This window comes from Pseudovibrio ascidiaceicola, assembly GCF_900114245.1.
GTDB lineage: Bacteria > Pseudomonadota > Alphaproteobacteria > Rhizobiales > Stappiaceae > Pseudovibrio > Pseudovibrio ascidiaceicola.
On the sequence record NZ_FOSK01000008.1, the window covers coordinates 1 to 57,671 of the forward strand.

General features: G+C 50.2%; 50 protein-coding genes and 1 pseudogene (1 of these 51 running past the window's edge). 31 read left to right on the forward strand and 20 right to left on the reverse strand.

The window, feature by feature from the left end; translation table 11 throughout:
• A partial coding sequence (locus BM231_RS15450) for an autotransporter outer membrane beta-barrel domain-containing protein (protein WP_139226358.1) occupies positions 1-324 on the forward strand: 324 nt, incomplete at its 5' end.
• A gap of 330 nt (positions 325-654) precedes the next feature.
• Positions 655-1,688, forward strand: a pseudogene (locus BM231_RS15460) (IS110 family RNA-guided transposase).
• A gap of 492 nt (positions 1,689-2,180) precedes the next feature.
• Here the strand turns inward: BM231_RS15460 and BM231_RS15465 are convergent.
• Together BM231_RS15465 and BM231_RS15470 are read right to left on the reverse strand one after the other, a co-directional pair.
• Complete coding sequence (locus BM231_RS15465; protein WP_244271777.1) at positions 2,181-2,879, reverse strand: GntR family transcriptional regulator; 699 nt, start codon at positions 2,877-2,879, stop codon at positions 2,181-2,183.
• A 103-nt stretch (positions 2,880-2,982) separates the two neighbouring features.
• Positions 2,983-4,167 (reverse strand): M24 family metallopeptidase, encoded by a 1,185-nt coding sequence (locus BM231_RS15470; protein ID WP_093520763.1) that lies wholly within the window; start codon positions 4,165-4,167, stop codon positions 2,983-2,985.
• A 307-nt stretch (positions 4,168-4,474) separates the two neighbouring features.
• Between BM231_RS15470 and BM231_RS15475 the strand changes: the two genes are divergently transcribed.
• The 12 genes from BM231_RS15475 (at position 4,475) to BM231_RS15530 (ending at position 16,047) form a co-directional block, all read left to right on the forward strand.
• Complete coding sequence (locus BM231_RS15475; protein WP_093520765.1) at positions 4,475-5,494, forward strand: TRAP transporter substrate-binding protein; 1,020 nt, start codon at positions 4,475-4,477, stop codon at positions 5,492-5,494.
• Between the two features lie 78 nt (positions 5,495-5,572).
• Positions 5,573-6,136: a TRAP transporter small permease gene (locus BM231_RS15480; RefSeq protein WP_093520767.1), complete on the forward strand. Its 564-nt coding sequence runs from the start codon at positions 5,573-5,575 to the stop codon at positions 6,134-6,136.
• A gap of 11 nt (positions 6,137-6,147) precedes the next feature.
• Entirely contained in the window at positions 6,148-7,434 is a 1,287-nt protein-coding gene (locus tag BM231_RS15485; protein ID WP_093520769.1) for a TRAP transporter large permease, read from the forward strand.
• Positions 7,435-7,447: 13 nt separating this feature from the next.
• Positions 7,448-7,888 (forward strand): universal stress protein, encoded by a 441-nt coding sequence (locus BM231_RS15490; RefSeq protein WP_093520771.1) that lies wholly within the window; start codon positions 7,448-7,450, stop codon positions 7,886-7,888.
• Between the two features lie 8 nt (positions 7,889-7,896).
• Positions 7,897-8,688, forward strand: a complete 792-nt coding sequence (eutA, locus tag BM231_RS15495; protein ID WP_093520773.1) for an ectoine utilization protein EutA — start codon at positions 7,897-7,899, stop codon at positions 8,686-8,688.
• Positions 8,685-9,698 carry a hydroxyectoine utilization dehydratase EutB gene (eutB, locus tag BM231_RS15500; protein ID WP_093520775.1) on the forward strand — a complete coding sequence of 338 codons (1,014 nt, stop codon included), beginning with the start codon at positions 8,685-8,687 and terminating at the stop codon, positions 9,696-9,698. The genes eutA and eutB overlap by 4 nt, the downstream gene beginning before the upstream one ends.
• Positions 9,691-10,680, forward strand: coding sequence for a cyclodeaminase (locus tag BM231_RS15505; RefSeq protein ID WP_093520777.1), 990 nt, complete (start codon positions 9,691-9,693; stop codon positions 10,678-10,680). Before eutB ends, BM231_RS15505 begins: the two co-directional genes overlap by 8 nt.
• A 24-nt stretch (positions 10,681-10,704) precedes the next feature.
• Positions 10,705-11,697, forward strand: a complete 993-nt coding sequence (doeB, locus tag BM231_RS15510; protein WP_093520779.1) for a N(2)-acetyl-L-2,4-diaminobutanoate deacetylase DoeB — start codon at positions 10,705-10,707, stop codon at positions 11,695-11,697.
• A gap of 13 nt (positions 11,698-11,710) precedes the next feature.
• A complete protein-coding gene (locus BM231_RS15515) occupies positions 11,711-12,196 on the forward strand; it encodes an Lrp/AsnC family transcriptional regulator (protein ID WP_244527182.1) in 486 nt (161 codons plus the stop codon).
• Positions 12,197-12,285: 89 nt separating this feature from the next.
• Positions 12,286-13,761: an NAD-dependent succinate-semialdehyde dehydrogenase gene (locus BM231_RS15520; protein ID WP_093520781.1), complete on the forward strand. Its 1,476-nt coding sequence runs from the start codon at positions 12,286-12,288 to the stop codon at positions 13,759-13,761.
• Positions 13,762-13,773: 12 nt separating this feature from the next.
• A complete protein-coding gene (locus BM231_RS15525) occupies positions 13,774-15,147 on the forward strand; it encodes an aspartate aminotransferase family protein (RefSeq protein ID WP_093520783.1) in 1,374 nt (457 codons plus the stop codon).
• Positions 15,148-15,819: 672 nt separating this feature from the next.
• Positions 15,820-16,047: an IS66 family transposase gene (locus BM231_RS15530; RefSeq protein WP_244527188.1), complete on the forward strand. Its 228-nt coding sequence runs from the start codon at positions 15,820-15,822 to the stop codon at positions 16,045-16,047.
• A gap of 133 nt (positions 16,048-16,180) precedes the next feature.
• Here the strand turns inward: BM231_RS15530 and BM231_RS15535 are convergent, their stop codons facing one another.
• Positions 16,181-17,893: a M10 family metallopeptidase C-terminal domain-containing protein gene (locus tag BM231_RS15535; protein ID WP_159437967.1), complete on the reverse strand. Its 1,713-nt coding sequence runs from the start codon at positions 17,891-17,893 to the stop codon at positions 16,181-16,183.
• 746 nt (positions 17,894-18,639) lie between these two features.
• Between BM231_RS15535 and BM231_RS15545 the strand changes: the two genes are divergently transcribed.
• Positions 18,640-18,897 (forward strand): hexameric tyrosine-coordinated heme protein, encoded by a 258-nt coding sequence (locus BM231_RS15545; RefSeq protein ID WP_093520789.1) that lies wholly within the window; start codon positions 18,640-18,642, stop codon positions 18,895-18,897.
• Positions 18,898-18,991: 94 nt separating this feature from the next.
• Here the strand turns inward: BM231_RS15545 and BM231_RS26965 are convergent, their stop codons facing one another.
• Positions 18,992-19,168: a hypothetical protein gene (locus BM231_RS26965; protein ID WP_159437968.1), complete on the reverse strand. Its 177-nt coding sequence runs from the start codon at positions 19,166-19,168 to the stop codon at positions 18,992-18,994.
• A 10-nt stretch (positions 19,169-19,178) separates the two neighbouring features.
• Entirely contained in the window at positions 19,179-19,319 is a 141-nt protein-coding gene (locus BM231_RS26970; RefSeq protein WP_159437969.1) for a hypothetical protein, read from the reverse strand.
• Between the two features lie 613 nt (positions 19,320-19,932).
• On the opposite strand from BM231_RS26970, the gene BM231_RS15560 reads away from it, so the two are divergent.
• The 9 genes from BM231_RS15560 to BM231_RS15600 all read left to right on the forward strand — a co-directional run bounded on the left by BM231_RS15560 (position 19,933) and on the right by BM231_RS15600 (position 34,807).
• Entirely contained in the window at positions 19,933-22,719 is a 2,787-nt protein-coding gene (locus BM231_RS15560) for a bifunctional aconitate hydratase 2/2-methylisocitrate dehydratase (RefSeq protein ID WP_093520794.1), read from the forward strand.
• A gap of 323 nt (positions 22,720-23,042) precedes the next feature.
• A complete protein-coding gene (gene phnC / locus BM231_RS15565) occupies positions 23,043-23,888 on the forward strand; it encodes a phosphonate ABC transporter ATP-binding protein (RefSeq protein WP_057464261.1) in 846 nt (281 codons plus the stop codon).
• Between the two features lie 40 nt (positions 23,889-23,928).
• Positions 23,929-24,855, forward strand: coding sequence for a phosphonate ABC transporter substrate-binding protein (gene phnD, locus BM231_RS15570; RefSeq protein ID WP_093520796.1), 927 nt, complete (start codon positions 23,929-23,931; stop codon positions 24,853-24,855).
• A 96-nt stretch (positions 24,856-24,951) separates the two neighbouring features.
• The gene (gene phnE, locus BM231_RS15575; protein ID WP_167550306.1) at positions 24,952-25,827 is read left to right on the forward strand and encodes a phosphonate ABC transporter, permease protein PhnE; all 876 of its coding nucleotides are present in this window, start codon (positions 24,952-24,954) and stop codon (positions 25,825-25,827) included.
• 11 nt (positions 25,828-25,838) lie between these two features.
• Positions 25,839-27,203, forward strand: coding sequence for a phosphonate ABC transporter, permease protein PhnE (gene phnE, locus BM231_RS15580; RefSeq protein WP_093521160.1), 1,365 nt, complete (start codon positions 25,839-25,841; stop codon positions 27,201-27,203).
• A gap of 763 nt (positions 27,204-27,966) precedes the next feature.
• Entirely contained in the window at positions 27,967-29,124 is a 1,158-nt protein-coding gene (locus BM231_RS15585) for a porin (RefSeq protein WP_093520800.1), read from the forward strand.
• 610 nt (positions 29,125-29,734) lie between these two features.
• Positions 29,735-30,820, forward strand: a complete 1,086-nt coding sequence (locus BM231_RS15590; protein ID WP_093520802.1) for a porin — start codon at positions 29,735-29,737, stop codon at positions 30,818-30,820.
• A gap of 1,155 nt (positions 30,821-31,975) precedes the next feature.
• On the forward strand, positions 31,976-33,088 hold the full coding sequence (locus BM231_RS15595; protein WP_093520804.1) for a porin: 1,113 nt from the start codon (positions 31,976-31,978) through the stop codon (positions 33,086-33,088).
• A gap of 486 nt (positions 33,089-33,574) precedes the next feature.
• Positions 33,575-34,807, forward strand: coding sequence for a porin (locus BM231_RS15600; RefSeq protein ID WP_093520806.1), 1,233 nt, complete (start codon positions 33,575-33,577; stop codon positions 34,805-34,807).
• A 66-nt stretch (positions 34,808-34,873) separates the two neighbouring features.
• Here the strand turns inward: BM231_RS15600 and BM231_RS15605 are convergent, their stop codons facing one another.
• Together BM231_RS15605 and BM231_RS15610 are read right to left on the reverse strand one after the other, a co-directional pair.
• Positions 34,874-35,779 (reverse strand): alpha/beta fold hydrolase, encoded by a 906-nt coding sequence (locus BM231_RS15605; protein ID WP_093520808.1) that lies wholly within the window; start codon positions 35,777-35,779, stop codon positions 34,874-34,876.
• A 299-nt stretch (positions 35,780-36,078) separates the two neighbouring features.
• The gene (locus BM231_RS15610) at positions 36,079-38,376 is read right to left on the reverse strand and encodes a lytic transglycosylase domain-containing protein (protein ID WP_093520810.1); all 2,298 of its coding nucleotides are present in this window, start codon (positions 38,374-38,376) and stop codon (positions 36,079-36,081) included.
• A 312-nt stretch (positions 38,377-38,688) separates the two neighbouring features.
• Here BM231_RS15610 and dapA point away from each other — a divergent pair, with 312 nt between their 5' ends.
• The 4 genes from dapA to yjjX all read left to right on the forward strand — a co-directional run bounded on the left by dapA (position 38,689) and on the right by yjjX (position 41,437).
• Complete coding sequence (gene dapA, locus BM231_RS15615; RefSeq protein ID WP_063311639.1) at positions 38,689-39,567, forward strand: 4-hydroxy-tetrahydrodipicolinate synthase; 879 nt, start codon at positions 38,689-38,691, stop codon at positions 39,565-39,567.
• A 67-nt stretch (positions 39,568-39,634) separates the two neighbouring features.
• On the forward strand, positions 39,635-40,111 hold the full coding sequence (gene smpB, locus BM231_RS15620; RefSeq protein ID WP_057464271.1) for an SsrA-binding protein SmpB: 477 nt from the start codon (positions 39,635-39,637) through the stop codon (positions 40,109-40,111).
• 128 nt (positions 40,112-40,239) lie between these two features.
• A complete protein-coding gene (gene pyrE / locus BM231_RS15625) occupies positions 40,240-40,800 on the forward strand; it encodes an orotate phosphoribosyltransferase (RefSeq protein ID WP_093520812.1) in 561 nt (186 codons plus the stop codon).
• A gap of 103 nt (positions 40,801-40,903) precedes the next feature.
• The gene (yjjX, locus tag BM231_RS15630; RefSeq protein WP_093520814.1) at positions 40,904-41,437 is read left to right on the forward strand and encodes an inosine/xanthosine triphosphatase; all 534 of its coding nucleotides are present in this window, start codon (positions 40,904-40,906) and stop codon (positions 41,435-41,437) included.
• 80 nt (positions 41,438-41,517) lie between these two features.
• Here the strand turns inward: yjjX and BM231_RS15635 are convergent, their stop codons facing one another.
• Both BM231_RS15635 and parC read right to left on the reverse strand, forming a co-directional pair.
• Complete coding sequence (locus tag BM231_RS15635) at positions 41,518-42,162, reverse strand: hypothetical protein (protein WP_139226359.1); 645 nt, start codon at positions 42,160-42,162, stop codon at positions 41,518-41,520.
• Positions 42,163-42,211: 49 nt separating this feature from the next.
• Positions 42,212-44,461: a DNA topoisomerase IV subunit A gene (gene parC, locus BM231_RS15640; RefSeq protein WP_093520818.1), complete on the reverse strand. Its 2,250-nt coding sequence runs from the start codon at positions 44,459-44,461 to the stop codon at positions 42,212-42,214.
• A gap of 405 nt (positions 44,462-44,866) precedes the next feature.
• Here parC and BM231_RS15650 point away from each other — a divergent pair, with 405 nt between their 5' ends.
• Entirely contained in the window at positions 44,867-45,181 is a 315-nt protein-coding gene (locus BM231_RS15650; RefSeq protein WP_208860418.1) for a hypothetical protein, read from the forward strand.
• Between the two features lie 21 nt (positions 45,182-45,202).
• Here the strand turns inward: BM231_RS15650 and recO are convergent, their stop codons facing one another.
• The 9 genes from recO to rpoZ all read right to left on the reverse strand — a co-directional run bounded on the left by recO (position 45,203) and on the right by rpoZ (position 53,257).
• Positions 45,203-45,958 carry a DNA repair protein RecO gene (gene recO / locus BM231_RS15655; RefSeq protein ID WP_093520824.1) on the reverse strand — a complete coding sequence of 252 codons (756 nt, stop codon included), beginning with the start codon at positions 45,956-45,958 and terminating at the stop codon, positions 45,203-45,205.
• A gap of 62 nt (positions 45,959-46,020) precedes the next feature.
• Complete coding sequence (gene era / locus BM231_RS15660; RefSeq protein WP_063311768.1) at positions 46,021-46,941, reverse strand: GTPase Era; 921 nt, start codon at positions 46,939-46,941, stop codon at positions 46,021-46,023.
• 46 nt (positions 46,942-46,987) lie between these two features.
• Positions 46,988-47,695, reverse strand: a complete 708-nt coding sequence (gene rnc, locus BM231_RS15665) for a ribonuclease III (protein WP_093520826.1) — start codon at positions 47,693-47,695, stop codon at positions 46,988-46,990.
• A gap of 139 nt (positions 47,696-47,834) precedes the next feature.
• On the reverse strand, positions 47,835-48,584 hold the full coding sequence (gene lepB, locus BM231_RS15670) for a signal peptidase I (protein WP_425287818.1): 750 nt from the start codon (positions 48,582-48,584) through the stop codon (positions 47,835-47,837).
• A 145-nt stretch (positions 48,585-48,729) separates the two neighbouring features.
• Positions 48,730-49,149, reverse strand: coding sequence for a holo-ACP synthase (gene acpS, locus BM231_RS15675; RefSeq protein ID WP_063311632.1), 420 nt, complete (start codon positions 49,147-49,149; stop codon positions 48,730-48,732).
• Between the two features lie 149 nt (positions 49,150-49,298).
• Positions 49,299-49,886, reverse strand: coding sequence for a DUF2062 domain-containing protein (locus BM231_RS15680; protein WP_093520830.1), 588 nt, complete (start codon positions 49,884-49,886; stop codon positions 49,299-49,301).
• A gap of 24 nt (positions 49,887-49,910) precedes the next feature.
• Positions 49,911-50,504 carry a type I phosphoribosyltransferase gene (locus tag BM231_RS15685; protein WP_063311630.1) on the reverse strand — a complete coding sequence of 198 codons (594 nt, stop codon included), beginning with the start codon at positions 50,502-50,504 and terminating at the stop codon, positions 49,911-49,913.
• 24 nt (positions 50,505-50,528) lie between these two features.
• Entirely contained in the window at positions 50,529-52,766 is a 2,238-nt protein-coding gene (locus BM231_RS15690; protein ID WP_093520832.1) for a RelA/SpoT family protein, read from the reverse strand.
• Between the two features lie 95 nt (positions 52,767-52,861).
• Positions 52,862-53,257: a DNA-directed RNA polymerase subunit omega gene (gene rpoZ, locus BM231_RS15695; protein ID WP_057464283.1), complete on the reverse strand. Its 396-nt coding sequence runs from the start codon at positions 53,255-53,257 to the stop codon at positions 52,862-52,864.
• 823 nt (positions 53,258-54,080) lie between these two features.
• Here rpoZ and BM231_RS15705 point away from each other — a divergent pair.
• Together BM231_RS15705 and BM231_RS15710 are read left to right on the forward strand one after the other, a co-directional pair.
• A complete protein-coding gene (locus BM231_RS15705; RefSeq protein ID WP_057464284.1) occupies positions 54,081-54,665 on the forward strand; it encodes a LabA-like NYN domain-containing protein in 585 nt (194 codons plus the stop codon).
• Positions 54,652-55,323 carry a uracil-DNA glycosylase gene (locus tag BM231_RS15710; protein ID WP_208860419.1) on the forward strand — a complete coding sequence of 224 codons (672 nt, stop codon included), beginning with the start codon at positions 54,652-54,654 and terminating at the stop codon, positions 55,321-55,323. Before BM231_RS15705 ends, BM231_RS15710 begins: the two co-directional genes overlap by 14 nt.
• A 16-nt stretch (positions 55,324-55,339) precedes the next feature.
• Here BM231_RS15710 and BM231_RS15715 read toward each other — a convergent pair whose 3' ends face one another.
• Together BM231_RS15715 and BM231_RS15720 are read right to left on the reverse strand one after the other, a co-directional pair.
• Entirely contained in the window at positions 55,340-56,086 is a 747-nt protein-coding gene (locus tag BM231_RS15715; RefSeq protein WP_093520834.1) for an arginyltransferase, read from the reverse strand.
• 38 nt (positions 56,087-56,124) lie between these two features.
• Positions 56,125-57,671: the 3' portion of an SLC13 family permease gene (locus BM231_RS15720; protein ID WP_093520836.1), read on the reverse strand. 286 nt of this gene lie beyond the right edge of the window; the window shows 1,547 of its 1,833 coding nt (coding positions 287-1,833); its start codon lies off the right edge, out of view; its stop codon occupies positions 56,125-56,127.

Consider the following 57,671-nt stretch of genomic DNA (forward strand, 5'->3'; position numbering starts at 1 on the left):
CAGACAATGGACAGCACCTTCACCAGTATCGGGCTGCGGGCAGAGACACGGGCGAACCTTGGTCAATTCACCGCGAAGTTATCAGCACAAGCTGCCTGGCAGCATGCGTTTGGCGATGTAACACCTGTTGTCAATCATGCCTTTGCCGGAGGCGATGACTTCTCCGTTGCCGGTATTCCGATTGCCAGAGATGCCCTCCTGCTGAATCTGGGAGCATCGGTGGATCTGGGACATAGCACGACCTTGGGTCTGGCATACGATGGCCGGTTTGGTTCCGGCTTCACCGATCAGGGGCTCAAAGCAAACATCGCCCTGAAATTCTGACGGCTCTCCTGCCTGCGCAAAACCACCTACCCAACATAGCCCCGCCCGCCACTTGTAAACAGAAGTGGCGGGCAAATGCTCTCCAACTGTCGAGAATCTATATCCACCAAATCCGCGATTTTGTCCCCGCCGTAAGCATGACAGTACTCTTTGGCACCGTGACCTTTGCACAGGAAACGGAAGTGGTCTTGGAAACTCAGACAGGCGGCCATTAAGACCGCCTCAACTATTGGTTGAACTGTGTGAATATCCGCTAATGGGATGGACCGCCTGCTCCCTCGAGGCGCAGGCTCTATAGTGATCCTGTTCTTATGAAACCGGAGCAGTCCCATGACCACAGAACTTCTCTCAGTCGGCATCGACATTGGCAAAGATACAATGCACATCGTTGGGTTCAATGATGATGGTAGCTACGCTTTTCGGAAAAAGATCAGGCGTCTTTCCCTGGTGGATACGTTCGAGAAGTTGCCGCGCTGTATTGTGGGCATGGAAGCGTGCATGAGTGCGCATTTTGTCAGCAGAACATTGCGCAAATTGGGGTTTGATCCCCGTATCATCGCCGCCAAATACACCAAGCCCTTCGTCAAAGGCCAGAAGAACGATTACAACGACGCTGAAGCTGTGGCCGAGGCGGTGTTGCGGCCCAATTTGAATTACGTATAGGAAAAGAGCCAGGATCAGCTCGATCTACAGGCTCTGCATCGGGTTCGATCCCGATTGGTCTCGCGTCGTACCGCCACCATCAACCAGATCCGGGGCTTCCTGTTAGAGCAAGGAATTGCGGTGCGTACAGGCAACAGCAGCTTGAGAAACTCTCTGTTCGCCATTCTCGACAAGCGCGCTGATGAGATTTCTCCGCGCATGCACGACATCCTGATTGGCCTTTATGAAGACTGGCTGTGGCTGGACGAACGCATTGATGCGATCAGTACCGAGATCGAAGAGATCAGCCAATATGATGGTGGCTGCCAACTGCTGATGAGTATCCCCGGCATCGGCCCTATCATTTCCACTGCGTTGGTCTCCGCGATTGGTAACGGATCTGCTTTTGAACGCGGCAGAGACCTTGGTGCCTGGTTCCTCGCCAGTACAGCACAGGAGATAAGCCCATCCTAGGCAAAATATCAAAAGCCGGAAATCGCTATTTACGCACGTTGTTGGTGCAAGCGGCACACGTTTTAATGATGCGACCAAAACTTTGGCAGAACCTAAGCTTCGGAGACTGGCTGGAGCGGGCATCCAAGCGAATGCATAAGAATAAACTGTCCGTCGCCTTGGCCAATAAGCCGGCAAGGATCGCCTGGAGCGTATTGTACAATTGCACGGAGTTTGACAACCATACAACTGGCATGGAGGCGATCTAACCAGAACCTCCTTAAAAGTTCGCGACAGAGCATGAGCATGGAACGGAAGAAAGAACGCACCCAAAGTCAGAGGGCCAGCGTGGTTCTAAGTAACCTGTCCGCTAATTAGACTGTAGGTACGTGCATATTACCATCAAGGCCACTGCCCGCGTGCCGATAAACAGGTCGGATACATAGTAGCGACTTCAAGGTTTCAAGTAACAACTCTCTTGCGAAATGCAGGCGGTCCATACATAACGGCTCCTGTTGGCAGCCGCTACCTCATCGCCTTGAAGCTATGCACCACTATGAAGGCCAAAGACGTCACTCATACCCTTCATATGGCACCCGATGTTTATTTCAGACGGGATAAGCAGATCCTGAAAAAAACGGCAGACGATTAAATGCAAAACTCTTCAATTCCGCCGTTTGCGCTACCACGCACAAGCCGCATAACAGGGCCAAACATTCCGATATTCAAAAACTAATTTTTCCGAACTTCATGCATCCACCCTACTTGTTCTCAACGTTTTGGTAAGAGATTCTCATGCGGGTGAAGCTCATGGAGATGTGGGCTTTTTGGATGAGGGAGACGGCTTTCAGGTCTCCCAGCTTTAACGCTGTCAGGATATCATCCATTTCCCGGTTGAAGATGATAACTTCGTCTGTCAAATCGATGACGGATGCAAATAGAGACTTGAGCCAGATGCGGGTTGTCTGCATGTAGAGCCTCTCCGATATCTCGCGCAAAGGTCCGTTATCTGTGAGCTTGAGGATGGTGAGGAAGAAGTCCATGATCAGGATCGAGAACTCGCGGGCATTTGGGTTTGTCTGCAGTTCTTTGGCGCGGGCAGTCAAAGCCTCAAACTCAGATAGTATCTCCTTTGTGGGAGGTGCTGGCGACAACTTTCCGCTGAGTTCCGCCAGTTCCATGCGCAGCAGATAGGTTTGTTCCAGCTCCTTGATGTCCACGTCCGTTACAAAGGTACCGACACCATGAACTGAGCGCAGCAGGCCTTCGCTTTCCAGGCGAACCAGCACCCGGCGCAATGGTGTCCGGCTCACACCAAATTCTTCCGCCAGTTCTGTTTCAGAAAGTCGTTTTCCGGGCGCGTAATCCAACAGGCAGATACGATCCCTAATTTCATCATACATCCGGTCAAACCGGTCGCGTGCGCTATAGTCGATATTCGCCAGATCCAAGATGTTCACCGATCACTCTTTTCTCGTGTTCTCGTTGTATATACTCATAGTGCCAAGGGCAAAGCTATTGATCCCTTGGCACACTAGTTGTTTGGCCTGACGTGTTTATAAATCAGTCTTTTATGAAGAGTTTGCGCTCAACATTACAAAGAGCTTGGGCCGGGCCTGCCTCGGTGATGAGGATTGTTTCCGTGGTCTCCAGCCCCCAGTCATCCAGCCAAAGGCCTGGCATGAAATGAAAGGTCATTCCGGGCAACAAAACTGTTTCATCCGTAGGTCGAAGCGAGAGTGTGCGCTCGCCCCAATCAGGCGGATAGCTCAGACCAATCGGGTAGCCGCAGCGTCCTCCACGATCAATGCCGACTTTGTTGAGTGCATTGTTGAGTGCATTGGCTATATCACAGGCACGGTTTCCTGCTCTGGCCGCCTCCAGGCCAGCTTCCAAGCCTTCTGTCAGGGCTATCGAGGCGTCGACCATCGACTGTGGAGGTTTGCCAAGAAAGACTGAGCGGCACAGTGGGGCGTGATAACGCCGGTAGCAACCGGAGAGTTCAAAGAAGGTAATCTCTCCAGTTCGCATTTGGTTGCCGTTCCAGGTCAGATGAGGTGCTGTCGCATCCCTTCCAGATGGTGTTAAAGGCACAATGGCAGGATAGTCTCCCCAGTCATCTCCAACACCAGTAATCCCGGCATGGCTTATATCCGCAACCAGCTCATTCTTCCTCATCCCAGGTTCAGCTTTATCAAGTGCAATCCTGATAATTTTGTCCGAGATGGCTGCTGCTTTTCGAATGAAAACAAGTTCTTCTTCTGATTTAACACCGCGTTGCCAGTTAACCAGCGCCGTTGCATCAACAGGCACTGCATTGGGGAGTTCTGAAAACAAAACCTCATGTGCTTTGGCGGAGTAATAATAGTTTTCCATCTCCACGCCGATACGGGATGTGGAGTAGCCTCTTGCTTCAAGGTGTGAAGCCAGATCCTCCATAGGATGGCAGGTTGTTGACTGGATGTAGCGATCTGCATAGCCAAGCACATGGTCGTCATCCATCCAAACAGTTCGCAGCGCCCCATTTGCATCCTGGATCCGGCCCCACCACAACGGATCTCCCTCCAGTGGCAGGATTACGCCTTGATGCACGTAAAATGACCAGCCGTCATAGCCCGTCAACCAAGCCTGGTTCGATGGATCAGTCACAAACAAGACCTCAATTCCGGCCTGCATCATGGCACTGCGGGTCTGAGCAATGCGCCGATCATATTCTGTTTTGCTGAATGAAGCATTTTCTAGGCCCATGTCGCCCTCCCTTGTCAAAATTATATTTGTACACAACAGTAACTAACGCCAATAAGATCAATCAAAAAAAGCAAATTTACTAGCATTAAAATTAGCAAAATATAGCTATGTGGGTAATTTTATTATTGACTATGCCGAAATATCGATCATGTTGTGTACATCAAGTATTTGCACGTAGGTTTGCGGTTGTATTGCAAACCTGCCGACGTGGCAGTTTCTATGAGCAGTCACAGGCATTCACTGGAAACGGCGCGCAAGATGCCGAGTAAAACAGATATTCATCATGATGATTTTGGGGGAGGAATTAATGACAGGTATCTTTAAACGGGCGTTACAATCTTGCGCAGCGGTGGGGCTGGTTCTTGCTGCAACCGGAGCAGTGCAGGCTGATACATGGCGATATGCTTTTGAAGAAGCCATGACTGATGTTCAGGGCGTGTATGCTCAAAAGTTCAAAGCAGAAATCGAAGCCAACTCTGATCATGAAATCCAGCTGTTCCCTTATGGAACGCTTGGCGAGTCTGCTGATATCATGGAACAGACGCAAGATGGCATCTTGCAGTTTGTTGATCAGTCTCCAGGCTTCACCGGCGCTTTGATACCGGAAGCACAAGTGTTCTTTGTGCCTTATCTCCTTCCTACAGATCAAAAGCATCTCGCTCGCTTCTACCGGGAAAGCAAGGCGATCAATGACATGTTCAAGCCGCTCTATGCTGAAAAAGGCCTTGAACTGCTGAACATGTTCCCCGAGGGCGAGGTGGCGATGACCACCAAGAAGCCAGTGAAAACATGCGCTGATCTGAATGAAGTCAAGTTTCGCGTAATGACCAACCCGCTGCTGGTTGAGAGCTATCGTGCGTTTGGTGCGAGCCCGACACCACTGCCATGGGGCGAGGTTTATGGTGGGTTGCAAACCAACCTTATTCAGGGGCAGGAGAACCCGACTTTCTTCCTCTATTCGACCAAGATCTATGAGGTCACCGATTACATCACGTATGCGGGGCACAACAATTTCACCACCGCGGTGATGGCAAACAAAGATTTCTTTGATGGCTTAAGCGCAGAAGATAAGGACCTGGTGGAAAAGGCAGCAGCTGCTGCATATGACCATACTGTCGTCTATCAGCAACAAGCCGCTGAAACTGAGCTAGCTAAGATCATGGAAGCCAAGCCAGAGATGAAAGTCACTGTTCTGACCGATGATGAGCGTGGATGTTTCAAGGCAGCCGCGGCTGAGGTTGAAAAGACTTTCATCGAGATGACTGGTGATAGTGGTGCTGCAATCATTGCACAAATGAAAGCCGATCTGGCCGCGACTGCAGACTAACGGTCAGTTGTTTTCGCGCAAGATATGTAGGGCGAGCACTCCTCGCCTTACACGCCTCATGTAATGCAGGACGGTGGAATGAGTGATCAGACACAATCAAACTTGCCAGGCTTTTTGGGTGTTATTGACCAAGCGATCAGTCGGATTGAATCTGCCCTGCTTGCAATCGGCGTTCTTTTGATGGCAGCAAACACGATCGCCAATGTAGTCGGGCGTTTTGTGCTTGGAAATTCCATCTTCTTTTCCGAGGAACTGAACCGTATCTTGATTATTCTGATCACGTTCGCTGGTATCAGTTATGCAGCACGGCATGGGCGCCACATCCGCATGAGCGCCATTTATGACGGCTTGTCTCCTGGCTACCGTAAGATTCTGATGATCCTGATCTCGCTGGTGACCGCAATTTTTCTGTTCCTGCTCTGTTATTACTCAATCAACTACATTGAGACACAGGCCTCTCGTGGCCGGGTGTTACCTGCACTACAAATTCCTGTTTGGGTGATATTGGTTTGGGTGCCCGTCGGTTTTTTCATGACGGGAACACAGTACTTGCTCACTGCCATCAAGAACTTGACTGCTCCCGATATCTATCTCTCGACCCACATGCTTGAGGGTTATGAAGAAGATGAGATCGAGGTCTAAAAGATACTATCATGGCAGCAACAATATTCCTTTCGATGATTACTCTTCTTCTTCTTGGGTTTCCTATGATGATCCCTTTGATCGTCGGGAGCTTCATTGGGTTTTTGATGATGTTCGGTGATTTCGGGCAAATGGAAACCATGATCCAGCAAATGGTTGCAGGTATTCGGCCTGCATCGCTCATTGCTGTGCCCATGTTCATTTTTGCAGCAGATATCATGACACGGGGACAGTCCGCAGGCCGCCTGATTGATTTGGTCATGGCCTTTGCGGGCCACGTGCGCGGCGGTCTTGCCATCTCGACAGCAATGGCCTGCACAATGTTTGGTGCAGTCTCAGGGTCCACACAGGCAACCGTTGTGGCTATTGGATCGCCCTTGCGTCCACGTATGCTTAAGGCCGGTTACAAAGACAGTTTCATTCTGGCGCTCATCGTCAATGCCAGTGATATTGCTTTTCTGATCCCACCATCAATTGGAATGATCATTTACGGCGTTGTTTCAAATACATCTATTGCAGAATTGTTTATCGCAGGCATCGGGCCGGGACTGCTCATCCTCGTTCTGTTTTCAATCTACAGCTACATTTACGCCGTCCGTAACCAAGTCCCAACTGAGCCTAAAGCCAGCTGGCATGAGCGGTTGACCGCAGTCCGACAGGCGCTGTGGCCGCTAGGTTTTCCGGTAATCATTATTGGTGGCATTTATGGCGGCATCTTCAGCCCTACAGAAGCGGCCGCAGTGTGTGTGCTTTACGCTTTGGTTTTGGAAGTCTTTGTGTTCCGCTCCATGACTTTGACTGATGTTTACAAGACAGCTCAATCAACCGGTTTAATCACCGCAGTGGTATTCATTCTGGTCGGCGCAGGTGCAGCATTTTCCTGGATCATTTCTTTCGCTCAGGTCCCGCAGGAAATCCTGACTGCGATCGGCATTTCTGACATGGGTGCAATGGGTATCCTGTTTGTCATCTCAGCTGCATTTTTTGTTGGCTGTATGTTTGTCGACCCCATCGTCGTTATTCTGGTGTTGGTACCCATTTTTGCGCCAGTTGTTAAGGCTGTTGGTTTGGATCCGGTGTTGGTTGGCACGATCATCACATTGCAGGTCGCGATAGGCTCTGCAACGCCGCCATTTGGATGTGACATTTTCACGGCCATCGCAGTGTTCAAGCGACCTTATGCTGAGGTTATCCGCGGTACGCCACCGTTTATCCTGATGTTGGTTGGGGTCGCCATTGCTTTGATCTTCTTCCCACAAATTGCGCTCTTTCTGCGCGACTTAGCTTTTGCCAAGTAACAAGGAGTACCTGATGTTCAAATCTATCCTTGTTCCATTTGATGGGTCTAAAGGGGCGGAGCGAGCACTGCTCAAGGCAGTTGAATTGGCGACTGTTTGCGGCAACACCCCGCTCTCTCTTCTGACCGTTTACAAACATCATTCAATGTTGGAAGCATCCTTCGCAATCGTGCGCCCGGATGAAAATGAGAGCGTGGATGATGTAATGCGTCATCACGCTCGTGAAGTGGCAGAGCAGGGGAAGCAACTTGCCCTGAATGCCGGGTGTGCAAACATCCGCGCTTTTGCCAAATCCGGCCCAACAGCCCGCACGATTGTGGGCTTTGCAAGAGAACACCAAAACGATGTGATTGTTTTGGGGAGCAGAGGGTTGGGTTCAATCGAAGGATATTTGCTTGGCAGTGTCTCTCACAAGGTAGCAGGCTTGGCGGAATGCCCGGTCCTTGTTGTTTAGGAGGGCACATGGTTTTTGATTGTCGTCCTAAGGCCTCTCTGGTTGAAGCCAACTTTGACGCCCGTTCAGTCAATAAACGGATAGGTCTGATTGTTTTGGCAACAGATCACACAAGCGAAGGGGATTTCGCACGCATGTGCGATCCTGATCAGATCGGCATTTACGCAAACCGGATCACCTATCAAAACCCAGGTACACGAGCGAATTTGTTGGCAACAGGTCCACGCCTGACAGAAGCTGCTTCGCAGATATTACCTGGAGATGCGTTGGACGTAATCGCTTACAGCTGTACGGCTGCTTCAGTTGTTTTGGGAAACGCAGTTGTCGGGGATTACTTGAAAGCTGGCAAATCTGATACCCCATTTGTGACGCCCAGCTCAGCAGCATTTGATGCGCTCGAAGCTTTAGATGCAAAACGGATCAGCGTGTTAACTCCATACTCTGCCAGTATTTCGCAGGAAGTGTTTCAGTACTTTGCCGATAATGGCCTTCAAATCGCCAGTGCAAACTATCTCGGTGTCGATGATGACCGTGAGATTGCGCGGCTTTCCGAGTCTACGATTATTGAGGCTGCCTGTGCAGCTATGGAGCCGAGTGCAGATGCATTGTTCATCTCGTGCACCGGGTTGAGGGCTGCAGTGTGCATTCAGAGGATTGAAGATCGGATTGGCAAGCCAGCGGTGACTTCAAATCAGGCAATGATCTGGCGTTGCCTCCAGCATCTGGACTCCGAGCAAGTCGTACATGGTTTTGGCCATCTGTTCCAACACCCAATCAAAGATCGGATGAGCGCACAATGACGCAAAAAATAACCGTTCATGACAGTTTTTCTGCACGCCAAAAGATAATGGGGCACGTTAGAATGACCCCCTTGGTCAGCTCACCCAGCTTGAGCCAGATCTGTTCTGCAGAAGTGTTGTTGAAGCTTGAGCAAACGCAGATCACGGGAAGCTTTAAACTACGCGGTGCGACAAATGCAATTTTGTCACTCAACGCAGCTCAAAAAGAAGCTGGTGTCGTTGGTGTCTCAACTGGAAACCATGGTCGCGGTCTGGCTTATGCTGCCTCAAAAGCAGGGGTGCGTTGCATCATCTGTATGTCAAAACTTGTTCCGCAGAACAAGGTAGAGGCAATTCAATCGCTGGGTGCTGAAGTTCGAATAACCGGAAGTTCTCAGGACGATGCTCAGGCTGAAGTAGATCGGTTGGTAGAAGACGGAATGACGATGATCCCGCCATTTGACCACCGGGATATCATTGCAGGGCAAAGCACTGTTGCGCTGGAAATACTGGAGCAAACACCTGATCTGGATACGGTACTCGTACCAGTCTCGGGCGGTGGCTTAATTTCTGGAGTGGCTTTGGTGATGAAAACCATCAGTCCCTCAATTCGTGTAGTTGGCGTTTCAATGGAGCGCGGTGCCGCCATGTATAGCTGTCAGCATGCAAGCAAACCGATCCTTGTTGAAGAAGTGCCAACACTCGCAGATTCATTGGGTGGTGGGATTGGGCTGAACAATGCCTATACCTTCGAGATGATACGGGATCTGGTAGATGACTTGATCTTGGTCAGCGAAGAAGAAATCGCAGAAGCCATTCGACACGCTTACTGGCAGGAACGTCTGGTGATTGAAGGCTCAGGCAGTGTCGGTATTGCTGCCTTACTCGCTGGAAAGATCAAAACACCCGGAAAATGTGTGAGCCTCATCAGCGGGCAAAATATTGATATGGCGCTGCATAAACGATTGATCGACGGCGAGAACGTCGATGTTGCTGCACCGACCTCTGTGAATGGAAGCCTTTATGCCTGAGATTAATATCCTGACGGAGGCAGATCTGCGCTCTGCTGTTTCTTTGGATCTGGATGCTGTTGCATGTGTAGAAAATGCATTTCGATTGCTTGCAACAGAAGACGTTGTAATGCCGCCTATCCTGAGCTTCCATGTACCTGAGCACAATGGGGAAGTGGATGTGAAGACTGCCTATGTTCCCGGCATAGACAGTTTTGCGATCAAAATGAGCCCGGGTTTCTTCGATAATCCCAAACTGGGTCTGCCAAGCCTGAACGGATTGATGGTGCTGTTTGATGCAAAGACCGGCATCGTCAAGACGTTACTGCTCGATAACGGGTATCTGACCGATGTGCGCACAGCTGCCGCTGGAGCCGTCGCAGCCAAGCATCTGTCACGAGAGAACAGCAAGATTGCCGGTATTCTTGGAAGTGGCATTCAGGCCCACCTCCAACTGCAAGCATTGACGCTTGTTCGTAATATTGAACGAGCTGTTATCTGGGGGCGCAACAGAGAAAAAGCTGCTGCTTGTGCCCGGGAGTGTTCAACTCAATTGGGAATTGAAGTCATTGCTGGCAGCATCGTTGAGGTTATGGCTCAATCCGATATCGTCGTAACAACAACCCCCTCCAAAGAGCCCTTGATCAAGGCGGATATGATGCGACCTGGGCAGCATATCACCGCCATGGGATCAGATGCCGACTATAAATCAGAACTCGCGCCCTGCGTTATTCCAGGTGCCTCTGTTTTCGTTTGTGACCGCTTATCTCAATCCATCAAACAAGGCGAACTCCGTACAGCGATAGCAGCTGGCACGATCAACAGTACTGAGATGTACGCGGAACTTGGACAAGTAATTTCTGGCCAAAAGCCAGGGCGGCAGTCGGACAAAGACATTACGGTTTGCGATCTGACAGGAACAGGGGCGCAAGACACCGCCATTGCCACCTTGGCCGGAGCCCGAGCTGAAGCCGTAAAAGCAGGCACAGCGATCAATAGTTGATCCGTGTGTATTAGGACGAAAATTATGCAGGCAAATCCCATCACGCCCACAATCCCATTGGATCAGGACGGCATTCATCATGGTTTTTTACGGTTACCCTATAGCCGTGATGACAGTGCGTGGGGCTCTGTAATGATCCCGATTACGGTCATCAAAAACGGAGAAGGGCCGACAGCGCTCTTAACAGGCGCAAATCACGGCGATGAATACGAAGGGCCAGTTGTCCTCCAGGAACTGACGGTTGCGTTGAAACCAGAGGACGTAAATGGTCGAATTATCATAGTTCCGGCCTTCAACTTCCCGGCATTTATGGCGGGAACGCGGACGTCACCCATTGATAGGGGAAACCTGAACCGTTCATTTCCAGGTCGTCCTGACGGAACTCCAACTGAGAAAATTGCCGACTATTTTCAACGTTACCTGCTTCCTCTGACAGATGTCGCTGTCGACTTCCATAGCGGAGGTAAGACTCTTGATTTTGTGCCGTTCGCAGCAGCTCATATTCTGGAAGATAAGAGCAATGAGAAGGCCTGCTTTGAAGCAATGGCTGCGTTTAACGCACCTTACTCCGTTCAGCTCCTCGAAATCGATAATATAGGTATGTACGACACAGTAGTTGAAAGCATGGGCAAGGTTCTTGTAACAACAGAACTGGGCGGTGGTGGAACTGCGACGGCAAAAACCATCGGAATTGCACGCAAAGGATTGCGTAACGTCTTGATCCAGTTCGGTATCCTGCAAGGTCAAAAACAACTGGAGTCCTCCGTAAACTTGGGGATGCCAGGGGCAGATTGCTTTACATTTTGCGAGCAGGGCGGGCTATACGAACCTATGGTCGATCTGGGAGATCCCGTTGGAGAAGGTGACATTATTGCCCGTGTTTGGCCGATGGACAGAACCGGCGTTGAACCAACCAGATACCACGCAAAGCGTAGCGGCATTCTCATTAGTCGTCATTTCCCCGGACTGATCAAATCCGGTGATTGTGCGGCGGTGATTGGCGTTCCTGAAGTGTGAGAGATATCAAAAGATGAGCATGCAACTTGATCAGCGTGATCTGGATATCCTGCGAATACTCTCAAATGAGGGCCGCATCACCAAAGCCGCTTTGGCGGACCTCATCGGATTGTCTCCAACACCTTGTTGGGACCGGCTGAAGAAGCTGGAAAAATCTGGTCTGATCGAAAGCTATGGTGCAAGAATTAATCTCAAAAAACTGGGGCCTCACGTCACTGTTTTCGTAGCTGCTGAATTGGCGGACCATACGGCTGCGAGCTTTTACGCCTTTGAAACAGCCATGCAGAACTACGAGGAGGTCGTGGCTTGCTGGGCATTAGGGGGCGGATTTGACTATCTGATACAGATCGTGACCAGAGACGTAGACGCCTATCAAAGGCTGATCGATACCATGCTGGATGCACGCATCGGGTTATCCCGCTACTTCACGTACATTGTGACGAAGCCTGTAAAGGGAAATGCGACACCTCCGTTGAATCTTCTTTTCGCAGCCGATTAGCAGACGATTATTCTGTAACGAACACTTCATTCGGTCACATCCTCCGCCAGAAACAGGCAAATTCTGTTGTAGAGCAAGGAGGATGCGTCATGTCAGAAACAGCCTTGTCTGCACGGACGGACATTCAAGACAAAGCCCTAGTGCGTTCCTTTTCCTACATAAATGGGAAGTGGTGTGCTGCAAAAACAGATGAGACATTTGCGGTCATTGATCCAGTAAACGGGGATTGCCTAGGGGATGTAGCAGGTCTTTCAGCAGATGAATCGTCTGCTGCGGTGACTGCAGCTTCAGATGCCTTTCCCAAATGGTCGGGATTACTACCGCAAGAACGAGCATCTATTTTGCGACGCTGGTTTGAGCTTCAGGTTACACATAAAGAAGATCTCGCACGGATCATGGTTCTGGAACAGGGCAAACCCTTGTCAGAAGCCCGTGGTGAAATAGAGTATGGTGCAGCGTTTGTTGAGTTCTATGCAGAGGAAGCCAAGCGTCCCAACATTGAAGGCGTCACCAGTCATCTAGCAGATGCAGAAGTGGAGCTTTGGCGGGAACCCGTTGGGGTTGCTGCCCTTATCACACCCTGGAATTTCCCAAGTGCGATGCTGACACGGAAAGCAGCTGCTGCCTTGGCTGCAGGCTGTACGATCGTTGCCCACCCATCAGCAGAAACCCCGTTCAGCGCACTCGCCCTAGCGGAACTGGCTGAGCGAGCCGGTGTACCCGCAGGTGTGTTTAATGTCGTGACTGGCTCAGCTCCAGAAATTGTTGAGCCCTGGACCAGCGATAGCCGTGTGCGGGCTTTGTCCTTTACGGGATCCACCCCTGTCGGCAAACTGCTTTATAGCCAATCAGCCTCGACCATAAAACGTCTTATCCTGGAACTTGGCGGACATGCTCCGGTTATTGTCTTTAAAGGGGCAGATCTGAAGAACGCGGTTGCTGAGGCCATAAAATCCAAGTTCGCAACATCCGGTCAGGATTGTCTGGGGGCGAACCGAATATTTGTTGAGCGTCCGATCTACGAAGAGTTCTGCAAGAGTTTTACCAAAGCCGCTCAATCTCTTTCCATAGGCCCTGGATTGGATGATCCGGACATTGGTCCGTTGATGAACGAAAAAGCTGTTCTGAAACAAGAAGAACATGTCGCCGATGCCGTTGCCAAAGGCGCGAAGATTGCCTGTGGGGGCACCCGACATTCATTGGGACCACTGTTTTTTGAGCCGACGGTGCTGGTTGATGTGCCCGCTGAGGCTCTAATTATGCGTGAAGAGACCTTTGGGCCAGTGGCTGCGATTGCTCCTTTTGACAATGAAGAGGAAGTCATCGCCCGCGCCAATGACAGCGAGTATGGACTGGTTGCTTATCTGCACAGCGATGATCCGCGCAGGATTTACAGAGTTAGCCGTGCTCTTCAATTCGGAATGGTTGCAGTCAATCGCACAAAGGTAACTGGCGCACCCATTCCATTTGGAGGCACCAAACAATCTGGTCTGGGCCGGGAAGGCGCACGACTGGGCATGGAAGAGTTTACTGAAGTTAAATACGTTTGCCGCGACTGGGCATAAGGGAGGAAAGTCATGTTACGAAACGATCAGCTGGCACAATGGGATCGGGAGAATTTTTTCCACCCTTCAACTCATCTGGCTCAGCACGCCCGAGGTGAAACGTCAACTCGAGTGATCAAGACTGCCTCAGGTTCTTACATAGAGGACCGTGACGGGCGCCGAATGCTGGATGCGTTCGCCGGACTATACTGTGTGAATGTAGGGTATGGCCGTCAGGAAATTGCTGAGGCAATCGCCGAACAGGCCAAAGAACTGGCTTATTATCACTCCTATGTCGGGCATGGCACAGAAGCGTCGATCACACTTTCCAAGATGATTTTAGATCGTGCACCGAGTAATATGTCTAAGGTTTACTTCGGGTTGAGCGGCTCAGATGCCAATGAAACCAACATCAAGCTAATCTGGTATTACAACAATATTTTAGGTCGGCCGGAGAAAAAGCGAATTATCTCCCGCTGGCGTGGTTACCACGGTTCGGGTCTGGTGACTGGTTCGCTGACAGGCCTTGAGCTGTTTCATAAGAAGTTTGATCTGCCCGTCGAACAGGTCATTCATACAGAGGCTCCCTATTATTTCCGCCGTGACAATTTGGAGCAAAGTGAAGAGCAATTTGTTGCCCATTGTGTTGCTGAGTTGGAGGCTCTGATTGAGCGAGAAGGGGCCGACACGATTGCGGCGTTTATTGGCGAGCCGGTACTGGGAACCGGCGGGATCGTTCCACCACCAGCTGGTTATTGGACGGCTATTCAAGCCGTTTTGAAAAAACACGATATTTTGCTGATTGCAGATGAAGTGGTGACAGGTTTCGGGCGCCTCGGATCCATGTTTGGTTCTGATCATTATGGATTGGAAGCTGACATCATCACCATTGCCAAAGGCCTGACATCCGCCTACGCGCCGCTCTCCGGTTCAATTGTCTCAGACAAGGTCTGGAAGGTTCTTGAACAGGGGACAGATGAAAATGGGCCAATAGGCCATGGCTGGACGTATTCAGCTCATCCCATTGGGGCCGCAGCTGGTGTCGCAAACCTCAAATTGCTTGACGATCTGAACCTTGTTGAGAAGGCCGGAACCACTGGTGCATATCTCAACAAATCCATGAAGGAAGCTTTGGGGGGGCATGCCAATGTGGGAGATGTGCGCGGCGAGGGATTACTCTGCGCCGTAGAGTTTGTCAAAGACCGCGACGACCATAGTTTCTTCGAGGCATCCGACAAAATCGGGGCTCAAATCTCCGCAGCCTTGCTATCTCAGGACGCAGTCATCGCACGCGCAATGCCCCAAGGCGACATCCTCGGCTTCGCCCCCCCATTCTGCCTAACACACGAAGAAGCAGACACAGTCGTTGCCGCAACAGTAAGAGCAGTGAAGGCTGTATTAGGTTGATACTGATTTAGTGTAGGCTGGTGTCTCAATCAGCCTACATGACCTTCATATTCTCAAAAAAGGTAGAGATCTTTAAACGAGCAGATTATCTGGATTCTTAAGGAACATGAGGCAAAGTTCTGGTTTCTGAGGTCTGAGATGATAGCTATGGTTGAAGTGCGTCTCCTGCTTGTTTTCGGATAGGCGTTAAGGTTGTGATGCCATCATTTCCTCTCGAAAGGCTTCTGCGTCGATTGTCTTTAACCGCCTTCTCAGCTGTAGCGCCGGGGTCTTTGTATTTTGCCCATACTTCACACCTAATCCAGTGATTATAGCCAAAACACTCCCTTACCCAAAACCACTCACCTGCCCATATGGCTTCTATGGGGAACACACTATCCTAGAATGAATGTAGTCGGTGCTTGCGCCGATACCGGAGTGCGTTTGTTATCTCAACCCATGATGGAATCTGTCGAAAAGCTGGTTCTGGCCCAAGCGTCCACATCGGTCTGTTATCTCCTCTGCGTTTCCCACCTGCAGTTAATGTCGGGTTTGCCCACAATGGTGATAGGCTAACGTGCTGAACGGGCCAAACCTGTCTTTGATGATCTGGAAGACAGGCTAAGCGCCTAGTTTTCCAGAATAACCGGCAAGTCGTCGCTGGTCGGAGCAACTCGTTATGCCCTCTCGCGCCTGCCCAAAGCACGGCCTTATATCGACAATGGCTCTCTGGAGCTCGGCAACAACACGGCCGAGCGGGCAGTGAGACCTGTGGCTCTTGGACGGAAAAATTATCTCTTCATGGGATCAGAAGGCGGCGGTAAAGCTGCGGCAGTCGCCTATACTCTCATCGAAACAGCCAAGCTCAACAATGTGGATCCCTCATGCCTGGCTCACGTGGGTTCTGACCTAAATCGCTGATCGCAAGATAACCCATATCACCGACCTCATGCCGTGGTGTTACGCTGCAATGTCAGCGTAACAGGGCCCGTTGCTGGTTGGCAGGTCGCCTTCGCCAAACGCTTACCTTACACCCCAATGTTGGGATTTTAAGTTAAGCGAAGATGAAGTCCTCGGCGCCAATAAGTGAGAGATCCATATTTTGTAAAATGATCTCACTATCTCCAAAGGCGACAATGACGTCGGCATCTCTATTGGTCAAAGACAGCTCTGTAAAGGAATTCGCGCCAAATTCAGAGCCGAGCTGAATAAAGTCAACTGTGTCCTGAAAGTCAGCAATAGTGTCAGTGTCACCTATACTCGTGAAACTAAAGGTATCACGTCCCGCACCACCTTCTAAAAGGTCATCTCCTTGAGCTCCATCAAGGAAATCATCGCCGGAGAAGCCCTGAAGTACATTCTCCAAGGAGTTTCCAACCACAGTATCACTGCCAGCGCCACCAGAGGCATTTTCTATCTCAACACCATTGGCGATGGTATACCCTCCGCGCACACCTTCTGCATAGGAGAGTACACCACCACCTGTGCTGCTGTAATCAAGAGTAGCGGCTACAAGCGAGATATTGACGCTGCTGAAGCCCGTGTACGCGATTGTATCGATACCGCCGGTGTCCCAGATGCACGAATAAAATGTGCCTGAACCGTTAAGTTCTGGCAGGAGATATGTATTGTTATCTATATTCGCGTCTTTTGCTCCGTATTTCTCCTGTAGAAGCGCCAAGTCGAACGCCATAGGACCCACCGTCGCGCCATAAGTACTCGGCCATTCCGGATAAAGCTCTGCATGGCCGACATTATAGCTCATCATGGTATAGATACCTTGATTGAGATCGAAGTCACCGTAATCGCCGCGTGAGCTAGAAACCCCGTTCATCACACTGGAACCGCCCCCAGTATCATGAGGGTGCGCCATACCCAGTCCATGACCAACTTCATGTTGAAACACAAAGTACTCAAGTGAGCCTGGATCTAGGTTTGCTAAATTCATATTAGAGGTATTGAAAACGGCTACGCCTGGATTTGCTTCACTTGGAGGATTCATGTAGGCATAAGTACTGCCGCCAAAGGCAGATGTTACAAATTTAAACTCTGCATTATTTGAGCTGCTTGCTACCGAAAAAGTAAGATTTGTCCCTTGCGATAAGTCGTTTAACGATGCCATCGCGCCATCAATCTGCGCCTGCGTCCAGCCATCTGAACTTTGGCCATCAAAAACTTCACCAGCTTGTGCAAAGTATACAGAAATATTTGTTGTATCTACAGCTGAACCACCCCAATCGAGCGCATCCAGCGGCGATGGAGCCAAGGTCTCCTCCACACTGACAGTATAACTTCCGGTCTGCCCATCCGAGTAGGCGGCGGCGCTGATGTAAAATCTGCCTGACAGGGATGCTATGAAGTTTAAAGATGAATTTAAACCAGGCCCGCCGTCATCGTCAAACGCAACTAGGTTTCCTGAGGCGTCGTATATTCTTAAATAAGTATCTGTAACCGGCGCAGCTCCGCTCCCATTAAGGTTGATCGTATAATTTGATCCCGCACTAAGGTCGATCGCCACCCAGTCGCGGTCCCCATTGGTTTCAAGTGTACCTGAAAAGCTATCCCCTGCGGCAATGAGGTATTGCGTCGAGGGCCCTGCATCAGCATCTTCTACTTCATTCATGACTAGAGTATTTGCTAAGAAATCTGTCACCTCGACCTGTGCTGAAACCCCATCGGCAGCTTGTGCGCTGAGGGCCGCTTTTTGCTCCGTGACACTTGAGTTGTAGGATATACTGTCTGCAGGTACATGCAGTTGATTCATCATGCATAATTTACACATTTTCTACATCCCTTAATATAAAAGCAATCAAGTAAGTATAAAATTAAATATGATTCTTGCAATATTTAAATATATAAATAGTATTCATTAATATATTTAAGCAATACTTATGTTGGGTAAGGGTATTCTTCGTATTTTTTACATGTATGAGTCATTCGGTGTAAATGTGCGCAGATTTCAAGGTTTTTTTTCTTAAGTGCTGTCAGTGCTTTGGTTTTTTCTGGATTGGCCCTCTTTGTTCTGGATGCTGTTTTACGCGGCTGATTTCAGGGGGAGATGGATCTGGGCATCTTAGGCGGGCGCCCGCTATAGTCGCCTTAGCTCTCTCTGCCTCACCCACCTAATCGTTCTTCGCAATTCTAAGCGCCAATGCCAAGTCCTCCTCGCGTTGCTGGAACTCTTTGATCTCGCGTTTTAGGCATTGGAAGATTGGGAGGTATTTTGTGTTGCCTGTTGCAATGAGCGTGCCAATGACTTTGGGGGCGTTGAGGAAGCGTTCGAGAGTTATCTCTTGTTCCCCATCAGGAGCCCGAACAATGCAGACCCTAACCTGATACCCAACTCGCACTCCCATTGTTCTGCGGTTTTAGGTTGGAGGAATATCCGGCAATGGGCTGTCTCTATTAATGGAATGCCAAATCTTCTCTCTGTAGAGTGAGCTGTATCCTCGTAAGAGCGGTTCTTTATCTGATGGATAGTATGTTTCGTTTCTTACAAAAACGGAGTGCAAGATGAATAAGCTACCAAACGCAGAACTCGTCATGATCCCCGGTGGTACCTTGATTACCAAAACACCAGAGGAAGGACGGCAGCTTGCGATGCTGATTGCTCGTCATACCATTCACAACATTCAAAATGATCTGGATGAATTGAAGCAGGGGCGTTCAGTCTATTCAGTCAATCCAGATAGTTTGACTGCAGCAAGTCAAGTCGTCGCTCTTGAGTATCAAACAATTGCAGCAGCCAATAACTACTGGAGAGATCAGTAGCCGCAACCTGCAAAGGTACAGAGTGAGCTACCAACACCTCTGGCCTAATCATCCTTCGCAATCCTAAGCGCCAATTCCAGGCCGTCCTCGTGTTTTAAGTGTTGGAAGATTGAGAGGTACTTTGTGTTGCCTGCTGCAATGAGGGGGCGATGACTTTCGGGGCGTTGAGGAGGCGCTTGAGTGTTATCTCTAGCTCCTTGTCAGAGCGCGGCAGGAGGTTGGTAACCGGGAATGGTGGTGGTGCCTTTTTGCGGCGTGGGGAGAGGTCCACTTTAGCCTCCTTACCTGAGTTCAAACGCAGCAAGTTGAGCGGTGATGGAGTGCGCGGTGATGCTTTGTTTTGCCTCAACCAGTGTCTGGTCAAGGGCAGGGGCGAGGAAGAGCAGGGTGGCGGCGAAGTTTGCCAGAATGAGCAACTTCATGGCCTTGCTAAAAAGGAACAGAGACACGTTGCAGTGATCACTAAAGACGTCATTTCCCACGAAATTTTCGTACAGAGAATAGACGCGGTTTGCTATGGCAGCTTTCTTGTTGGGATGAAACCTGAAGCATCTCGCGTAAGTCATCACGGACAAAGCAGGTGTCCGCCATCTTCCCACTTTTGAAAACATGACTTCCAACTGGTTTTCATTCAACTTCCGTTGTTGTCTGGGTGACTTCAATGACAGGTCTTCTTCTGACTTGACGGCTTTAGATATTTTCACACCAATTTGTGATGCGGCTCCTCTTTCCGCGTGCCTAAATCACCCACATGACTTCTTGGGGTGTCTTTGCTTGTCTCATAACAACTGAATGCCGAGGAATTGTATGAAGTCTCACAGGATTTATTGTTCTGGAGCTGCTTGGACAGGTAAAGCTTGTCAGCGAACGGGTGGGGGTGGAGTTCTGCAACTGCTGGAAACATCTTGCATGCTAATCTCATTTGGTATACGACCGCATACAACAAACTTGAGCCGGTTTGCCTGAGATGGTTTTGACATAGAGTTCAAGATACACCAAACATAAATCGTCTAACACAAATGCGTCGGAATAATCATGAGCTTGTACACTGACTACTTGAATGAGATTGACACTCGAAAAGCCCAAGGTTTGAACCCCAAGCCGATCGAAGATGGCGCACTTGTGAATGAGATCATTTCGCAGATTAAAGATCTCAAAAATGAACACAGAGACGGTTCTCTTAAGTTCTTTATTTATAACACTTTGCCAGGCACAACCAGTGCAGCTAGTGAAAAGGCGAAGTTTTTGAAAGAAATTATTCTTGGCGACTCTGTTGTTGAGGAGATTTCTCAGTCATTTGCTTTTGAGCTGCTGTCTCATATGAAGGGCGGTCCTTCTGTAGAGGTTCTTCTTGATCTGGCTCTTGGCGATGATGCAGCAATAGCGGCTCAGGCAGCAAGCGTTCTGAAAACTCAGGTGTTCTTGTACGAAGCTGATACTGATCGTCTTGCAGCTGCGTTTAAAGCAGGTAATGCGATTGCAAAAGATATTCTGGAAAGCTACGCGAAGGCTGAGTTCTTCACCAAACTTCCTGAAGTAGAAGAAGAAATCAAGGTCGTTACCTATATTGCTGGTGAAGGCGATATCTCCACCGACTTGCTCTCTCCTGGTAATCAGGCGCACTCTCGCTCAGACCGTGAGCTGCACGGCAAGTGCATGATCTCTGAAGAAGGTCAGGCGAAAATTCAGGAGCTGCAGAAAGCTCATCCTGATGCACGCGTGATGCTGATTGCTGAGAAGGGTACCATGGGTGTTGGTTCCTCCCGTATGTCCGGCGTAAACAACGTTGCGTTGTGGACCGGTAAGCAGGCTAGCCCATACGTTCCTTTCGTGAACATTGCTCCGATTGTTGCTGGCACCAACGGCATTTCTCCGATTTTCCTGACCACTGTTGGTGTGACCGGTGGCATCGGCCTTGACCTGAAAAACTGGGTCAAAAAGCAAGATGCCAATGGCAACACCGTTCTGGATGACAATGGTGACCCTGTCCTTGAGCAGACCTACTCAGTTGAGACTGGCAAGGTGCTCACCATCAACTCCAAAACCAAAAAGCTTTATGATGGTGATAAAGAGCTGGTTGATGTTTCTTCCGCTTTCACGCCTCAAAAAGTTGAGTTTATGAAAGCAGGCGGCTCCTACGCTGTTGTGTTTGGTAAGAAGCTGCAGACGTTTGCATCCGAGACACTCGGCGTTGACCTGAAGTCCGCTTTCGCAGCATCCAAAGAAATCTCTCACGAAGGTCAGGGCCTGACTGCTGTTGAGAAGATCTTCAACCGCAATGCAGTTGGCACTACTCCGGGCGCAACTCTGCACGCAGGTTCCGATGTTCGTGTGAAGGTGAACATTGTTGGTTCTCAGGACACCACTGGTCTGATGACCTCTCAGGAACTGGAGTCCATGGCGGCAACCGTCATTTCTCCAACTGTTGATGGTGCTTACCAGTCTGGCTGTCACACCGCTTCTGTTTGGGATTTGAAGGCGCAGGCCAATATTCCTAAACTCATGAAGTTCATGAACAAGTTCGGCCTGATCACCGCGCGCGATCCTAAAGGCGTCTACCACGCCATGACAGACGTGATCCACAAGGTGCTGAATGACATCACCGTGGATGACTGGGACATCACCATTGGCGGCGACAGCCACACTCGTATGTCCAAAGGCGTGGCATTCGGTGCAGACTCCGGTACCGTTGCTCTTGCTCTGGCAACTGGTGAAGCCACCATGCCGATTCCAGAGTCAGTAAAAGTGACCTTCAAAGGCACTATGGCTGATCACATGGACTTCCGCGATGTGGTGCATGCAACACAGGCGCAGATGCTCAAACAGCATGGCGACAACGTGTTCCAGGGCCGCATCATCGAAGTGCACATCGGCACACTGCTGGCAGACCAGGCCTTCACATTCACCGACTGGACTGCAGAAATGAAGGCAAAAGCCTCCATCTGTATCTCCAACGATGAAACTCTGATCGGCTCTCTTGAGCTGGCCAAGAGCCGCATTCAGATCATGATCGACAAAGGCATGGACAATGATGCCAAGGTTCTGGCAGGTCTGATCGCGAAAGCGGACAAGCGTATTGCTGAGATCAAATCTGGCGAGAAGTCCGCTTTGACCCCGGATGACAATGCCAAATACTTCGCAGAGGTTGTTGTTGATCTGGACCAGATCGTTGAGCCAATGATCGCTGATCCTGACGTGAACAACAATGACGTTTCCAAGCGTTACACCCACGACACCATCCGCCCTGTTTCCTACTACGGTGGCGACAAGAAGGTAGATCTGGGCTTCGTTGGTTCCTGTATGGTTCATAAGGGGGACATGAAGATCGTTGCTCAGATGCTCAAGAACCTTGAGAAAGAAGGCGGTAAGGTCGAGTTTAACGCTCCACTCGTTGTTGCAGCACCAACCTACAACATCATTGATGAGTTGAAGGAAGAAGGCGACTGGGAGATCTTGCAGAAATACTCTGGTTTCGAGTTCGACGATGCACTGCCAAAAGCAACAGCACGTACCGAATACGAAAACATTATGTATCTGGAGCGTCCTGGCTGTAACCTTTGCATGGGTAACCAGGAGAAGGCTGCTAAGGGTGATACCGTTCTGGCAACCTCTACCCGCCTGTTCCAGGGTCGTGTGGTAGAAGATTCCTCTGAGAAGAAGGGGGAATCCTTGCTGGCGTCCACTCCGGTCGTTGTTCTTTCCGCAATCCTTGGCCGTACTCCTAACATGGATGAGTACAAGGCAGCAGTGGAAGGAATCGACCTCACCAAGTTCGCCCCACCTCTGCAGAAACCAGCTGGCGCAAAGTCAGTTCACTTCTAAGAGCTGAGTAAGATACTAAGATTTTGAACGGGCGGCATCTTGGAATGTCGCCCGTTTTTGCTTGCTTCTCCAAGACCTGCTGAGTTGATGCTTTCAGGTGTTTCGATTCTCCCGACTTTCACCTAGCAATCTGCATATCTCGGATTGCTCTTCCTTTTCCTTCTGTCATAAAATCGTAATCTAATGCTTGTTTTGCCAGCTATGTGGGGGAGGGGGAGTGTGACGTTTTTTTGACGTAAGTGCTTTCTGTGGGAGCGTCATTTCGCTGTAACAATCACGTGTGTCTAGTACGTCAAATATTAACAGGCACCGGGGTTGAACTCTTGATCCAGTTTGAGAGCGTTAGAAAAGAATTTGGCGCGCATGTTGCTGTCAAAGGGGCGAGCTTCATTGTTGAGAAGCCTCAGATGATTGGCATTATTGGTCGTTCCGGCGCGGGTAAGTCCACGTTGCTGCGGATGATCAACAGACTAACCCCGGCGACGGATGGGCGTGTCCTTGTTGATGGAGTTGATGTGCTTGCCTTGCAGGGGGCGCATAAGCGTCGTTGGCAGCGTGATTGCGCGATGATTTTTCAGCAATTCAATCTGGTGCCACGTCTTGATGTTTTAACCAATGTTATGCTGGGTCGCCTGAATGCACACGGAACTGTTTCCAGCATGCTTAAGTTGTTTACGCGGGAAGAACGCGTTCAGGCGCTGCTGAAACTTGAAAGACTTGGTATTGCTGAAACGGCTTTGAAGCGGGCTGAAAATCTTTCTGGTGGTCAGCAGCAGCGTGTTGCGATTGCCCGTGCTCTTATGCAGGAGCCGAAAATGCTTTTGGCCGATGAGCCGATTGCCTCGTTGGATCCGATGAATGCGCAGGTGGTGATGGACGCTCTTAAGGCGATCAACACTGAAGATGGCCTGACAGTTATTTGTAATCTCCATACTCTTGATACTGCTCGAAACTACTGTGACCGCGTGATTGGTATGCGTGATGGTGAGATTGTTTTTGATGGGAAACCGGATGAGCTTTCGACCGCAGTGGCCCGTGAGATCTACGGTGCTGATGACAGTTTTGAGGAGGGGATGACCTCAACTTCTCTTGGTAGCGAAGGTGCAAAAATCGCTGCCCTGGAACTGGCGAAAGGTGATGCTTCGCCTGTCGTCTCTGCTGCTGAATAGCAGCCGTTTAAGATTTTTATTCTGATATTGGAGTGCTCTGATGAAAATCATCGGTAAAGTTGCTGCAGCTCTTGCTGTTAGCACGACCCTTCTTGCTGCGCCTCTGGCTCTGGCTGAAGAGAAAATCACTGAATTCCGCATTGGTATTCTTGGTGGTGAAAATGAAGCGGATCGCCTTCGTTCCAACCAGTGTCTGGTTGATCGCTTTGAAAAGCTGCTGGGTGTTCCGGTTAAGCTTTTCCCAGCTGCTGATTATGCTGGCACTATTGAAGGCCTGAAGGGTGGTAACCTGGATTATGCCGAGCTTGGCGCTTCTGGTTACTCCGCTGTTTACCTCTCAGCTCCTGATGCTGTTGAGCCTGTGCTAACTACCAAGCAAACAGATGGTGCGACTGGCTACTATTCTGTAATGGTTGCCCGTGCAGATTCCGGCATTGAGACGCTGGAAGACATGAAGGGTAAGCGCATGGGTTTTGCTGACCCTAACTCTACCTCCGGTTATCTGGTTCCTTCTGTTGCGTTTGATGACATGGGCCTGAACCTGAAAGAGTACTTTGCTTCTACGCAGTTTTCTGGTGGTCATGAGCAAAACGTTCTTGCTGTTTTGAATGGTGATGTTGACGGCGGTGTGACCTGGGCATCTGGCGTTGGCGAGTGGGAAGAGGGCTACACCTCTGGCAACCTGCGCAAGATGGTTGATAAGGGCATGGTTGATATGTCTGATCTGGTTCAGATTTGGCAGTCTCCGCTGATCCCGAACGGTCCACTTGTCGTGCGTAAGTCGCTGCCATCTGACGTGAAGCAGAAGGTTGTTGCCTCACTGAAGTCCATGGTGACAGACAACACTGAGTGTTTCTATTCCGCGCAGGGCGGTGAGTATGCTGATTTTGTTGAGGTGAACCATGACTTCTACAAGACCATTGTTGAAGCGCGCCGCCGTAAGATTGAAGCGAAAAAAGCTAACTAACTCTGTTTGAATGTTGAAGGGCGCGGGTCTCACCGCGCCCTTTCTTTATGAGGGTCGTGAGGGCTCTCATCTTTTCCCTGTTTGGAGGATGTTGAAGTGGCCGCTCATCTGGCGCTTGCCGAAGCTTCCCGTCTGGCCGAGATCTCTCAGGCCTATGAGCGTGTTGCCCGGCGCCGAACTCTTTATACTCTTTCTCTGCTCGGCCTTTGTGTTCTGTGCATCTTTGGTGGCTTGTTTGTTGCGGACCAGGCAAACTCTGGTGGCTTTTGGGCAGGCCTAGATAAATTCTTTGATTATCCGGCCGAGTTGTTCATTGGCGCCTATGAAGAAGGGGTGATTGGACTGTTCGCACTCGTTCTTCAATACTTCCCGTACCTTGTGGAGACCGTCAATATCGCCTTGGTCTCAACTCTTCTGGCATTCTTTTTGGGCGGGGCGCTGAGTTTCGTAGCCAGCCGTAATCTGGTGAGCAATCGACTTGGTGTTGCTGTGATGCGCCGGGTGATGGATGTTTTTCGCGCATTCCCAGAGATTGTGATTGCGCTGCTGCTGGTTCTGATTTTTGGGCCAAGCCCTGTTGCAGCGGTGATCGCGGTGACAACGCATACAATCGGCGCTCTTGCCAAGCAGTTTTCTGAGGTCAATGAGAACTGTGACCTGAAGGCTGCTGAGGGCATTCGCAGTGTTGGCGGCAATTGGATGGAGCAAATTCGCTTCGGCATTCTGCCTCAGGTGCTCCCGAACTTTCTGTCTTACACGCTGCTTCGGCTGGAGGTGAATGTGCGGGCCTCTGCGATCCTTGGATTTGTCGGGGCTGGAGGCCTTGGTGCTGAGTTGAAGATGGTTGTTGATTGGAACTATGGGGCAGACATTCTTGTCATCATTTTCATGCTGGTTCTTTCAATCACGTCCATCGACTATCTCAGCGGTTGGATGCGGCAAAAACTTATTGGTCAGACGGGACAGGTTTGATGGAGCGCTCTATGACAGATATTGGTGCCCTGGGTGGGACGTTGCATCATGAAGAGCAGCGACTGGAAGAGCAGTATCCCGGTGTTCTGGGCCTGGATTTAAAGAAGCGTCTGCTTGGTCCTGTGCTGTCACTGCTGGTTGTTGCCTATCTTACACTCTGCTTTTTTGCGTTTGATGTTCCTGGCGTGATGGAGAAGGCGCGCGGAGATATGGCGCAACTGTTTGCGCTGGATGCCTATGCTCATAAGGTGCATGCGAAGTACCAGTTCAAGAAAGCTAATCAGGGGTTTGTTGTCAGCCTGGAGGGCAACAGACGCGCTATATATAAAGAGCAGCCTGACTGGATCGCGCAATCTGCGGGCCAAACGTCTATTCTTCTTGGAAATGATGGGGTGCTTCGCTTTGCAGATGATGTGGTGACTTACACTCATCCGGAGTATGAACAGGCTTTTACATTCAAAGTTGGCGACGGGGTTCCGCAGTTTGTTAGCGGGGCTGATGCCGACTGGTTGAAGGTCTCGAAGACGCAAGTTAATGCGCGACCCTCTTTATATACACGTATCTGGCTGACGAAGAGCAAGGTTGAGGTGCATCGGTACTTTGGTGGCTGGGAGAATTTCTGGTTCGACTTTGACAGCGGGCTGAACGGGTTGGGTGTTGGTGAGCTGATGTCACTGGCGTTCTCTTCGGAAAGGCTAGATCCTGATGTTTCCAACATACGCTTTATGTTCAACGAGTTTTGGATGAATAGCGAGTGGCAGCATGGGGAGGTTTATTTCGCATTGCTGCAAACTCTCATTATGGCTGTGGTTGGTACTTTGATTGCGGGTATTTTAGCGTTGCCGCTTGCATTTGCTGCGGCAGCCAATGTCAATCCGGTTAAACTGGCTCGGACAGGCGTGCGCAGGTTCTTCGATTTTCTGCGCGGCGTCGACATGCTTATCTGGTCTCTCATCTTTATACGTGCGTTTGGGCTTGGGCCACTTTCCGGTATATTCGCGATCTTCTTCACCGACACGGGTACCTTCGGCAAGTTGTTCTCTGAAGCGATAGAGAATGCTGACAAAAAGCAGGCGGAAGGTGTGCAGGCAACGGGAGCTTCTCCGGTTCAGAAATACCGGTTCGGACTGTTCCCGCAAATCTTGCCTCTCTTTATATCTCAGATGCTTTATTATCTGGAGAGCAATACGCGTAGTGCCACCGTGATTGGAGCATTGGGAGCAGGGGGGATTGGCCTTAAGCTGATTGAGACCATGCGGACCAGACAGGATTGGGAGAACACTCTCTACCTGATCTTTCTGATCATTGTCGTGGTGATGATGATGGATCAGCTCTCCGGATGGTTACGTCGCAAACTCATTGAAGGCCAAGCCTAGCGTAAAGCACTTAGCTTTTTGGAGGAGGGCAGTCACTCAAGTGGCCGCCCTTTTTCCTTTTGGAGGTCTGTGAGTGGTTTCTTACGTGAAAAGTGCTGGCTGAGGTGGATTTGTCCACACTAGGTAGGCCATAGGAATTTGCGGGGATCTAGATCGTCTGAGTGCAATATTTCTAAGTGTATTCTTCTAACTTGTTGATTTTACTCGATTTTCAGGTTTCGTGTAGAAATGGCGCGCTTTGTATAAAAAAAATTGATGTATTTGGTTCGAGAGTTTGTGTTGATGTATAGTGGTGATAATTTGTTCCTATCTTCGCAAAATTAGACATTGATGAAGCGGATTTATACGTGAATAAGTAATGCCTTATGTCTCATTTTCTTATTTGATGCCATATCTAGCTCCAGTAAATCTATAGCACTTCAAATTATCACAATAATTTATGTTTTAAATCTTCATTTTTGCTTTGAAAAGGGTGGCTGCAGATGTGTGTTACCAATCTGTAGCTGGATTAATTCCCTGAATTCCCTGTGTTATTTGTGCCACATCGCATTCCGATAGTTTTCAAACTTCATTTGAATCGTTGATTAAAAACTAAAGATCACAAATATTGATGCTGTGAACAGCGCGGGGCGCACTCAACGGCGCCCGCTGAATTAATCGATGTTTTAAACATTGCTTTGATCGGCAAGCGCAAGTGGGGAGCCAGAGTGGTCAGGGATCGACATGTGGTCGAGCTGCTCCGGTTTTAAAGAAAGTTAGAATTATGAATTTCAAGGCTATCGCAATCGCAGCAGCTGCTGCAGCTGCTGCAACTTCCGTTCAGGCTGCTGACCTTCCAGCTGACATCGCACCAGTAGACTACGTTCGCATCAATGATGCATACGGTGCAGGTTTCTTCGTACTGCCAGGTACTGAAACAGCAATCAAAATCGGCGGTCGCATCCGTGTTGAAGCACGCTTTACAGACCTGCTGGACGATGAAGATTACAGCAGAGAAGACAACAACCACAACTTCCGTTCCCGTGCAAACCTGCGTATTGATACCCGTACACAGTCTGAGCTGGGTCTGATCCGTACATACATGGATTTCCAGTACACTTCTAATTCCGATTCACGCGATGCTGAAGGTGTTAAGCTGGACAAAGGTTATGTTCAGATTGGTGGTTTCACTTTCGGTCTTGCGACTTCTGCATTCGATCTTTGGACTGGCGAACTGGCTTCCAACCTGTTTGACCGTCACTTGGCTGATGACACCGTATGGCAGGCATCCTACACCCATGCATTGGGTAATGGCCTGACGATTGCTGCGTCTATTGAAGACAACGCTGACCGTGAGCAGGGCGTAGACATCGGTACCGATGACCTTAATAAAGCAGGTAACACTCTTCCTTCCTTCGTTGCGAAGGTTCTGTTGAATCAAGGGTGGGGCTATGCTGGTCTTTCTGGTGCTGTAACCAAAGTTGATACATCAGTTGGTCGTGACTCCTCTGAAGTTGGATACGCTGTTGCCGGTGCTGTTGGTTTCAATCTTGACATGATTGCTCCTGGTGACGTGATTAATTTCCAGGCTGCTTATGCAGATGGTGCTATGGCTTATGTTGGTGCTGAAGGCGATGTCGCAGACGCAGTCCTCGACGCTGATGGTGACATTGAAACCAATAAAGCTTGGTCCGTTGCTGGTGGTTATATGCACAACTGGACAAGTGAACTGTCTTCAGGTGTAGAAGCTTCCTACCTAGATGTTGAAGCTGGTGCTGGCGATGCTGACTTCAATCAGGTTGTTGTAGCTGGTACTCTTGAGTACCGTCCAGTTTCCGGTCTGCTGTTCTCTGCAGGCGCTGGTTGGAAGCAGGATGATGTCGATGGTGCATCTAAAGAAGATGCTGGTGTCTTAAACTTCCGCGTACAGCGTTCTTTCTAAGGCTGACTTAAGCCTCAGACCCTCATTGGACTTTCAATAATCCTGATTTTCCAATGACTCTCATTCCCGGTGGTGTCCAAAACCACCGGGTTCCTCTGTTCTAGGGTATGCATAGGTAAATAAGCTTGCCTATTTCTATTTTGAATTTGCATATTAAATTTTAGTTGGCATTTTAATCCCCAAGGCGCGAATTTTTGCGCCCGTTCTGTGGGATTATGTTTTTTTAGCAATTAAATGTACTAATCTAGACATATCAATGTTGCATTTAATATTTGTATTTCAACGGGTTAATGAAAATTAGAATGCCTATGATCTGTGGCGTCCGAGTTGAGTGTTTCGAGCATCCATAGAACCTGTTGTGTCAAAAAAAACACACTACTTTAGCGTGGTGACGTTTCTCCCCTTTCAAACTACTAGGTTGATATTGCGATCTTCCATCTCGTCGGGCATCAATATGTCCATCGACGCGGTCGAGCCGATTGATTGCTTTGCTAAATTATGGCGAGCCTTTCTGGTTCTCGTGTCGCAGGGAAAAGAGGAAATGTGAGCTGCTCCAAACAGGTCACGCCAGTTTCTTCTTTCTATTGAGAGACATTGGAAGGTCAGGATTATGAACGTTAAAACTCTTGCACTCGCTGCAGCAGCTGCTGCAGCTGCAACTTCTGCACAGGCTGCAGATCTGCCACTCGCTGCTGAGCCAGTAAACTACGTAAAAGCATGTGACGCATTCGGCGCTGGTTACTTCCAGCTACCAGGCAAAGACACCTGCATCAAACTCGGCGGTCGTATCCGTGCGCAGTATGTAACTCACAATCTCAATGAGAAACTTGAAGATGTTGCCAATGACTACGAAGCATACGTTCGTGGTTATGTGTACTTCACTTCTATGACAGCGACCGACTTCGGTACAATCAAAACCTATACTGAATTGGAAGCTCGTTGGACAGAAGATGGCGAGCGCCAGGGTGTACGTGGAAATGATGCATGGATCCAGCTCGGAACCGACTATGGCTCTTTCCTGTTCGGTCGCGAGGGTTCTGCGTTTGACGAGTTCACTGGCTACACATGGATCGGTCCAGTTGGCGGTGCTTGGTCTGATACAGCAACTCTGCAGGCATCTTTCACTGCAGATCTGGGTAATGGCTTTACAGCGACAGCTTCTCTTGAAGACTCCAGCTACCGCGGTGGTGACGAGAATGCAGTTGATTTCGTCGGTGCTCTGAAACTTTCCCAAGGTTGGGGCTCTTTCAAATTGGCTGGTGCTGCGCACAACAAAGCTGATGGAGATGGTTACGGCTATGCAGCCGGTGCAACTGCGTCCTTTAACCTTGATATGGTTAAAGAGGGAACTGAAGTTACCTTCCAGGCACAGTACGCTGATGAAGCTGGAAGCTACATCGGTGTTGATGAAGATCTCATCAATGTAGAATTCACTAAAGGCTATAACCTTTCTGCTGGTCTCGAGACCTCTTTGACAGAAAAAGTGTCTGCGCAGCTTGATCTTGCTTATATCGACGTAGAATCTACTATCTCTGACGAGGAAGTCCAAGCTTACAGTGTGAACGGTTCTGTTGTTTACTCTCCAGTTGCAGGTCTCGGTCTTGCACTTGCTGCAGGTTGGGCAGATGGTGAAGTCAATGATGTGGACGTTGACGATGTAATTCAGGTTGGTGGACGTGTGCAGTACACTTTCTAATCTGATATAAAAACTTGATAGCTTAGCGGTTATCTATTTTGGAGCCTCGGCAACTTTGGTTGGCGAGGCTTTTTTTTGTTAGCAAGACAAACCTACATCTGCGGTGAGAGGTTGGAAGAGTTCTACATTTTGAATATGAGATTGATTGCGCTGCAAGCAGTTCGTTTAAAATTTGTGGTAACCTATAGATTTTTGAGGTAGCTGTTGGGTTTGAAGTGCTGAAATAAAACGCTGAACTTACTTAATTAAAGCAATGGTTCGCTGAAGTGATATCAGGCTTCTAATCTTGTTTGTTGTTGTATATTTATTTGATAGAAAATTTTGCTCGTATCATAAGGGCAAACTACTTCGAGTGGCCCAAATGAGACATTTTAAGTCTCTATCTGTGGTGAAGGTCTTCGATCTGCCCGTCGCAGAACAGATAATAACTTGAGTGAGCTTGTTGCACTCAAGCTTAAGAACGATCTACGTCTTACGATGTTTGATGTTTCTACCTTCGATCCAAAGCTTGCAGCGGCTATTGGGGGGGGATTGAGCTGCCTAAGTCAAAGCTCTCCAAATCTGTTGCCTATACCTCCGCGCTGATGAGAGGCGGATGCTTAAGTATTTCCAACTCACACTCGAAAGCGCTCAGACTTGAGTTAATTTCCTTGCCTAAAGCTGTGGGTTTATTCACAAAAAGAGTAGTGATATCGGCGTGTAGAAATGATTGGGAGGTCTTTTTAGATCGTTCTATACATTAGCCAATCTTATTTTAGGTGATGAAAATTTAAGTTATTGAAGTAATAGGTTTAATCTGAATTCACCTAGCTGTGACTGTATGTTTCGGCGACATTTCGCGGGCTGTGTTGCATAACTTTAACACTCAATATTTCAACTCCTGCCTGAATTTCATGTTGTAAAAAACACACACGTTAAAAATGTCAAATAGAAAAAGGCAAGAGGCGCATCTTATTGGGCTTGCCTAATTCTCCTAACCTTGTAATTTCTCCTCACGAACCTTCAGGGGGCTTTCTCTTCAAGTAGGCACTTGATTTGAGGCGGAAGGTTCACGGGGACAGTTCAGACACGCTTGATGACGGTGCATGCACCTGAATTGCGGTTTGATGATCTGTTTTAAATAAAGTTTAAAATCCATATTATGGGAAGCTTGTGATGAACTTCAAGAAAATCGCTATCGCAGCAGCTGCTGCAGCAGCTGCAACTCCAGCAATGGCTGCTGACCTTCCAGTAGTTGCTGAGCCAGTAAACTACGTACAGGCATGTGACGCATTCGGCGCTGGCTACTTCCAGCTGCCAGGTCAGGACACTTGTGTTCGCGTACACGGTCGTATCCGTACACAGTGGACTTCGCATGATCTGACTGAAAGCCTTTCTACTGCGAACCCTTATTCAACACTTGCTCGTGGTTATGTTTACCTGGAGTCCATGACCGCTACAGAAATGATGTCAATTAAGACATACACTGAGCTGACTGCATCTTGGGATGAGTCTTCAGAAGACACTCTTGGTATGGGTGACGCATATCTTCAGCTCGGCTTTGATAATGTTTCTGTTCTTCTTGGCCGTACTGGTTCCGTATTCAATACCTTTGGCGGTTACTCTGAAATCGGCGTAATTGGTGTTACATCTGGTGGTGAAGACACCATGCAGATTTCTGCTTCCACTTCTCTGGGTAACGGTTTCACTGCAGAGTTTGCTCTGGAAGATGCAGAAGCCTACGGCGGTGCGATGAACCGTTCTGATTTCGTTGGTGCACTTTCTGTAACACAGGGCATGTTCACTGGTAATGTGTCTGCAGCTGCTCACGCATTCTCTAACGATGAATATGGCTTTGCAGTTGCTGGTTCTTTGGAAGTTGCTGCAACTGATGCCGTGAAGTTTGGCTTTGGCGCAACTTACGCAAAAGATGCACTTGCTTACGCAGCAGGTTCAGCTAACAATGATATTCTCCCAATTGCAGAACGTCTGGCAATTGGTGAAGCTGATGAAGTTGGTACAACTTCTTACGTAATTGCTGCGGGTGTTGAAGTTGCAGCCACAGACAAAGTTACCTTGGCACTTGACGGTTCTTATGCAAACTATGATATCGGCAGCGAGATTGACTTCAATCAGACCGTAGTTAACGGTTCTATTGCGTACGCACCAGTTGCAGGCATGGTTATTGCTCTGGATGCTGGCTGGACACGCGTAGAAGCTGAAGTTGGCAGCGATGATTTTGATGGTGACTCTGCACAGGTTGCTGCTCGCGTACAGTACTCCTTCTAAGATTTCTTAGATTGAGGGTCTCGGCGGCGGTGTCGCCGGGACCACTTTTATAAAGCCTTGATGTGATACTTGCCACAGAATTGCGTATGCGGTGGGTATAGATAGGTATCACTTCAAGATTTTATGAGTTTTGGTTTCGCTCAAAACCTTCTAATCTATATCTGGTTGAAGTTCATATATCCTGATCTTTCAATCAGTCTCTCAGGCCCGGCGGTTCCAACCCGCCGGGCTTTCCCATTTGTGCGTAGTACTCAAGTTTTCAATGAGTATTACGATTTGGTGACCTCTCCAGCTGCGAAATTTTGCTCAGTTAAACTTCCTGCTCGTTTTGATTGGGTGAGAAAATCCTGCCTAATCCATAGTAATTGCGAAAATTGAACCTTGGCGTAATTGTCTAGTTGCACAGGGGTAGTCATTGCAGCTGATTTTGATCACTGCATTTGTGGGCATTGGGCTACTCCGAGTGACGGATGGAGGTTCAATACTATGACGAAGAAGCTGATATTCCTACCGGTCTTGCTGTCATTCGGAGTTACAGCACAGGCTACAGATTTGCCTAAACCTGTTTTTGAGGATGAGCCTGAGCCGCTCAACTTGGTGGAGCCGCTGGATTATGTGCAGGTGTGTGATGCATATGGTGAGGGGTTTTTCTATATTCCTGGTACGCAGACCTGCCTGCGCTTGAGTGGCCGGGTGCGCACCGATGCGCAGTATCGTCGCTTTCCCAAAAAGCCGAGTAACTGGGGTGGGGTGGTCGATGATGACCCAAAGGGCCGAGATTTGAACTCGATGCGCTTTCGTGCTCGCTCCTACATCCGTATGGATGCACGGTCTGAGACCGAATTTGGGTTTGTTCGTACTTTTTCCGAACTTAGAGCAACGGTGGATTCAGATACTGAGCGATATGACGACTCTCCGGAAATGGATCTGAACAAGGCCTATATTCAGTTTGGTGGCTTTACGATTGGGCGCACTGGTTCTCTGTTTGACTTCTTTACGGGAGCTACCTTTGGTGCTGTGCATAGAGATTGGTCTGATACCAACTCCTGGGCTGCAGCTTACACGGAAGTGTTTGATGGTGGTGTTTCCGTCACTGTTTCCATTGAAGACCCAGTTTATCGTGCGCATGGCGTGTTTACCGGCGTTGCAAGTGAAAATGGAAAGGCCGGGAATAAGGCCCCTGACGCAGTGGCGGCCTTCCGAATGGATGGCGATTGGGGCAGCGCGAAGCTTGCGGCAGCTGTTACGAATATCAGACCAGAAGCCGCTTATGTACCTGGTGAAGTTGGCTGGGCGCTGGGGGTAGGAATGATAATTAACCTCCCTCAGATGGGTAGTCAGGATGCAATGGCTTTGCAGTTCCAGTATGGAAACGGTGCTGTTTCCTATGTGGGTATTGATGACGATGAAGTTTTTGACGCTTACTACATCAATGGCGATACCAGAAAGACCGAGGCACTATCGTTTTCAGGTGGGCTTACGCACTATGTGACGCCTGAAGTCCGGACAGACTTTGATGCTAGTTATGCGGTTGTTGACACGCCAACTGGCGCTGCGCTTCCAGACTTTGATCGGTTTGCTCTAGATTGGGATTTAGTCTGGTCACCGGTCAGTGGCATGGAAATGGGTGTCGATCTCGGTTACTCACGCACATCGCCGGAGGATGAGAAAGACTTTGATGAAGCCAGCGCGCTCTTCAGAGTTCAGAGAACCTTCTAAGGTATTAAGTTTCTTGAAGAACTTGGGAGTTGGATCTTGTAATCCAACTCCTCTTTTTTGTGTCTGCTAAACATGCTGTCTTATAAAATTGAAGATGCGCGTTTGGGTGGGCTGGTCCCAAAGTAGAGGTGCATGTCCTTGATTGGGGATCACAGAAAGTTTCATCTTCTCGTGTAATTGCTGCATTTTATTGACAGTTTTGGTTGTGAGGAGACGTGAGTTTTGTCCATGGAGCAAGAGGTGAGGAAACGGTTTTAGTGCGCTGAAAGACTGCCAGAGATCATTTTCAGGTGCAGCTTTATTGTTTCCACGGAGTGTATCGCCCAAGCGTTTGTCATAGCGTAATGATACGCCGTCAGAGTTTGGGGCATATAGTTGGTTGGCGAACGTTATCCAATCCGTTTCTGACATGGTTGGAAATGCTGTCGCATGGATAGAAGCGAGGCGCTCTGCTGCGGCTTTCATGTTTGGTTGAGACATGACGGTACCGACTGAGGCAATGATGTCATCAAGGGCTGGGGGCTCGATAACTGGGCCAATGTCGTTGATAATGACTGATAGCAGGCGTTCTGGGTGGCGTTGGGCCATGGAGAACGAATGGAGGCCGCCGCGGGACGTGCCGATAAGTGCAAATTTTTCAAGTCCGAGTGCCTCTATTCCTCTGTCAATATCGTCAGCTTCCTGATCAAGGCTGTAAGTTTCATAATCCTTAGAGTGATCGGAGAGGCCGCGACCGCGATAGTCCATCGCGATGACTCGATGGCTATTTTCTCTCAGGAAATTTGCTAGCTGATAGAAATCTCTTGTGTTTCTTGTCAGGCCGGAAAGGCAAAGGACCGTTGGATTGCGGGGAGTGTCCGGTTCCCAGATGTGTGCAGACAGGGTAAGCCCGTCGCTGGCTTTCCAAGTGAAGCGGGTTGCGCCGGTGACGTTTTGAAGGTCAACGTCAATGTAATCTGGGGCTTGAAGCATAAATTCCTCCCGAAATGCTTCGGCGTTTTCAGCGATTACAATGCGGTCCGGTTTAAATTCCGGCTTCTGAAGGGCGCTGTTAGGCGGATTTTCCCGGTGCAGGTGTTTGCTGTTGTGAAAACTGCCTGATGAATCGCTGGATCGGTTATCCTCACCATAGGGCAGGTTTATGCACGTGTCTTGTCAAAGTTAGAGGATGAGATGTAAGGGTGCCCAGAGGGTTTATGTTCTGTTGCTGACAACAAAAAGCCCGGCAAAATCGCCGGGCTTTGGTTGCTTTGAGTTGTTATGCAGTGAGATTAGTAACCGCGCGTGAGGTCCTGTGTGATCGTGAGAGGCTTGTTTTCCAGCTTGTAACGATAGACCTGAAGGTTTTCCGTGATGCGCTGTACGTAGTTTCTCGTTTCCCCGTAAGGGATTGATTCAACCCAATCAATCGGATCAATTTTTGGATTTCGTGGGTCGCCAAAGCGCTCAATCCATTCCTTCACCTTGTTCTCACCAGCGTTGTATGCAGCGAAGGTGAGGATGTAGGAGCCGCCGAACTCGTCGACCAATTCTCCCAAAAAGGCAGCGCCGAGTGTGGCGTTGTAGGCTGGGTCAGACGTGAGGCGGGACTTCTTGTAGGAGACGCCCAGATTGCGAGCTGTGTCACGGGCTGTCCCCGGCATGAGTTGGAGTAATCCCAGTGCGCCTGCGCTGCTGCGCGCTTTTGGGTTAAATGAGCTCTCTTGTCGAGCAATCGCGTAAACGACTGGTTTTTCTACACCTTTTGTGATGCGAGTTTTGCGCGGAATTGCGTTGGTTGGGTAAGCAAGCGGTGCCGCTTCCACACGTTCAGCCTGCGCCAGACGACCAACCATTGTTGCCCATTGATAGATGCCTCGAGACTCAGCCAGCTCGGTGAGGAGCCTGATTTGACCGTTTGTTGGTAGCGTTCGAGCCAGGTGCGTATAAAACAGCAGTGTATCATTGTGCAGTCCGGCTTCATCCATTCGCTTGATGGCTTGCACGAGCTCGTTCTGGTTGAAGGCGGCTCGGTCAGCTGTTGTCACATCAGGGAGTGAGGCCAGAGGCATTTGGTTGATGCCGAGTTTGGCGAGCGCTAGTTGACCGTAGTATGCCGTTTGGAAAGCGCCAGCCTGTTTATAGTAGTCAACGGCGCCCTCTGTATCTTTCAAAGCTTCGCGGGTGCGGCCCAGCCAATAGTAGGCGCGGGACAGCGTTTGTGCTGTTTTGCCGAGTTTGGCAATGCGTTTGAAGTGTGGCTCTGCCAGTCGTGGATCGCCCACATAGCGCAGCGCAAACCAGCCTGCATGGAACTCTGCCTCGACAATCATGCCCGGAGATTCTGCCGCGTGATGGGCTGCGATATTGTAGGCGAGACGTGGTTTGCCAGCTTCGATCATTTCGCGGGAAATGTCGCGGCGTTGCTTCCACCAGTCGTCGCCATTGAGCAAAGCAGTCGGATTGGTCGGGGCTGCCTCCATCAGCTTTGCAGCGGTGTCGTAATCCCCTTGCAAACGGTAGTGCTGGATGAGTGCGAACTGGTAGTTGCTGTCAGATTTCATAGAGCGCGGAACGCTCTTTAACTTGCTGAGCGCATTACCGTTTTTACGAATGCTGGCAATGCGGGCCTTGATGTAAGTCTGTTCGTCTTTTGATAGTTCTGAAAGCAGCCGTTCTGCTGCGCGTGCTCTGTCGCGATACAGGAGCATTTCTGCTCTTAGGCGATGATCTTTTTGCCGTAGGAGACTGCCAAACGAAGAGCGGATTGCAGCTTCTTCGGGTGTCTCAAAGACGGTTTTTTGCCAAAGTGGACGAATGAGTTTTGCAGCTTCGGTCCTGTTGCCTTTTGCCAAATGCGCTTTGGCGAGAACAAGTTTGCCGTCCTTTGTTTCTGGAACAGTAGAGCCAAATGCTGCGATGATCTGAGAGGGTGTCAGATTGGATGCGGCGAGGGCGGCTTCGCCACGAGCGCGCACGACTTTTGCGGTTGGCCAGTGTGGTGCGCTGGCTGCAAACTGAGCGATATGGGTGACCGGTGTTTTGGGCCCGCCCCGTAGCATAATGAACCAATCCGCCACACGACGATCGAGGTTATCCGGCAAAGCGTTTCGAGCGCGCAGCGCTTCATTCAGGCGTCCGGATTTAACGTGCTGGAGAACCGTTTTAAGTGGTTCGACTGATCCCGTTGCTTGAGCTGTGCTCAATCCCTGTGGATAAGAGCTTGTTAGCGCTGCAGTAGCTTCCAGTGCATTTTGCGGGCTGGAAGGGCGGGTGGAAATCTGAGTTCGCCCATTATTGAGAGGTGCAGCAGGAGCATAGCTGGACAGTTGAGAGTTCTTTGTTCCACCTGCAGTGCCCCTGCCAATCACTGGAGGTTTGGAGCGCGGTGTGGCGGCAAGCGATCCGCTTTGAGCAGCAGCATGCTGTGTGCTCAAGGCGACTGTGCGCACTACCTTTGCTGGATTTGGAGCCGGAATAACGCTGTGATTTAAAGAGGATACAGCAGAAAATGCCGATGCGGAAACAGTCGTGGCAATGGCAAATGCACTTACACGTGTCGATACTAGAAGAAACTCACGGATACGCATACTACTCGTCGGCCCGTCTCACCTGAGTGTTGTTTATCCGGTAAAAACGCACCGGACGGTTTAATTCCCAAAAAATCCCTCATTCTGCTTGCCACAAACAGGGTAAATATCTGTTTAATGTTTCACCCAAGGGACGATAATACTCTCCTGTGAAACTGGCCTAATTATGAGCACAAAAAAATTCCCGAATCTTATAAGAGAAGGTCTTGGTGATGTTGCCGAGATAGGCTAGATCACATTATTGTATGCCACCCCTTTGAGGGCACTGGCAAAATTTGCTCTGTATATATGTAATCCAACGAGGAACCTGAGATGTTTAGAGGATCAATTCCAGCACTTGTCACACCTTTCAAGGATGGCAAAGTGGATGAGAAGGCCTTCCGGGAATTCGTGGATTGGCAGATAAAACAGGGCTCCCACGGGCTCGTGCCTGTGGGAACAACCGGAGAAAGCCCAACTCTTTCCTTTGCTGAGCACAAGCGTGTCGTGCAGATGGCAGTTGAGGTTTCTGCTGGCCGCGTTCCTGTAATGGCAGGTGCTGGGTCCAACAATCCGGTTGAAGCGATTGAATTTGCGCAGCACGCTCAGGAAGTGGGGGCAGATGCGATTTTGTCCGTTACGCCTTATTACAACAAGCCTAATCAGGCTGGTTTGAAGGGGCACTTTAAAGCGATTGCTGCTTCTGTAGATCTTCCTATCTACATCTATAACATTCCGGGACGCTCCATTATTGATATGGAAAGTCAGACGATGGCGGATCTGTTTAATGAAGTGGACAACATTGTTGGTGTGAAAGATGCAACTGCAAACCTTGCACGCGCTTCTGAGCAGCGCCATCTATGTGGTCATGACTTCATCCAGCTTTCTGGTGAGGATATCACTGCACTTGGCTTTAACGCTCATGGTGGTCAGGGATGTATTTCTGTGACAGCAAACATTGCGCCTGCGCTGTGCTCGCAGTTTCAGGAAGCGTGCCTTGCAGGTGACTTTGTAACTGCGCTCTCCATTCAGGATCGTCTTGCACCGTTACACCAAGCCCTGTTCATTGAGCCAAATCCAGCAGGTCCAAAGTATGCTTTGTCTCTGCTTGGCAAAATGGAAAATGAATTGCGTCTGCCTTTGGTCACAGTAAGTGAAGAAACTCAGGAAAGCATTCGCAAGGCTATGGTTCATGCAGGCCTGATCAACTAGTGTATTGCTCCGCGCACCTAATATGAGCGTGCGCGGAGACATTTATTGAATGAAATAAGGAAAAGAAATGGCTGCCAAAAAAGGTGGCGTTCCCGGGCGCAAGGTTGTTGCGGATAACCGGAAGGCCCGTTTTAACTACGAAATTGAAGATGTGTTTGAGGCTGGTATTGAGCTGAGGGGCACTGAAGTAAAGTCTCTTCGCCAGGGCAAAAGCAATATTGCTGAAAGCTATGCTGCTGAGTACCGGGGTGAGATGATGGTCTATAACGTCTACATCCCAGAATATACGCAGGGCAATCGCTTTAACCACGAGCCTCGCCGTCCACGTAAACTGCTGATGCATCGCCGTGAATTGAACAAGCTGTTTGCTGCCGTTCAAAAAGAAGGCAAAACCATCGTGCCCCTGAAGATCTACTTTAATGAAGATGGGCGGGCAAAGATGGAAGTTGCTTTGGGCCGTGGTAAAAAAGCTCATGATAAGCGCCAGACCGAAAAAACTCGGGACTGGAACCGCGAAAAACAGCGCCTGCTTAAAAACGGCTAGAGCATCTCATAGAGCTGGTGATACTCCAGCTCTTTACATTACGCTTGCGTAGATAAAGCTGATCCGGAAACTTGCTGGAAAGTTGCATTCCTTCTAATAAGGGGCAACTGTGTTTGGAGGTGGAGCGGATGTCTAGCGAAACGAAGTTGTTGTTGCCCGATCTTGCGCGGCAAATTGCGGAAGTTGCAACGCTCGAGGGTGAGTTTGTGCTGCGTTCCGGGCAGGTTTCTGCACGTTACTTCGATAAGTATAGCTTCGAAGGACTTCCTCACATTTTGCGACCGCTCGCACGGGCAATGAGCGAGTTGCTTCCACCTGAAACGGAAATTATCGCTGGTCTTGAGCTTGGAGGTGTCCCTCTTGTTACTGCGATGTCTCTGGAAACTGGCCTTCCTGCAGCGTTTGTTCGAAAAGAGCCCAAATCTTACGGTACGTGTCGTGCGATCGAAGGTCAAAATTTGACTGGGCGAAAAGTGGTCTTCGTCGAAGATGTTATCTCAACTGGTGGGGCTGTTGCTGATGCATTGCGTTTAGCTACGCAAGAGGGGGCAGATGTTCGCGCCGTTGTTTGCGCAATTTGGCGAGGGGACGGTGCTCCTGCAATTCACGCTGCTCCTGAGTTGCCTGTCTATCCGGTTTTTACGCGGGCTGACCTTGAGGTGCAGCTCGGTGATCAGGAAAGCCAGTGAGTAGGCAACGCATGATTTTGCCTTTGCTTTTGTGTGCTTCGATGTCTGTTTCACTTTGCTCAAAGTGTAGGCTAAAGAGCCTTGATTGTTTTGGAGTTATTGAATGAAAGTCGTTGTTGCCTCTCAAAATCCGGTCAAGGTGAATGCGACGCTTGAGGCGTTCAGAGCTCAGTTTCCAGCTGATGACATTGAGCTGGTCTCTGCAAGCGTTCCTTCTGGTGTTTCTGATCAGCCAATGAGTGATGAGGAAACGCGTCAGGGTGCTGTTCAGCGTGCGGAAAATGCGTTGGAGGCTGTGGCTGATGCGGACTTTGGTGTGGGGCTGGAAGGTGGCATTTGTGAGCTGCACGGCATTGCCTACACGTTTGCATGGATGGTTGTGATATCACGGGAAGGACAGGTTTCTGCCAGTCGTTCCATGCTGCTACCGTTACCAGAGAAAGTTATGCAGTTGGTGCGCTCCGGGATGGAGCTTGGGCATGCAATTGATGAGATTTATGGCACAGATAACATCAAGCAGAAGGCTGGTGCCGTCGGGTTGTTGACTGGTGGTCGTCTGACGCGGACTTCAACCTACGTAGATACGCTCTTTTGTGCGCTACTGCCGTTCAGATCTCCAGCATTTAGAGATGCTTAGCAGGTGTTGCTGAGAGTTTGAATCTAGAGCTTCATAATCTGATTCAAGTTCGCTTGTATGACTTTGAGAAGGTGTTTGGGTTAAACCTTGCAGCGATCCCATTGTTTTAGGTAGGTTTCCCATCTGGCGGTGGCGTTGCGGTCTTTTCGTTTAACTGTCGCTGCGTCTTTGGAGTTGTATCCCATAATGTAGTTTGGTTCATAAGTGGGGGGACCTGCTGCGACTATTGCTTGGCACATCTCAGTTCCATGCTCGTCCCATACTTTTTTCATGCTCAGTTTGGTGGCTTTGTATTTTTCTTCACCATAGTACATGGCAAGCGGCAGCTCTAAGTAGTGGGCAGAAGTAAGGCCTCTTGGATCATGATGCAGATCAGCTTTCTGGCTGATACGTGTTGCATCGAAGCGGGCTCTTGTGATTGCAAAGGCCATTAGCTCAGCGGCGTGTTTTTCCTCCCCTTCATTAAGGCAGGAAAGAACCCCACTCATAAGCTTTCCAGACGGGATAGTTGTGGAGGTATTGGAAATTGTGGTGCAGCCGGGGCCACTGGCCATCCACTCTTTAAAGTCGGGGTGCGAGGACAATTCTGAACGATTACCCTGGGAACTTGGTTCTGCTTTTTTTGTCGCTGGCGCGATCACGGCCTCTGATTTTGGCTTTTCAGGCGTCTCAGCGCAGGCACTAATAAGAAACAGACTGGCAATAACAATCACAGGACTTCGCAAAGCTCTCTCCATCTGCTGAGAGGGCTTTGCGCATTGCTTCGCAGCCCTCTTATGTTGAACTTCCATCGAACTTGTTGGTTCGTGGGAAGCCGTTTGGTGGTAGGCGTCCGGCTTGGCCGCGGTCGCCGCGCCAGTCCTGCATTTCTTCCAGAGAGCGCTTGAAGACGCGACCAGACGCATCCGTCCATGTCAGGCCTTCTTCTGAGCTGAAGGTCTTGATATCGGAGATGCCGCCATCTCTGTAGCGCTGCAGGCGAACACCTCGACCGCGTGTCATGACTGCGATTTGAGAAAGCGGGAAGGTGAGGAGTTTTCTGTTGTGGCCGATGACCGCGACATAGTCTCCAACAGCTGGTACGCACAGGACAGCTTTTGCTGGAGCTGTCACGTTGAGGACCTGCTTGCCTTTGCGGGTGTTGGCAATCACATCTTTTTCCTGAACGACAAAACCATAAGCTCCGTCGGTGGACATGAGAAGCTTGCGCTCAGGCTCATGCACGAAGGCGCTGATGATTTCCTGTGTCTCATCCATATCCAGCATCAGGCGGATCGGTTCGCCATGACCGCGACCGCCCGGCAGCTTGTCTGCGCCGAGGGTATAAAACTTGCCGCCGCTGGTGAAGATCAGGATCTTACTGGTGGTTTCTGCGTGGAAGGACAGGTGCAACTGGTCGCCTTGCTTGAAGGTGAGGGTGGTTACATCCTGTACATGGCCCTTAAGTGTTCTGATCCAGCCTTTTTCTGAGATAACAACCGTGATCGGTTCTTTCTCAATCATGGCTTGGTGAATCTCTTCCAGGTCATGGTCCGTTGCGGTGCTGAAGTCTGTTCTGCGCTTGCCGATCTCTGTCTCAGGGCCATAGGCCTTGCCGATCTCGCCAACTTGCTTGGAAACGCGGTTCCACTGTTTCTTGTCGGAGGCGAGGAGAGCTTCGAGGCCTGCTTTTTCCTTGGAGAGTTTGTCGTGTTCTTTCTTGATCTCGAACTCTTCGAGCTTGCGCAAGGAGCGCAGGCGCATGTTCAAGATTGCTTCAGCCTGAACGTCTGTCAGCTTGAACGCCTGAATGAGAGACGCCTTGGCATCATCTTCTTCGCGGATGATGCGGATGACTTCATCAATGTTCAGGTAGGCAATGAGATAGCCTTCCAGAACTTCCAGACGGTGGTTGATCTGGTCAAGCCTGTGATTGGAGCGGCGGACCAGTACCTCTTTCTGGTGCTCGAGCCATTCCTGCAGGACTTCCTTCAGGTTCATGACCTTTGGCACAACGCCTTTGGATAGGACGTTCATGTTCAGCGAGAATCTGTTTTCCAGATCCGTCAGCTTGAACAGGGAGGCCATGAGAAGTTCAGGGTCAACGTTCTTGTTGCGTGGCACCAGGACCACGCGCACGTCTTCAGCAGATTCATCGCGAATATCATCCAGCAGCGGCAGCTTGCGCGCCATGAGGAGTTCTGCGATTTTTTCGATCAGACGGGACTTCTGAACGACGTATGGAATTTCGGTGACAACGATGTTGTAGGTGCCGCGCTGACCTTCCTCTTTGTGCCATTTCGCACGTGTACGGAAGCTGCCGCGGCCTGTCTTGTAGGCTTCCACAATGGAGCCCTGATCGTTGACAATGGTGCCGCCGGTCGGGAAATCCGGGCCCTTGATGTGCTCAAGGAGCTCTTCGATTTCTGCCTCTGGTTTTGAGATCAGAAGCTGACAGGCGTTGCAGAGCTCATAGGCATTGTGTGGCGGAATGGACGTTGCCATGCCCACTGCGATGCCTGTGGAGCCGTTTGCCAGAAGGTTTGGGAAGCTACCGGGAAGAACGACTGGTTCGGAATCCAGACCGTCGTAGGTTTCACGGAAATCGACAGCGTTCTCGTTGAGGCCATCCAGAATGCGGGTGGCCACGTCGGTCATGCGGGCTTCGGTGTAACGCATCGCAGCGGCGCTATCGCCGTCGATGTTACCGAAGTTCCCCTGACCATCCACCATCGGGTAGCGTACAGAGAAGTCCTGCGCGAGACGAACAAGCGCGTCGTAAATGGCGGCGTCACCGTGTGGGTGGTATTTACCCATGACGTCACCGACAACACGCGCGCACTTCTTAAAGCCTTGATTTGGATCAAGCTTCAGAAGACGCATGCCATACAGAATACGACGGTGCACCGGCTTCAGGCCATCGCGCACATCTGGCAGTGCGCGATGCATGATGGTTGTCAGAGCGTAGCTGAGGTAGCGCTCTTCCAGTGCATCTTTAAGATTGATTGTTTCCGGGCCATCATGGCCGATCACTTCCTGTCCCATGACACTTGGTTATCGTTCTTGGCTTGTTCTGTCCATGCTAACGCACCGTTCTACCTATGAAATCCTCAGAAAACAGCGCTTTTTCAAGGTTTAGTCCTGTGTAGCAGACATGCGTTTTGCGACTCACTGCGGTGATTACTTAGAGCACGTCGCATTCATTGGCATTCACGCAGCGTGCTCTAACTTTTTTGGTGGAGTGAATTCTTTTCGTTTGCTTGAATCTAATCCAATGGAACGCGCTCTCGTTCTCACCCATCAGCTGCAGATAGCAGAGGCAACAGGTGGTTTCGATTAATGCTCGGATTTTCTGCGATGGTTTAAGCAGACCTGTTTTTTGCTCAGCTATCCTAGAGAGGCCGCATGGCAGGATGTTGTCGCTAACGTGTTGAATGATTGGAGGTTATGGTGCGGAAACAAAGCTTGGCGTTAAAAGGCCTTATGGCGGTGTTTGGATTTGTGGCAATCACAGCCTGCAGTCATGCCGCGGATCAGGGGCATGCAGCTCAAGGTGCATCTGGGCAGCAAGTGCAATCTCCAGACGGCGCAGGACAGAATGCGGTGATTGAGGCGCCCGGTGTGCTTCGCAGTTGGTATCAACCTCCACCTGAGGATCAGCACCCTTATGTGCCTCCGCCCAAGAAGCGTTATATTCCGCTGGGAGGTGACAGTACTGGTCCGGTGATTGTTTTACCGGGTGGTAATGGGCCTCAATCTGATTGAAGAGTTTAATGGTCGTCAGTGTCAGTCAGAAAGTTCTGCGAAGTCTTTTTTGAGCGCGGTTACATAGTTGTCTCGCGCAGGAGGCCACGCAATGCTGCGTGGCTCATAGATGTATTTGAACAGGAAGTAGCCGGTGAGTGAAAAGCCGGCTTCCATATCCCCTTGAGAGATTTCAATGTTCTGGGAGAGTCGCGATTGGGGCGCTTTCAGGAACTCTGGCAATGTCAGCAGTTTGGTGGCGTAGGGTTGCCCGGCTGTTTTGCAGACTGCACGGCCTGACTTGGGGGAGACCCAAATCAGTTCCTCTGTGACACCAGTGGCGGCGCATTCTGAAAGGTCCAGACCGAAGCCGAGCTCGTTGAGCAGCTCCAACTCAAAACGGAGCACGAGTGCTGCGCCAATTCGAGGGTCTTCCAGATGATCGAGAATGACGTCCAGCGCGTGAAACAGATTGGGATGTGGATCGCGCTCGGGAAGAAGGCGGACTTGTGCGCACAGGCTTTGCAGGCCGTGAATGGCGCGGGCAGTTTGCATAAGGTGGGCGGCGCGTAATTGCAGGGGCTCAACCGTGAAGAAGCCCAGATGCTCGTCCAGCCTTGCGCGCCAAGTTAGGTTGAGATGGTTACCTAGTTGCAGAGCTGGTTGCTGGCGGCGTGATCTGCCACCGCGCACCAAACCCAGGCAGCGACCTCTGTCTGGTGTCAGAACTTCAAGCAGGATGTTGTTTTCACCCTGCTTGCGCGTTCCAATGACGATGCCTTCTGCCTGCCACTGCATAATTGTGCCTATTAAGCGCAGCGTATCCTTGTCCGAAAACCGGATCCACTTTTCGGGATACGCTAGTGTGGGAAATCCAATCCCATGTTGCGATAACGCTCCGGATCATCGGACCAGTTCTCACGCACTTTCACAAACACAAAGAGATGGATTGTGGTCTCGAAGGCTTCTGTGAGCTCTTCACGTGCCGCTTTTGAGATCGCTTTGATGGTCTGGCCATTCTTGCCCAGCACAATTGACTTCTGGCTGTCGCGTTCAACAAAGATTGTCTGCTCGATACGGATGGAGCCATCTTTCTTATCTTCCCACTTATCGGTCTCAACAGTGGAAATGTAAGGCAGCTCTTCATGAAGGCGCAGGTAAAGCTTTTCGCGCGTGATTTCAGCCGCCAGCATGCGCAATGGGATGTCTGAGGCCTGATCTTCCGGATAGAGCCACGGACCTTTTGGCATCTGCTCGGCAAAGTACTTCAGGATGTCCTTGGTACCTGAGCCGTTGATTGCGGACACCATAAAGGTCTGGTCGAACTTGGTGTACTCGTTGGCTTTTGCTGCAAGTGCCAGAAGCTGGTCGCGCTTGGTGATATCGATCTTGTTGAGGATCAGAACTTTCGGGAGCTTGATGTGCTCCAGCTCGTTCAGGATGCGCTCTACGGACTCATTGATGCCTTTCTTGGCGTCGATGAGAACAGCAACGACATCAGCGTCTTTCGCGCCGCCCCATGCTGTGTCGACCATTGCGCGGTCAAGACGGCGTTTTGGGCGGAAGATACCTGGAGTGTCAACGAAGATAACCTGGCTGTCGTCTTCAATGGCAACACCGCGTACGATTGCGCGTGTTGTCTGCACCTTGTGGGTGACGATTGAAACTTTTGTGCCAACCAACTGGTTCAGCAGCGTCGACTTGCCCGCGTTTGGCGCACCAATCAACGCGACAAAGCCAGCGCGTGTGTTTTCGTTGAGTTTGCCGAGGTTGAAGTTCATACCCTCTGGCAGGTCATTGTTGTTGTTTTCGTCGTTCATTTAAGACCTATTCGCTCCACACGCCTTCGCGGCGCAGGATGTTCTCGGCAGCGGACTGTTCTGCAATGCGCTTTGAGCTTCCGACGGCTTCGCCGGGATCAACGCCTTCCACATTCACGCGGATCTTGAAGATCGGGGCATGGTCTGGGCCACTGCGAGAGATTGTTTCGTATAGCGGAGTAGGGCGCCCTTTGGACTGTGCCCACTCCTGAAGAGTTGTTTTGGCATCTCGCAATGGACCTGTGTAAGACACCATTCTTACAGCAAAATAGCGCTTGATGAAGCTTTCGGCTTCGTCAAATCCGCTATCAAGGTAAATTGCTGCGATCAGGCTCTCGCACATGTCTGCAAGAATTGCTGTTTTGGTTCGTCCGCCAGTATGTGCTTCAGCTTCGCCGACGCGCATATGCTGGCCAATGTCGATGACCTTGGAAACTTCAGCGCATGTCTCGCGCTTTACAAGTTGGTTCAGGCGCCGAGCAAGTTCCCCTTCATCTGCTTTAGGGAAATTTTCTTCCAGCATCGTCGCAATTGCAAGGCCGAGCACACGATCACCTAAAAACTCAAGGCGCTGATAGCTCTGCAGGGAAGCCTTTGCAACAGGAAGGGCACTGGCATGCGTCAAAGCACGAACAAGGAGCTCCTTGTTCGTGAACTTGTAGCCAATGCGCTCTTCCAGAGCTGCGTCTGATACCGGTCTTTTTCTTCTGCTCATAATTCCGGCTAATTCCTTCAAAGACTGCTTTGCAGGCTTTCTGAAGCAGTTTGTGTCACTAATTGTATCACTCAAACTGCTTCAAGTGTGGTTGGGCGTAGTTTTCCGAAAACCGGAGGCCGTTTGCCGACGCTACGCTTTAGAGTACGTCGCCAAGGCGATCCCAGCGAACGGTCCAAGGCCATTTCCAGAACATCCATGCAGGCTGGTCATCTTCAATGGAGAAGAAGATGATTTCAGCACGACCGATGAAATTCTCGAACGGGACGTAGCCCACTTCGGAAAGAACGCGGCTGTCCTGCGAATTATCCCGGTTATCGCCCATCATGAAATAGCGGTCTGCTGGTACGTGATAGACGGGTGTGTTGTCCAGAGAGCCATTGGTCGTGATATCAAGGGTCTGGTAGCTTATGCCATTTGGCAGTGTTTCGACATAACGCGGAATCTTATGAATGTTCCCATAAGCGTCTTTTTCGATGTAATCGTCAATGCGCTTGCGCTCAACAGCATTGCCATTGATGTGCAAGATGCCATTGATCATCTGAACTTCATCGCCAGGCAAACCAATCACACGCTTAATATAATCGGTGGAGTTGTCTTTTGGCAGTTTGAAAACGGCAATGTCACCGCGCTCTGGAGCTGAACTCCAGACACGTCCGTCAAATGGTGCCAGCCCAAATGGGAAGGAGTACTTAGAATAGCCATAGCTGTACTTAGAGACGAACAGGTAGTCGCCAATCAGCAAAGTATCTTTCATGGAGCCCGAAGGAATAAAAAATGGCTGAAAAAGAAATGTTCTAACAACCAGAGCGAGTAGCAGAGCTTGAGCGATGACCTTAATGGTCTCATATACGCCGCCTTCCTGCTCCTTTTCTTTGGATTGGCTCATGTTCATCCTTCGTGGTAAGAGAATACTCGCTTGGCCCGATGCCCATCACTTAATTAGTGCGAGTCAGTCTCCTGACAATAATATTCACATAGGTGGATCTCTTAGCGGTTCAAGGCCACTTCTGCAATCCAGTTCATTTACGTTTTCACGGCTCTAGACCAGGCCAGTCCTCTGGCCATGCCGAAATAACGACAAATGCCTGTGCCAGCGGGTAATCATCCGTAATTGTAAGGTCAATTCGTGGCACAAAGCCTTTTGGTACAAGTTTATCCAGTCTTTCTTTCGCGCCGCCGGACAGATGCAAGGTCGGTTTGCCGCTTGGCAGGTTAACGACGCCCATTTCTTTCCAGGCAACGCCCATAGAAAGGCCTGTGCCCAAGGCCTTAGAGCAGGCTTCTTTGGCCGCAAAGCGCTTTGCATAGGTTGCAGCCTTGTTGGCGCGACCTTCTGCTTTTGCCCGTTCAACATCCGTGAAGACGCGCTTTGTAAAGCGATCAGGAAAACGAGAGAGTGTTTTCTCTATTCTTCGGATGTCGCTCAGATCACTGCCAATGCCAATAATCATCTCTGCCTCGTTGTGTGACGGATATATTGGCGCGTGAGCGTGAAACTCACAAGCCTTCAGAGTAAGTTGTTCAGGTGCGATGCATTTTGAAGAAATGACTTTCGCTTCTTGCGTATCTGCTCATTGTGCAGCTGCCGATTTGGCAGTCCTTACTTTTTTTCCTGAGCAGGTTTTTTACTTTTCGCTGCCAGCTTTCTTTTCAGGCGAAAACGGTGTGCTCTGGCTTTTTGATAGGTGGAGACTGAGCCTAGAACAACAAAATAGAAGAAGACACCTGCGGCCAGTCCAAGTGGGATTGAGCCAATCAGCATTGGTTTGAGGATTGGCCAGATTGAATCCAGAGACTGGGATAGCATGGAGTGGTCCAGCTTGCCGCCCAGATCCGGAAGAGGTTTGTCTTCCAGATCCATAATATACAGGCCAACCTTATAGGTGCTGGCCCAGATAAACGGGAAGGTGAGTGGGTTGCCCACTGCTGTGCCCAAAGCTGCGGCGAGCATGTTGCCGCGCAGAATATAGGCCAGGACAAAGCTGAGAATAAAATGGAAGCCGATGAATGGTGTGAAAGAAGCTGCGGCGCCTGCGGCAAAGCCTGCTGCAATCTTTCTTGGGCTGGCTGAAAGCCGCAAAACCCGTTTTGTTAAGTACCTGAAAGAGCGAGACCAACTGTGGCGCGGCCAGACAGCCACGCGGATACGTTCTATTCTTGTTGGTTTATCCCGCCGTTTAAAAATCATTTCGGTTCAAGTACTTTGCTCATTTCAATCGCGCCAGTTAAACGGCTCGACCGGGGTTGTTTCTATAGCCGGTATCTCAGCGAGTTCTTTTGGTACATTCTCGGCTGCATACACCGGCAGTTTTAAAGGAGCAAGAGATATTAGCGGTACTCCTAAGTCCGTATCGTCAAGACTCCTGTCGATAAAACAACCAATACCTACGGTGTTAATGCTCAGTGACTGCAGCGCATCAATTGTGGAAAGACATAGGTGACCTGTTCCTACAACATCCTGAACTATAAATACATTTGACTTTGGAGGGATGGTCGCAGGACCGGTCGTGAGATAGCCGCCTTCGCGACGTAACCACAGGGCACTCTTCTGCATGATTCTTGCAGTTTGAAGCCCAACGATCAACCCGCCTAAGCTGGGGGCAACGAAATGGGAGAAGTTGAGGAGCTGGTTGGCGGCGATTTTCTTCACCAGTTCGGAGGCGAGGGTTTCGACCTTATCCGGGTACTCCAGCAGCTTTTGTCGTTGCAGGTAAGCTGAGCCGTGCCAGCCTGAAGGAAGGATGAAGTGGCCTTCCTTCAGAGCTTTTGTTTCTCTGAAAACGTCCAGGACTGCGTTGGGGCCCATGGGTTTTCCTCTTTTTATCAGCGGCTAGCCGTTCACCCTTTGCGCTTCTGAGACATTGGGTTTGGCACGCAGCTGGTTCAGGATCAGATTCAGGTGCTTCAAATCCCATACCTCAAGATCAATTAGCATCTCGTGAAAATCGGAGGCTTTGCGGATCATTTTGATATTATCAATGTTACCGCGATGGTCGCCGATGACCTTGGTGATTGCTGCTAGCGAGCCAGGTTCGTTGACGGCGAAGACGCTGATCTGCGCAGGGAAACGCTCCGGTGCATTGGGGTCGATGTCCCAGCGCACGTCAAGCCAACGCTCTGGTTGATCGTCGAATTCTTTCAGGTCCGGTGATTGGATCGGGTAAATGGTGATGCCAACGCCCGGTGTCAAAATGCCGACAATACGGTCACCCGGAACTGCGCCTCCACTTGGGGCAAAGCGTACAGGGAGTGAGCCGGACACGCTGGTGCGGATCGGTAGAGAGCCGTTCTTTGAAGTCTCCTGAGACCCTTCCGGAATCTTGAACTTGACCGAGCTGCCTTTGTCCAGGTCGAACCAGCCTTCTGAGGCTGAGCCTGCTGCGGGCGGTGCGCTTGGGTTGCGGTCAGCTGTTTGTGCTGGTGCGTAATCTGGATAAGCAACTTCCAGAATTGCGCTTGCCTGTACATCTCCGCGCCCCACAGCGACGAGCAAGTCGAGCGTGGTTTCCATGTTGAACTTCTTGATGTGCGCTTCAAGAGCGGCTTCGTCGAAGTCTTTGCCTGCATGGGAGAAGGCGCGTTCGAGGATGTGTTTGCCAAGTCCGCCATATTGCTGGCGTGCGGAGGCTTTGGTTGCCTTGCGAATTGCAGAGCGTGCCTTGCCTGTGACAGCAATGTTCTCCCAGGCTGGAGGAGGGGTCTGCGCTTGTGAGCGGACGACGTCAACTTCATCGCCGTTGGTCAGCTCAGTGACCAGAGAGGAGATACGCCCGTTGATTTTACAGCCCACGCAGGTGTTGCCGATGTCTGTGTGGACGGCATAGGCGAAATCAATGGGGGTTGCTCCGCGTGGCAATGCGATCAGGCGGCCTTTTGGTGTGAAGCAGAAGACCTGATCGTGGAAGAGCTCAAGCTTGGTGTGTTCAAGGAATTCTTCCGGGGACTCCCCTTGTGCCAACAGGTCAATGGTGCCGCGCAACCAGCCATAGGCGCGGGATTCAGCTGTCATGGACTGAATGTTGCGGCCACCGGTAACTCCGTCTTTGTAGAGCGCGTGTGCCGCGATGCCGTTTTCAGCGATGCGGTGCATGGCCTGGGTGCGGATCTGCAGCTCTACACGCTGACGTTTTGGCCCAACCACGGTCGTGTGTATGGAGCGATAGTCGTTCTGTTTTGGAGTAGATATATAATCTTTGAACCGGCCCGGTACGCATGGCCATGCTGTGTGGATGACACCAAGGACGCGGTAGCAATCTTCCGGGGTTGGCACGATTGCACGGAAACCGTAGATATCTGAGAGCTGTTCGAAGCCGAGAGATTTTTCTTCCATCTTGCGGAAGATGGAGTAGGCGCGTTTTTCGCGGCCGCTGATCTTGGCTGTGATGCCTTGTTCGGCAAGGCGTTGCGTCAGGTCCTCTTCAATGTCCGTGATCAGGCTCTCGTTCTTGCCATGCAGGGTCGCGAGACGCTCACGAATTGTATCGCGGGCATCCGGGTAGAGTGTCTCGAAAGAGATGTCTTCCAGCTCATCGCGAATGTCCTGCATACCCATGCGGCCTGCGAGAGGTGCATAGATTTCCATGGTCTCTTCAGCGATACGGAGCCGTTTGTCCTCGCGCATGTGGTGAAGTGTGCGCATGTTGTGCAGGCGATCGGCCAGCTTCACGAGGAGGACGCGCACATCGTCCGCAATCGCCAGCAGGAGCTTGCGGAAGTTCTCGGCCTGTTTCGCTTTTCTGGAAACCAGATCCAGACGCTGGATCTTTGTAAGTCCCTCTACGAGCTTGCCGATCTCTTCGCCAAACATGCGATCAATTTCCGCACGTGTGGCATCGGTGTCCTCAATGGTGTCGTGAAGCAGGGCGACAGCAATGGTTGCGTCGTCAAGCTTCAGATCCGTGAGGATTGCAGCAACTTCAAGAGGGTGGGAAATATAAGGATCCCCAGAGGCGCGGGTCTGGGTACCATGCTTTTGCATGGCGTAAACATATGCCTTGTTGAGCAGTGCTTCATCCGCATTGGGATTGTAGCTGGTTACTTTCTCAACAAGTTCGTATTGACGCATCATTTTCGGGCGGCCGCTTCACTTTAAAAATAAGCTAGGGCCGGACCTGAAAATGCGAGGCGCCGGCCCGGCCGACGCCGACATCTTGCAGAGGGCGATTAGTAGTCGTCGGAACGTTCCGGCGGTACCAAGCCTTCAAGCCCCTTGAGCAGATCTTCTTCAGTAATGCTGTCAAATTCAACTTCTGAATCATCAACGGCATTGATCTGAAGCTGCTGTGGGTCACTTGGAACCATTGGAGCTGTTTCAGCTTCTGGTTCATCAACTTCAACGAACTTCTGTAGTGAGTGGATGAGATCTTCTTTAAGATCTTCAGGGCTCACAGTTTCTTCAGCAATTTCGCGAAGTGCGCAGACCGGATTTTTATCATTGTCGCGGTCGATTGTAAGTGGAGAGCCACTTGAAATCATCCGGGCGCGATGGCTGGCAAGTAGAACCAGCTCGAACCGGTTTTCAACCTTGTCGACGCAATCTTCGACGGTCACACGTGCCATTCGATCACTCCATAATATCTGGGAATTCAGAGGCCACTCATAGAATGCTTCTTGTTGCAAGGCAAGGGCCGTTTCTGCATTTTTTGTGCAACTCCTTTACATCTTATTATGAGAGGAGCTTTTTTCCATCTTTCTGCTGCTTAAGATTAGGCCATAGAAAAATTGGGGCTTTAGGTCTATCGCGCATGATTTTAGTTTAAATACTATTGTGAAGAGATGTTTTAGTGTGCAGTGCTGTGCCGGATTAGTTTTTTATTACTACTTCTTCTGGGGGAATGAATTTTCAAATCTGCAACTCCTGAATGCTATTCAAGATCTGAATTGTACACTGGAATTGGAATAGATGAAAAAAAATAACATAAGAGATTAACCCATTTTCGGGCCTGGATATTCTTGGGATACCCAAGATCCGAAAAAACAAGGAAACCTTGTTTCTATTGGAACCTTTAGTATCTATATCCGGTGGTTTGTTTCTAAGCTCACTTGGATCTATAATATAAACTGGGAATATTTGGTGGGTTCCTGTTAATTTATGCAAGATGACATCTGTAAATTTCATTCATCTTGTTTTAGTTTCTGGCCGGTGAATCGAACCGCATTGGTCCAATATTAACTAGGCCAATGCAATATATATGCTGAGGGGCAAGGTTTTATGTTTGTCCGTAACGAATGCGTATTCGATTTAACGTAGAGTGCAACCGGGTCAATTAGAATGGCATACATTCTAGGCATGTCACGACAGCAAACAGGCATGCCCAGAAAGTGATTGCTTATAACAAGTTACTGACTTACGCGTCTGTGCAGCGGAAAGGCTAAAAATAATATGTTTGATCCCCGCGAAAAGATTGCTTTATTCATTGATGGAGCGAACCTTTATTCGACGGCGAAAGCTATTGGCTTCGATATCGATTACAAGCGTCTCTTGAAAGAATTCCAATCAAAGGGCTACCTGCTACGCGCTTACTATTACACAGCGTTGGTGGAAGAGCAGGAGTATTCCTCCATTCGACCTCTGATCGATTGGCTGGACTACAATGGCTACAAAGTTGTTACCAAACCTGTAAAGGAATTCGTGGATTCTGCAGGACGTCGCAAAATTAAGGGCAATATGGACATCGAGCTGGCTGTAGACGCCATGCAGCTGATTGACCATGTTGACCATATTGTACTGTTCTCTGGTGATGGTGACTTCCGTTCTCTGGTTGAGGCGCTGCAGCGTCGTGGCCGTAAAGTTTCTGTTGTTTCTACACTTCAGACGCAGCCTCCAATGATTGCTGATGACCTGCGCCGTCAGGCTGATCACTTCATTGAATTGTCTACGCTGATGCAGCGTGTTGGACGTGACCCAAGTGAGCGTCCACCTCGTGTTGAAGAAGAGGATGATGAGATCGGAGATGACGACTACTAAGGTTCGTCACGGTATCGAAAGTTTGCAGAAGCCGGGGAGAGAGTGTGCACTCTGTTCCCGGCTTGTTGCGTATAGGGAGGAGCTGCGTGCGCTTCACCCTGACTGGCACAACGCGCCGGTGCTGGATTTTGGTCCAGTTGATGCCTCTCTTATTGTTGTTGGGTTGGCGCCTGGGCATAAAGGGGGGAACCGTACAGGTATTCCATTCTTTGGTGATTTTTCAGGTGAGATGCTGAATGGTGCGCTAACGGCGAGTGGTTTTGCTGTCTACAAGAATGAGGTGGAGCCTGAACTCGGGATCGAACCGATTGATGTGCGCATTACCAATGTGGTGAAATGTATGCCGCCGAAGAATGCGCCTAAGCCTGCTGAGATCCGGATGTGTCGCGAATTCTTTCTGGATTCTCTGTTGGTTAGTGATGCGACGAGGGCTGTTGTCGCTGTTGGGCGAACTGCGCATGAAGAGCTGCTCAAAGCCTTTGAGCTGAGGCTTCGTGACTATCCTTTTGCGCATGCTAGCGAAATTCAACTTACGCCTTCTCTCAGAATGTTTTCCAGCTTCCATTGTTCGCAGTACAACGTAAACACGCGGCGTATAACTGCTGAAGAGTTTACGTCGGTATTTCTGCGCGTTCGGGACTATCTGAAATCTCTTTAGATTTGAGAGGGGGATATCATTTCTGCTTTTCCCAGCCTTGTGCACCAAGGTGCTCTTGTGGCTTGAAGCGTTCTTTGTAAGCCATCTTTGGGGATCCCTGAACCCAATATCCCAAATATACGTAGGGCAGGCCAAGGTGCTGTGCGCGGGCAATGTGTTCTAGGATCATGTAGGTCCCGAGGCTTCGCGTGGTCTCGTTGTGGTCGAAGAACGAGTAGACCATGGACAGGCCATCGCAAAGGCGGTCGGTTAGTGCAACGCCAATCAGCGGTCCTTCGCCTTCTCCGGATATGAAGGAGTTCGGGCCTCTGCGTCGATATTCAATGAGGGCTGTCTCTACGTGTGTATCTTCCACCATCATGGAATAGTCGGTGGGGGACATCTCTGTCATGCCGCCGTTGGTGTGGCGGGCATTTAAGTATTCATGGAACAGATCGTATTGCTCTGTTGACGGGCCGGGTGGCAGTTCTGTTCCAATCAGATCCTGATTGTCTTTCCAGACACGCTTCAAAGACTTGGTCCATTGAAACTCTTGTGCGCAGACACGGATTGAAACGCAGGCGCGGCAGTCTTCGCAGGCTGGGCGATAGGCGATGTTTTGCGAGCGGCGGAAGCCGCCTTGTGTGAGGACGTCATTGAGCGCAGGGGCATTGGGCCCGACAAGATGCGTGAAGACTTTGCGTTCTTTACGATCTGGCAGGTAGGGGCAATCCGTAGGGGCAGTCAGATAAAACTGCGGGTTATCATAGGCTTGCCGTGTCACCTAGGGCGTCCCTTTCTCTTATTTATCCTCTTTTCGCCTTACAGATTATAATAGTAAGGAGCGACAATTGAGAAGGTCAACCATATGATTATGGCGAGAGGTGTGCCGGCGAAGAGAAAATCTGAGAAACGATAGTGTCCCGGACCCATTACGATGAGGTTTGTCTGATAGCCGATTGGTGTTGCAAATGAACAGTTTGCTGCAAAAATCAGGCAGACGATAAAGGGTTCTACGGGCACGCCTGTCCTGTGTGCCATCTCGATTGCAATGGGTGTAAAGAGCACCGCTGTTGCGTTGTTGCTGAGTAAGTTGGTTAAAACAGCTACAACGGCAAAGAGAAGTGAGAGGACGAAGGCCGGAGATCTGCCATCGGCAATGTTGAGCAATGTCTGTGCAATGGCATTGTCGCCACCAGTTGCTTCCAAAGCGAGCGAGGCGGCTATGGAGGCGCCGATCAGCATGAATATTCGGCTGTCGATTGTACGCAATGTCTGGCGGATGTTGAGGCAGCCGCACATGATCATGGCAAGGGTTGCTGCGATTGATGCCACCATAATTGGCACAACACCGGACACCGCAACTGTGATCATGGCGACGAAGATTGCCAGTGCACGGCGGGCATATTGTCGTTGTGGCAATTCGGTTGCGGACCAGTCCATGAGCAGAACATCGCGATTTCCGCGCAGACGGTTGATTTCTTCGCGGTTGCCAGCAATCAGCAAAACATCTCCGGATTCCATACGGATATCGGTCATCGGCATACGTGGCATGCGACTGCGGCGCTGCAATCCGGTGACAACACAGCCCGTGTCGGCGTGGAAACTTGTCATGGAGAGCGTGCGGCCAATCAGGCGAGAACCGGGGGCAATGACTGCTTCTGCAAGAGTGAGTGTGCCAGACGGAGAAGCGTGTTCTGCTTCACTGGTTGGGCTCTCGTTTGCATCTGCCGGCAGGAGGGGGTGGCGTTGGCTGATGGCGCGGGTGAGGGTGTCGCGGGTGGCGGCAACGATTACTGTATCACCCGGCTGCAGCTGAACGTCTTCAAAGGGAGGCAGGAGCGGGCGTTCACCGCGCTGGATCAGGCGAACCGTCATTTCCTTAAGCGCTGGGAACATGCCAGCGACAGCCTTTTCGCCCACCAAAGGATGGCCGTAAACGATTGGAATTTGCGCGATAAACTGGCGTCCATCCTTGCCGGTGAACTCCTCTGCCATGGTTTGGCGAGGTTTGAGCAGGCGCGGCAAAATCACCAGAACATAAACGGCACCGACGGCAGCCAGAATGGAGCCGAATGCGGTGAAGGTGAAGAAGTTGATGCGGACTTCGCCGGTTGCGTTGGCAACGTTGGCCACGAGCAGGTTGGTGGAGGAGCCGATCATCGTTGTCATGCCGCCCAGGATCGTAATGAACGAGAGAGGCATAAGGAAACGGGAGGAAGAGGTGTTATGTGCAGCGGCGACTGTGGTCAGAATTGGCAGCGTGATGACAACAACGGGTGTGTTGTTCAAAAATGCGCTGACAATGCCGACAGTAATCAGTAAAGGGCCAGTTGCCAGCCAGCGGCGCTGTTTTGATATGCGCAAAA

What these genes read in the sequence shown, in the direction of transcription:
- BM231_RS15525 (WP_093520783.1), top strand. Translation starts at nt 13,774, where the DNA reads ATGTTACGAAACGATCAGCTGGCACAATGGGATCGGGAGAATTTTTTC.
- BM231_RS15475 (WP_093520765.1), top strand. Translation starts at nt 4,475, where the DNA reads ATGACAGGTATCTTTAAACGGGCGTTACAATCTTGCGCAGCGGTGGGG.
- smpB (WP_057464271.1), top strand. Translation starts at nt 39,635, where the DNA reads ATGGCTGCCAAAAAAGGTGGCGTTCCCGGGCGCAAGGTTGTTGCGGAT.
- lepB (WP_425287818.1), bottom strand. Translation starts at nt 48,584, where the DNA reads ATGAGCCAATCCAAAGAAAAGGAGCAGGAAGGCGGCGTATATGAGACC.
- BM231_RS15685 (WP_063311630.1), bottom strand. Translation starts at nt 50,504, where the DNA reads ATGGGCCCCAACGCAGTCCTGGACGTTTTCAGAGAAACAAAAGCTCTG.
- BM231_RS15690 (WP_093520832.1), bottom strand. Translation starts at nt 52,766, where the DNA reads ATGATGCGTCAATACGAACTTGTTGAGAAAGTAACCAGCTACAATCCC.
- rnc (WP_093520826.1), bottom strand. Translation starts at nt 47,695, where the DNA reads ATGAGCAGAAGAAAAAGACCGGTATCAGACGCAGCTCTGGAAGAGCGC.
- phnD (WP_093520796.1), top strand. Translation starts at nt 23,929, where the DNA reads ATGAAAATCATCGGTAAAGTTGCTGCAGCTCTTGCTGTTAGCACGACC.
- doeB (WP_093520779.1), top strand. Translation starts at nt 10,705, where the DNA reads ATGCAGGCAAATCCCATCACGCCCACAATCCCATTGGATCAGGACGGC.
- BM231_RS15610 (WP_093520810.1), bottom strand. Translation starts at nt 38,376, where the DNA reads ATGCGTATCCGTGAGTTTCTTCTAGTATCGACACGTGTAAGTGCATTT.
- BM231_RS15545 (WP_093520789.1), top strand. Translation starts at nt 18,640, where the DNA reads ATGAATAAGCTACCAAACGCAGAACTCGTCATGATCCCCGGTGGTACC.
- acpS (WP_063311632.1), bottom strand. Translation starts at nt 49,149, where the DNA reads ATGATTATTGGCATTGGCAGTGATCTGAGCGACATCCGAAGAATAGAG.
- BM231_RS15520 (WP_093520781.1), top strand. Translation starts at nt 12,286, where the DNA reads ATGTCAGAAACAGCCTTGTCTGCACGGACGGACATTCAAGACAAAGCC.
- BM231_RS15480 (WP_093520767.1), top strand. Translation starts at nt 5,573, where the DNA reads ATGAGTGATCAGACACAATCAAACTTGCCAGGCTTTTTGGGTGTTATT.
- era (WP_063311768.1), bottom strand. Translation starts at nt 46,941, where the DNA reads ATGAACTTCAACCTCGGCAAACTCAACGAAAACACACGCGCTGGCTTT.
- BM231_RS15595 (WP_093520804.1), top strand. Translation starts at nt 31,976, where the DNA reads ATGAACTTCAAGAAAATCGCTATCGCAGCAGCTGCTGCAGCAGCTGCA.
- BM231_RS15600 (WP_093520806.1), top strand. Translation starts at nt 33,575, where the DNA reads ATGACGAAGAAGCTGATATTCCTACCGGTCTTGCTGTCATTCGGAGTT.
- dapA (WP_063311639.1), top strand. Translation starts at nt 38,689, where the DNA reads ATGTTTAGAGGATCAATTCCAGCACTTGTCACACCTTTCAAGGATGGC.
- BM231_RS15680 (WP_093520830.1), bottom strand. Translation starts at nt 49,886, where the DNA reads ATGATTTTTAAACGGCGGGATAAACCAACAAGAATAGAACGTATCCGC.
- BM231_RS15585 (WP_093520800.1), top strand. Translation starts at nt 27,967, where the DNA reads ATGAATTTCAAGGCTATCGCAATCGCAGCAGCTGCTGCAGCTGCTGCA.
- BM231_RS15515 (WP_244527182.1), top strand. Translation starts at nt 11,711, where the DNA reads ATGAGCATGCAACTTGATCAGCGTGATCTGGATATCCTGCGAATACTC.
- yjjX (WP_093520814.1), top strand. Translation starts at nt 40,904, where the DNA reads ATGAAAGTCGTTGTTGCCTCTCAAAATCCGGTCAAGGTGAATGCGACG.
- BM231_RS15710 (WP_208860419.1), top strand. Translation starts at nt 54,652, where the DNA reads ATGACGACTACTAAGGTTCGTCACGGTATCGAAAGTTTGCAGAAGCCG.
- BM231_RS15470 (WP_093520763.1), bottom strand. Translation starts at nt 4,167, where the DNA reads ATGGGCCTAGAAAATGCTTCATTCAGCAAAACAGAATATGATCGGCGC.
- eutB (WP_093520775.1), top strand. Translation starts at nt 8,685, where the DNA reads ATGACGCAAAAAATAACCGTTCATGACAGTTTTTCTGCACGCCAAAAG.
- BM231_RS15505 (WP_093520777.1), top strand. Translation starts at nt 9,691, where the DNA reads ATGCCTGAGATTAATATCCTGACGGAGGCAGATCTGCGCTCTGCTGTT.
- pyrE (WP_093520812.1), top strand. Translation starts at nt 40,240, where the DNA reads ATGTCTAGCGAAACGAAGTTGTTGTTGCCCGATCTTGCGCGGCAAATT.
- BM231_RS26970 (WP_159437969.1), bottom strand. Translation starts at nt 19,319, where the DNA reads ATGAAGTTGCTCATTCTGGCAAACTTCGCCGCCACCCTGCTCTTCCTC.
- BM231_RS15560 (WP_093520794.1), top strand. Translation starts at nt 19,933, where the DNA reads ATGAGCTTGTACACTGACTACTTGAATGAGATTGACACTCGAAAAGCC.
- rpoZ (WP_057464283.1), bottom strand. Translation starts at nt 53,257, where the DNA reads ATGGCACGTGTGACCGTCGAAGATTGCGTCGACAAGGTTGAAAACCGG.
- phnE (WP_093521160.1), top strand. Translation starts at nt 25,839, where the DNA reads ATGACAGATATTGGTGCCCTGGGTGGGACGTTGCATCATGAAGAGCAG.
- BM231_RS15485 (WP_093520769.1), top strand. Translation starts at nt 6,148, where the DNA reads ATGGCAGCAACAATATTCCTTTCGATGATTACTCTTCTTCTTCTTGGG.
- BM231_RS15535 (WP_159437967.1), bottom strand. Translation starts at nt 17,893, where the DNA reads ATGATGAATCAACTGCATGTACCTGCAGACAGTATATCCTACAACTCA.
- eutA (WP_093520773.1), top strand. Translation starts at nt 7,897, where the DNA reads ATGGTTTTTGATTGTCGTCCTAAGGCCTCTCTGGTTGAAGCCAACTTT.
- parC (WP_093520818.1), bottom strand. Translation starts at nt 44,461, where the DNA reads ATGGGACAGGAAGTGATCGGCCATGATGGCCCGGAAACAATCAATCTT.
- BM231_RS15490 (WP_093520771.1), top strand. Translation starts at nt 7,448, where the DNA reads ATGTTCAAATCTATCCTTGTTCCATTTGATGGGTCTAAAGGGGCGGAG.
- recO (WP_093520824.1), bottom strand. Translation starts at nt 45,958, where the DNA reads ATGCAGTGGCAGGCAGAAGGCATCGTCATTGGAACGCGCAAGCAGGGT.
- BM231_RS15605 (WP_093520808.1), bottom strand. Translation starts at nt 35,779, where the DNA reads ATGCTTCAAGCCCCAGATTACATTGACGTTGACCTTCAAAACGTCACC.
- BM231_RS15590 (WP_093520802.1), top strand. Translation starts at nt 29,735, where the DNA reads ATGAACGTTAAAACTCTTGCACTCGCTGCAGCAGCTGCTGCAGCTGCA.
- BM231_RS15705 (WP_057464284.1), top strand. Translation starts at nt 54,081, where the DNA reads ATGTTTGATCCCCGCGAAAAGATTGCTTTATTCATTGATGGAGCGAAC.